Origin of the sequence: Kribbella sp. NBC_00889 (assembly GCF_045207705.1) — a bacterium.
Classification (GTDB): domain Bacteria; phylum Actinomycetota; class Actinomycetes; order Propionibacteriales; family Kribbellaceae; genus Kribbella.
The window spans coordinates 2,445,093-2,502,146 of record NZ_CP108783.1 but is presented as its reverse complement, the minus strand read 5'-3'; the positions used below and the strand labels follow the sequence as shown (position 1 = coordinate 2,502,146).

The window sequence follows — 57,054 nt, the reverse complement described above, 5'->3', positions numbered from 1 at the left end:
CCGGACGTGATCGCCGCCGCCGACTGGCGCATCGACCTGGGCCCGGGTGGTGGTCCCGATGGTGGACGCCTGCAGCACTGCGGGCCGCCCGTTGCCGAGAAGCAGCCGCGGGTGCGGCCTCGTGCCAAGCCGCGCACCGACCGCCGGTCCAGCGATGCCGTCCGTGTACGCGGCGCCCGCGCCCACAACCTGCAGGGAGTCGACGTCGATTTCACCAAGGGCCGGTTCACTGTCGTGACGGGCGTATCCGGTTCGGGCAAGTCGTCGTTGATCCACGACGTCGTCGAGTCGGAGGCGACCAGGCGCCTGCTCGAGTGCCTGTCTGTCTACGAGCGCCAGTCGGTCCGCGAGGGACCGGAGGCTCCGGTCGAGTCACTGACCGGCCTGGGCCCGACGATGGGCATCGACGCGTCCGGCCTGATGTTCGACGCGCACGGGCCGGGCTTCTCCGTCTGGGATGCTGACCGGGTGACGGTTGGCCGGTCCACCGACCTCGACCGTCTGCTGGCCGTGATCATCGCCCGGGCAGGTGTCCGCACGTGCCTTGCCTGCGGCCGCGACACAGTACGCCGTACGTCGCAGAAGCCGGAAGCAGCGTGGATCTGCGACGACTGCGGGACCACCGCGGTGCCGATCGAGCCCCGTCATCTGGTGGGGTCACCGGTTTCGAGCTGTCCGCAGTGCCTGGGACTCGGGGTCGAGCGGGAGTTCGACTTCACCAAGTTGATCGAGCACCCGGACGTGCCCGTCTACGGCGGCGTCTTCGGCGGCAGTCTGGCCTGGTTCGGCACAACCCGCGGCGAGGAGCCGCCGATGCGGTCGCTGGCCGAGCGCTACCGGTTCGACTTTGACCGCACCCCCTGGAAGGCGTTGAGCGAAGAGGCCCAACACGCCGTGCTGTACGGCGACGCGTTCTGGCGCGGGTTGAACGCGTGGGCCGCGAACGACGTCGGGGGCAAGGAGTCGACCGTGTTTCCGTGCCGGGAGTGCGGTGGCCGGCAGCTGCGTACGCCGTACCTGGCGATCCGCCTCCAAGGCCGCGGGCGGGATGAGCTCTTCTCGACCTCGCTCGCCGATCTGGAGGCCGTCCTGACATCGATCGACGTACCCGAGGATCCGCAGGCGGCAGAGGCACGGACCATCGCGTTGCGTCGGCTCGCCTTCCTGCGTGCCGTCGGGCTGGGCTACCTCCAGCCGAACCGGACGACCTGGACCCTGTCGGCCGGCGAAGCGCAACGCATCAAGCTGGCGTCGGTGCTCGGCGACGGACTGGTCGGGATGACGGTCCTGCTGGACGAACCCTCAAGGGGTCTGCACCCGTCGGAGGTGACCGCCCTGGCCCGGACCCTGACCGAATTGCGGGCCGCCGGCAACACTGTCATCGCCGTCGAGCACGACCCGATCATCATCCGCGCGGCGGACGACGTGATCGAGATCGGACCCGGTCCCGGCCGATCTGGTGGTCGCCTGGTCGAGCTGGACAGCCCGCAGTCGGTGACGCGGGGGGTTCTGGAAGGACAGGTAGCGGCGATACACCGCGACTGCCGTCGGGAGCCTACGGGCTGGATGCAGGTCACCGGAGCGCGGGAGAACAACCTCGACGGACTCGCCGTCCGCGTCCCACTCGGCGTACTCGTCGGCGTCTGCGGGGTGTCCGGGTCGGGTAAGTCGTCGCTCGTCGTCGACACCATCGCGCTGGGCCTGACCCGACCGAAGACCAATATTCCTGGCCGCGGCGTGATCCGCGTCCGGCCCGGCGATCACGACTCCATGTCCGGGGCGCCCCAGCGAACGGTCGTGGCCGACCAGTCCCGGGCCGAGATCACCTCACCGGGGATGTTCCTCGGGCTGATCGGTGCCGTCCGCAAGGAGTTCGCCGCGAGCGAGGCGGCCGTAGAGCAGGGCATCACGATCAAGGATCTGACCTATCAGTGCGACGCCTGCAAGGGCAAAGGGGCGTGGCAGCAGGACATGTCGTTCCTGCCGTCGTTGCCGCAGACCTGCGATGCCTGCGGCGGATCTGGGTATCGCCACGAGGCCGCCACCCTGCTCCAGCGGGGCCGGAGCCTCACCGACATCGAAGCCCTCACGATCGCCGAACTGGTCGACGAGTGGGGCGACCTTGACGCGGTACGCCGGGTGGGCGGGGCTGCCGTCGCACTCGGGCTGGGCTACCTCGTCGTACGTCAGCCGGGCTGGAGCCTGTCGGGCGGCGAAGCGCAGCGGCTCAAGCTTGCCAAGGAGTTCGCCCGTACGACGAAGTCGACCGCCCTGTACGTGCTCGACGAACCCACCGTCGGCCTCCAGGCCACCGACGTCGCAGTGCTGGTCCACACGCTCGACACGCTCATTGCCGCCGGCAACAGCGTGCTCGTCGTCGAGCACGATCCGGCCTTCCTCGCCGCCTGCGACTGGCTCATCGAGCTCGGCCCGGGCGCGGGACCGGACGGTGGCCGGATCGTGTTCGAGGGCCTGCCCGACGCTTTCATCGAAGCCGGCACCGCCACCGCGCCCCATCTTGCCGGGGTGCTGCCATGAACATCGGCACCCTGCTGCTCGGCGACCCGTCCCCGTCGCTGCGTTGGCGGGCGGCCCGCGAACTGGAGGGCGCCACCGACGACGACGCCGAGGTCATCGCGTGGCGTAGCGAGATCGATCGGAGCGCGGAGGTCGACGCACTCGTCGAGCGGTTGGCTGCGGCCGGGCCCTATGTCGCGGGCTATCTGCTCTGTCAGCTGGCCTACCTCGGCTACCGCGGGCCTGCCATGGCGACCTCGGTCGAGAAGATCTTCGGCGAGCAGCAGCCGGATGGCTCGTGGTCGATTCCGCCTGCCGACTCGGGCCCGATCGAAGGCCCTCGCTTCATCACCATGCAGACTGTCGTACCGCTGCGCGGGATCGCCGCCGCCGGCTTCGCTGCTGATCCCCGTGCCGAGCATGCCTACCAGTGGCTCCTCGACGTATGCCTCGAGGACGGATCCTGGCCGTCCGGCCCGAAAGCCGACCTCGGACAGGCCGGCCGCCCGACGTCGCCGGAGAAGGAGTACCGCCGCCTGCCCCGTGGGCTCGGTTGCCGATCGGCGACGACCGGCGCCGTCGCCTGCCTGGCGATGCACCCCGAGCAACGGCGATCCGACGTCGCCCGGATCGGCGTCGACCACCTCCTCGCCCGCGAGACCCGAGACACCTCGACCCTCGGTTGGGAGGTGTCCCGATTGGTAGGGCTTGAACGAGCGATGGGACAAGTGACGTTCTACGCCACGCACGACCTCGCCTTCCTGCTCGACCTCGCCTCCCGTTGCGGCGTCTCTCCACAGGACCGACGGGTCCATGACCTCGTCGACTACCTGGAGACGCTGCGCGGCCCGTACGGCATGTGGCAACACCCCACCCATCCGCAGCTCGCCGGCTGGTTGTCTCTCGACCTCGAAAACAGCCTTCGCCGCCTCAACGACGGCGACTGGACCGGCAACGAGGAGCCCGCCACCCCCACCTCGTCCCCTCGCAGCCCGCGCCGCTACTGATGCGCTGGGGATCAGAGTTCGAGCCAGCCGAAGCCGATCTTCCAGTGCCGGCCGGCGCGCAGGTGATCGATCACGGCTCGCTGGAGAGTCGTCCGGCGGGGAAGGGTCGCAAGGTCGGTATCGGGTGAGGCTTGGAAGATCCTGAACAGGATGTCGGCGTCGCCGTCCCGCGTCTCGGGTGTCAGGTGGAAGCGGCGTTGGAAGCGGATGATGTTGGAGTCGGCCGGCAGGTATTCGGCGAGCTGCTCGTCGAGGATCCACGATCCACACCGCGCGAGCCGGTACGTCTCCTCAGGGAAATGCCGGGCAAAGAACTCGCCGGCGAGGGCGAAGGAAGCGTCGCAGGCAGCTGGGTCCAGGGCTCCGGTCGGGCCGGCGTGCACACCCAGCGCCGGATCCGACTCGTCGGACGGAAGTCCGGCGGCCCGCACCGCCGGGGCAAGGAATCCCAGGTCACCGCGGTTGAACCCCAACCGGCCGAGCAAATAGATGCCCCCGCGGAAGTGCAGGTCGATCCAGAACGGCGCGTCCATCCCGCCGGTGCCGAGCCGTTGCCGATGGGACTCAACGGCGCTGCCAAGTGCCGCGAGCGTCGCCCAGGAGATGTCGTCAGGGATGCCACGTTGTTCGTGGTACGCGCGGACAGACGGAAGAACAGCGAGAAAGACGTACACATAGAAGTAGCGACCCCAGCCGTCCGGCAAAGTCGGCCACGATCCACCCGGTCGAAACCCGCCGATATCTGCAACGGTCCGCTGAGCACAACGTCGTACCAACCAGGACAGTGCCGGATTGCGCTGCAGATCGGACAACTCACCGACGATCTCGGCCGCGTCCTGCGCCGGTACGCCGAGTCGAAGCAGAAGTGTCAGTGCAGTCTCGGCCGTAGGTACGTCGAGCTCGTCGCGAGGCTCACCGGCTCGATCCAACTCCCCGAGCCACTTCACCAAGGCTGGATCATCCCCGAGGAATCCGGCCACCTCCTCGACACCGATAGTCATCGCACCCTCCGCCCTGCGCCGCCAACGCCCAGCAATCGGACCCTAATCGATCAGAGGTCCGCGGTCTGGACCGGAGCCGCGGGGAACGCCTGGTCCGGCGAGGCTTCGACGACTTGCAGGGTCTCCACAGATCACGCGCTTTATTGGCGTGCGATCAGTCAGATGCATCGATAGGGTGTCGCTTCGCAGACGGCGACGACCTGGTGGTGACCAATGGGCGTGAGAAACTACCTGATTGACGGCGGTTCCGGCACCGGCAAAACGACGGTCTGCGACGAATTGCAGCGACGCGGCTATCAGGCTATTCATGGCGACAGAGAACTCCGCAGCGCCCCGGAGCCAGGTGCAGACACCAGTGGCCGTGCATCCGACAGCCACCTACCGCCCCTCTGGGATGTAGCGAAGGTCAAGGGCCTGCTCGCCAACCAGGATGAGGCGGTGACGTTTCTCTGCGGTGGCTCCAGGAATTCTTCGGAGTTCATCGACCTTCTTGACGGTGTCTTTGTCCTTGAAGTCGACGACCTTGACACTGTGATGCGCCGGATTGATGAGCGCGTACTCGTTGACCCCAGCGACTGGGGCGGAAGGCAAGAGGAGCGAGAAATCATCACGCGCTTGCACCACACGAAGGAAGGCATTGCTCACGGACGTGCAATCGACGCCTCCGCACCGCTCCAACTTGTCGTTGACGAAATCCTTCGTCACATTCACTGACACACGGGCCAGGCGATCCACGGAACCGGGCCGGCCCGACCACGCTCCGCTGCAGCTGCTTCTCGATCAGTGACGGGCTATTACCGGTCAGGGACGCTTCGTTCGAAGTGCTGACCCTGGGAGCCAGGTTGCTTAGCATGTGAAGCGGGGAGGCGTCGGATGGAGCGACGGGTGATGGTAGGCCGGGCCCGGCCACTGGCTGAGCTCGACGCCCTGCTGGCTGCGGCCGTCGACGGTCGCGGCCGGTCCGCGATCGTTCTCGGTGAGCCGGGGATGGGTAAGACGACGCTTGCGGAGGCGCTTGCGGATCGTGCTCTCGCATCAGGTGTCACCGTTGCCTGGGGCTGGTGTTCGGCCGCCGGCATGCCGCCGTTCTGGCCGTGGCGAAGCATTCTCCGTGAGCTGGCGCCTGAGCATCGGCTCGCCGGCGAGGGGCCTGCCGGTCACGGCGCGGACGGACTGGGAGTGCTGCGCGGCGACGCCGGTGTCCGGGCCAGACTGTTCGTTTCGGTGATCGACACGTTGCAGAAGGTCTCTGGCGACGGTCCGCTCGTTCTCATCCTCGAAGATCTGCAGTGGGCCGACAGCGCCTCGTTGCTGCTCCTCCGTCAAGTCGTCGACGCGCTCCCGGGTCTTCGTGTGCTGCTCGTGGCCACCTGGCGTGACGAGCCGCCGAAGACCGGTGAGGATGTGCGGGCCGTTGTCCGCGATCTACCGACCGCAGTACAGCGAATCCGGCTCGACGGCCTCGGGATCGACGAGGTGGCGGAGTTGGTGACGCGGGTTCTCGGTGAGACCCCCGCCGACGAGTTGGCGACCATGGTGCACCGTCGCACCGGCGGGAACCCGTTCTTCGTGCGGGAGGTCTCCCGGCTGCTCGCGGCTCGGTCGGCGACGACCGGCGTACCCGATGGTGTCCGCGAGGTGCTCGCCCGCCGGATCGCCCGCGTCAGCCAAGGCTGCCAGCAGATCCTGGAGGTTGCCGCGGTGGCCGGGAACGGTGCCGACGTCTCACTCGTGATGGCCGTCGCCGGCGACTCGGCCGATGCGGTTCTCCTTCAGCTCGAGGAGGCTGCAGCCGCCCGGTTACTGGCCGGGCCGCCCGTCGACAACCGGATCTGGTTCGCCCACGCGCTGGTCCAGGAGGTGCTGGAGACCTCCCTCGGTACTGCGCGGCGGGCCAAATTACACCGAGCGCTGGCCGAGCAGCTCGAAGAGACAGCCGGAGACGACGAGGCCGCGGGTGAGCTGGCCCGGCACTGGTCCGCCGCGTTCGGTCCGGACGCCGCCGAACGTGCCGCGGCATGGGCGCTGCGAGCGGCACGCTCGGCGGGAGACCGGATGGGCTACGAGCAGGCGGTCGATGCGTACCGGATCGCCCTGCGGGCAAAGGACATCGAGCGAACGAAGGTGATGCTCGAGCTGGGCGAGGCACAGATGTACGCCGGTGATCTCGAAGGCGCCCGACAGACGTTCGCACAGACGGCGGAACTGGCGCGGCGTAACGGACGTGCCAGTCACCTGGCGATGGCCGCGCTCGGCCTGGGCGCCGGCCTGAGCGGGTTCGAGGTGCCGCAGTACGACGAGCTGCAGACAGAACTACTCGAGGAAGCGCTGGCGTCGCTACCGCAGCGAGACGGCGGTATGCGGGCTGCGGTGATGGCCCGGCTCTCGCTCGCCTATGCGGGGACCGACCGGGAGAGCGAGCGGCTCGAGCTGGCTCGCTCCGCCGTGGCGATGGCCGAACGAGTCGGCCATCCCTGTGTCGAGTCGGGTGCGCTGGCGGCGTACTGCGACGCCATCGCCGGTCCGGCCCAGCTCGACGAGAGGTTCGCCGCAGCCAGCCGGATGCTCGCGGTCGCCGAACGCGGGCACGATTCACCGTGTCAGTTGCTGGCCCGTCGCCTCCGCCTGGTCGCGCTGATGGAGCGAGGCGACTGGCCCGAGGTCGATGCGGAGATCGACGCCTTCGCACGGACGGCGAACCGCCTCATGCTGCCGCTCTACTCCTGGTACGTCCCGCTGTGGCATGGAGCGCGGGCACTGATGTCCGGCGACTTCGAAACGGCGACCCGGTACGCCGACGAGACCGAAGCGATCGGGCGTCGGGCCGGCAGTGCCAACGCCGCACTCATGGTTTTCACCCTGCGCATGTGGACCCACCGGACAGCCGGCGTACTCCCCGCGGACTTCGTCGACGATATCGATGCGGCCGTCAAGACCGTGTCCGAGTCGTCCGTTGCCCTGGGCATGTTGGCCAGCTACCTCGCCGCGGCCGGAGAAGTCGACACAGCCGGGCGATACTTCGACCGGCTGATGAGCCGCGGCCTGGATGCGATCCCCGACGACTGCGAGTGGCTCGAAGGAATGTGGCACACCGGCGATGCGGCCATCGCCCTGGATCGTGGCGATGTCGCCGACGAGGTGGCTCGGCGGCTCGCGCCGTACGAGGGCCTGTGGGTGATCGACGGGATCGGCGGAGGCGTGATGGGCGTGACCGCACACCTCCTCGGCCGACTGGCGGCGTTCCGCGGCAGGATCGGCGACGCGCGACGCCTGCTGTCCAAGGCGGTCTCGGCGTACCAAGGCGCCAACGCTGTCCCGTGGCTGACCCGAGCGGAGCAGGATCTGGCCGCGATCAGCGGAGTCGTACGACGGACCACGAGCGTCGAGGGAGTGTTCCGACAGGAGGGGCGAACCTGGCACCTGAGCTGGCGGGATGGCGAGGCAACTGTCCCGGATTCGAAGGGAATGCACGACCTGTCCGTGCTGCTGGGCCGGCCCGGTACGTCGGTGCATGTCCTCGACCTCGTTGCCGCTGCGGGCGGCCCGCCGAGGACGGCGGCCGGCGGGGACACCGGTCCGGTGCTCGACGGTACGGCCAGGGACGCGTACAAGCGGCGAGTGGCCGAACTCGATACCGACATCGCCGAGGCAGAAGTGGACGGCACACCTGAGCGGGTCGGCACACTCGTCGAGGAACGGGACTTCCTGGTCCGCGAGCTGGCCGCGGCCTACGGCCTCGGTGGCCGGGCGCGGACGACCGGGGACCCGGCCGAACGGGCTCGCAAGGCCGTCGCGATGCGCGTCGCGACCGCGATCAAGGCCATCCGCGAGGTCCACCCCGGGCTGGCGCGACACCTCGAGTTGGCCGTCTCCACCGGACGGTTCTGCGTCTATCGCCCGGAGGAAACCGTGACCTGGCACAGCTAGCCATGAGTCGTGTGGCATCGCCACATCAGACCTGGCGCCTCCCTGGTAGAGGCGGCGCACCGGGCGCCGCGCAGCACCAGGGAGAACATCATGAGCACGATGCTGGATCAGGTCGAGGAGACCCCCACTCCGTCCGCCGCCGAGGAGGTGTCCGGCCGCCTCTTCCTGCAGACGCTGGCCACTGCCGAGCTCCTCAACATCTACCTCGGCGTCGAGCTGGGCTTCTATCGCTCGCTGTCGGAGGACGGGCCCGCGACGGCCGCCGTACTGGCTGAGCGAAGCGGTGCCGAGGTCCGCTACACCCAGGAATGGCTGACTCAACAGGCCGTTGCGGGACTGCTGACCATCAGCGAAGAGGCGGTGTTCAGCTTGCGCGACGGCGTTCACGAGGCGCTGGTTGACGAGACAAGTCCGTTCTATGCCGGCGGCATGGCCTACATCGCGCCGGCGATGGGCCGAGCGCTTCCGGCACTGGTCGCCGCGTTCCGCACCGGGGACGGTGTGCCGCTCACGGCGTACGGCGCCGACGCGGTGACCGCACAGGAGGCGCTCAACCGGCCCGCCTACGAGAACTCGCTGATCGACGAGTGGCTTCCGCAGGTGCCGGACATCCAGTCCCGCCTCGCGGACAGCACCCGCCCGGCGCGCGTCGCGGACCTGGGCGCAGGCGTGGGCTGGGCGTCGATCCGGCTCGCGGAGGCGTTCTCGCACATCTCCGTCGACGGGTACGACCTGGACGAGGAGTCCATCGCCCGCGGCCGCCGGTACGTCGCCGAACGCGGGGTGGGCGGCCGGGTCGACCTCGAGGTCGCCGACATCACCCAGCCGCTCCCCCATGACGGGTACGACGTCGCGTTCTTCTTCGAATGCCTGCACGACTTGCCACATCCGGTGGCGGCACTCGAGGCCGCCCGACGTGCGCTGGCACCCGGCGGATCGGTGATCGTGATGGAGGAGAACGTCGCCGAGACCTTCACCGCTCCGGGTGACGAGGTCGAACGGTTCATGGCCGCGGCCGGGACCCTCTGGTGTGTTCCGCAGGGCCGCACCGACGCCGGCTCCGAGGTCGTCGGGCCACTCGAGATCCGGCCGGCCACCATGCGACGGCTGTCCGAAACCGCCGGCTTCGCCGGAATCGAGATCCTGCCGATCGAGCACCCGTTCTGGCGCTTCTACCGGCTCCAGGGCTGAGTCGCCAACGCGATGCCCGACACCACGTCAGCCCAGGGACTTGCGGGCGAATTCGACGGCCTCGGCCAGGAGGCTGCGCCATAGCTCGGGGTCGGGTGCCGGGATCGACACCCATTCGCGGAAGACCTTGCCGGCAGGGGCGAACGGATCGCCGGTGCCGGTCTCGACAAGGTCGATCACCCGCTCGCGCGGCAGCTTCACGACGAGGGAACCGGCGCTGTCGTTGTAGGACGCCACGAAACGCCCGGCCAGCCGCACGCAGGGGTAGCCCATCATGGTGGCGCGGCCGATGGCAGGGTCGTACAGCAGGTCGTCAGTGAGCTCGTCGTACAGGTCACGAGCCGCGGGGTCCCCGCCGGACTGCTCCGACGGGGACGCGCCCTGGGTGCGCTTGGCCATCAGGCCGCAGGTGGGGTGAAGACCCCGAACTGGTTCCCGGCCGGGTCGCGCAGGTAGGCGAACTTCGGGGCGCCGGGGCCGGGGTCGAGGTGCTTGCTGACGACCGATCCGCCGAGCTGCTCAGCGTCGGCACACGTGCCCTCGACATCGGCGACGAGGATATAGAACACGGCGTGGTCGGGCACCTGGCCGCCAGTGCCGAAGATGCCGCCCATCGGACCGTCAGCGCCGGAGGCCTTGATGTTGCGGTAGTCCGATTCACCGGATGCAGCGGGGCCGTTGACCTCGAAGGTCCAGTCGAACAGGCTGCCGTAGAACTTCTGGGCGGCGTCGGCGTCGCTGGTGGCGACCTCGAACCAGGCCAAGGTGCCGGGAGCGGGGGTGGTCATGTGCGTCTCCTTCTGATCGGATCACCCGCCGGAACGACGGGCTGCACCCACCGTGGCAGTCGTTCGCGACAGCCCTATGTCGGAGTTCGGCAGAGAATCTTCGGGACGAAGCACGGACGCCGGCAGCTTGATCTCGTGACCGTCGACGATCGGCTCGGGGACGACAGGCCGCAGCCTCGGGAGGCGCGGCGTCCGCTCGGCCGCGATGATGCGGTCCATGCGGAACACCCGGTCGTCGCCTCGCAGGTGGCACCACGCGGTGAGATAGGAGCCGTTGGTGCCGACCACCACGTACTGCGGCTCGACCTCACGCTCCGTGCGAACGCCGCCGACGTCGATGTAGTGGATGCGCAGCACCTGGTTGTCGCGCACGGCTCGCCAGATGGTCTCGGCGACCTCCGCGTCCGGGTCCGGCACCTTCCGCACGATCAGCCGCACCTTGTCCGCGGTATCGCGTGCCTCCACCAGCGCCGACTCCGGCATCGCGGCGACGATCTTCTGCAGCGCGCTGCGGGCATCGTTTGTGAACAAGACATGCTCGGTCCGGCTCAGCGCCACGGCCACGGCCGCCGCTTCGCGCGGAGTGAAGTTGAGCGGCGGCAGGCTCATCGATCGGTCGAGTGTGTACCCGCCGCCTCTGCCCTGCTTGGTCGCCAGCGGGACACCAGCCTGCCCGAGCGCGCTCAGGTCACGCTCGACAGTGCGAACGCTCACCTCGAAACGTGCCGCCAGTTGCCGCGCCGTACGTCCGCGTCGTCCGGCCGCACGCAACTCCTCCACCAACGCGTACAGGCGGTCGATGCGGTTCATGTTCGGAGCGTAGACGCGGGCGGGGACACTCCTGAGATCCTGTCCCCAGGGTGTCCTGATCCGGGCGCTGCCGTTCGTCAGTAGGTCAGAGCGGGACGACCCCGCGGAGACGAGGAGTAGGGAATGAGTCACTACCTGCTGTCGGTCTATGAGGCGGAGAACCAGGTCGAGGGCGCGCCGTCGACACCCGAAGACATGCAAGCCTTCATGCGCCGGGTGATCGCGCTCGAGGAGGAGATGGACGCAGCAGGCGCGTTCGTGTTCGGCGGCGCCCTGCACGGCCCCGACGCGGCCACCGTGGTGCGCGGAGGCACCGGCCTCGACAAGGTCACCACCGACGGACCCTTCGCCGAGGGCAAGGAGCACATCGGCGGCTTCTACATCATCGACGCCGAGAACCTCGACGAGGCACTGGAGTGGGCGGACAAAGTCGTCGAGGCCATCAATCACGCGATCGAGGTCCGGCCGTTCCGCGCAACAGGGCGGCTCCAGGACGGTGAAGGACATTGACGGAACGGTAGATGGACGACGTCGAGCGAGCCTTCCGCGAGGCACACGGCCAAGCCGTGGCCACCCTGACCCGTATCTTCGGTGACATCGCGCTGGCCGAGGACGCCGTACAGGACGCCTTCGTGACGGCTGTCCAGCGGTGGCCGCGCGACGGTGTGCCCGACAACCCGGCCGGCTGGATCGTCACCACCGCGCGCAACCGAGCCGTGGACGCCGTCCGACGCGGGCGACGCGGACGCGAACTCGCCGAGCAGGTCGCGTCAGACCATCGGCGGCGGCAGGAGTCCACCGTCCGATCCGAGGATGCGGAGCTCATGCGTGACGATCAGTTGCGGCTCGTCTTCACCTGCTGCCACCCGGCCATCCGCATCGAGCACCAGGTGGCGCTGACCTTGCGCCTGATCGCCGGACTCACCCCCGCGGAGGTGGCCTCGGCGTTCCTGGTGAGCGAGGAGACCATGGCGAAGCGACTGGTGCGGGCGAAGTACAAGATCAAGTCAGCGCACATCCCCTACCGGGTTCCCGACGAGGCCGAACTTCCGGACCGCCTTCGCGCAGTGCTGTCGGTGCTGTACCTGATCTACAACGCCGGCGCCGACGACATCCGCAACCGCCGGAACTTGTGCACCGAGGCGATCCGGCTGGCGCGTGTGCTGGTGGAGCTGATGCCCGACGAGCCGGAAGCGGTTGGCCTGCTGGCCCTCATGCTGCTCAACGAGGCGAGAATGCCGGCACGCGGTCGCGGTGACGACGTAGTACTGCTGCAGTTCCAAGACAGGTCGCTCTGGAACCGATCGCTGATCGCCAAAGGCCACGAACTCGTCCTTGTCTGCCTTCGGAGTCGCCGCCCGGGGCCATTTCAGCTCCAGGCGGCGATCCAGGGCATCCACTGTGCGGCCCCGCACTACCGAGACACCGACTGGCCAACGATCGTACGGTTCTACGACCGCCTGCTGACCGTCATGCCGACACCGGTGATCGCGCTCAACCGCGCAGTCGCGCTGGCCGAGATCCAAGGGCCGGTCACCGGCCTGGCCATGCTGGACGAGATCGCCGACCAGCTCGCCGAGTACCACCTGCTGCACGCCTCGCGCGGCTCCATGCTGGAACGCCTCGGCCGACGGAACGAGGCAGCCGACGCCTACGCCCTCGCGGCAGAGCTGGCCAGAACCCAGCCCGAGATCCAGTTCCTCCGCCGGCGAAGCGAAGCCCTCGAGCGTGAGGTGTGAAACCTCGTAGGTACACCTCGAGCACTCGGTAGCGTCCGATGAATCGGGCGGCTACTCACCGTGACCGTCGTGGACGCTGAGACCGGCCCTCCGTACCGGAACCGTGGTGACGGCGGACCTCTTGAATGGTGGCCACCTGTTCTCGGTCCGCTTCCGGCGAGCCGGCCGCTCCCCAGCGACTCCAGACTCACGCTTCCGCCTTCCGCCAGGCAGAGCCCAAGGTCCCGAGCTCCTCGATATCAGACCCTCAATCGGCCCGGGCCCGGGAGCAGCCGTCCTGACCTGTAGGTGTCGAGGCGGGACCTTCGGCCCTACTGCCGGGCTCCGCATCCGCCGATGGTTGATGGGTGAACGAGAACTGCATCTCGTCTGCTGTCTGGAGACCGTGATGACCACCACCCAGTTCGACCAGTCCCGCCTCGAGATTCTGAGTCCGCCGGAGTGTTTGCGACTGCTCGGCTCAGTTCCGCTCGGCAGGCTGGTCTACACGCTCGGTGGTCTCCCGGCGATCAGGCTGGTCAACTTCGTGCTGGACGACGACACCGTCGTTGTGAACACCGGACCGGGGCAGAAGCTCCGCGCGGCCGAGCGCGGTGACGTGGTGGCCTTCGAGGCCGACGATGTCGATCTCGATCGACAGCTCGGCTGGACCGTCACAGCCATCGGCCACCTGTCCGTGGTCTCGGCGGATGAGGCCGACTCGCTGCGCCGTTCGCTCCCGCTGCACTCCTGGCTCCCGATGGACGATCCGCAACTGATCCGTCTGGGGATCGAATCGGTGCACGGACGACGGCTGCTCCCGTGGGCCCGGCGTCCACACGCCGGCGCTTCGTAGACCCCGACTCTGGTTCACATCATCAACGACTTTCCGTAGTCTGAGGCCGTGCCTGAGGGTTCGCGTGCGGAGCGGGGACGCTGGGACGAGGGGGCGCTGGAGTTCGCCGGACTCTCCCGGGTGCGTCTCGACGCGCTTCTGCAGGAACTGCTCGGCCGGGTGGACGAGATCATGGACTCCCAGGAGCGACTTCGTGCGCTCCTCGACGCAGTCGTCGGGATCGGCGCCGACCTCGACCTGAACAGCACCCTCGACCGAATCGTCACCGCCGCCTGCGAGCTGGCCGATTCCCGGTACGGCGCACTCGGTGTGGTCGGCCCGGACGGCAAACGGCTCGTCCGGTTCATTACCCACGGTGTCACCGACGAGGAGATCGCGGCCATCGGCCCGTACCCCGAGGGGCACGGGATCCTCGGCCTGCTGATCGACGACCCCGAGCCCATTCGGCTGACCGATCTTGCCGAGCATCCGCGGTCGTACGGATTCCCGGCGAACCACCCTCCGATGAAGTCCTTCCTCGGCGTACCGATCCGGACCAGGGAGCACGCGTACGGCAACCTGTACCTGACCGAGAAGACTGGTGGCGCCGACTTCACCGAGGACGACGAGCGCGCCGTCACCGCACTCGCGGCCGCGGCCGGCGTCGTCATCGACAACGCCAGGCTGTACGCCGACACCGAGCAGCGTCGGCGGTGGCATGAGGTCACCGCCGAGATCACCCAGCTGATGCTCGGTGACTTCGATCCCGACCAGGCACTCCTCCTGATCGCGCAGCGGTCACGCGAGGTATCCGGCGCACAGGTCGCGGCAATCCTGCTGGCCGAGGACTCGGAGCTGGTCGTCAGTGCCGTCGACGGTCCGCCTGAGTTCGGTCACTTCCTCGGACGTCGCATCCCGGCCGACCTGCCTCTGCTCGGTCGCGCGATAGCCGGTGGCGAACAGGTCGTGATCGAGGACCTGGCCCGGCTCCTCAAGGATGCGGGAGTGCTGACCGAGTTCCCGGAGGGCACCAACCTCGGCCGTACGACGATGGTGCCACTGCCGGCCGGCAGTACCGGCACCGGCGGACTCCTCGTGGTCGCCGCGGAGCAGGGCGCGAACAGCCGGGTCTCTGAGGGCGCCGACCTGATCCGGATATTCGCCGGCCAGGCCACCCTGGCCCTGGAACGGGCCCAGGCACAGCGCGACCGGGACATGATTCTCGTGCTGGAAGACCGCGATCGGATCGCGAGGGACCTGCACGACCTGGTGATCCAGCGACTCTTCGCGACTGGACTGCAGCTCCAGGGCATGCACCGGCTGGCTCGTCCCGAGCATCAGCAGCGGCTCAGCCGAGCGGTCGACGACATCGACACGACCATCCACGACCTCCGGGCCGCGATCTTCGAGCTCCAGCAGACGCCCGACAGCAGCTCGCTCCGCGGAGATGTCCAGGCGCTGGTCACGGAGTACGCCGAGCCGCTCGGGTTCCGGCCCCGACTGATCTGCACCGGCCCGATCGACACCGTCGTACCGACCACCGTCCGGCCACAGATCCTCGCAACCGTGCGGGAGTCCCTGTCCAACGTCGTCCGTCACGCGGAGGCCTCCCAGGTCACCGTGGAGTTGTCGGTCGACTCCGAGCAGGTCGTCGCCAGGATCTCCGACGATGGCGTCGGCATCGGGCCGCGCCGCCGCTCCAGCGGGCTGCGCAACCTCACCGAACGCGCCCAGGCGCTCGGCGGAGGCGTTCAGATCACCGAGAACCAGCCCCACGGGACCATCGTGGAATTCACGGCACCGATCACCGGCAACTGACGGCCGAACGGCCTCCCCGAGTCAGGACTCTTGCCCGCAGCGGGACCGTACTCCCACCGGCCACGCTGAAAGAGAACCAGTGGGAGGAGAATCCGGTGTCTGACCAGCAGCTGTCGGCGGAACACATCGACGTCCTGCTCGCGGCGGCCGTCGCCGCACCGAGCATGCACAACACCCAGCCGTGGCGGTTCGAGGTGGGAGGGCACGTCATCGACCTGTTCCTCGACGGCTCGCGCACCCTGCCGGCAGAGGACCCGACGGGCCGGGCCATGCGTATCGCGGCCGGCGCGGCAACGTTCAACCTGCGCTGCGCCGCCGAGTCGCTCGGCTACGGCACCTGGCTCGGCCTGGCGCCGTACCCGGAAGAGCCCGACCTGCTGGCGCGGATCGTCGTCGAACCCACCAGCAGGCCGGACGACGAGCGGCGTGACCTGGCGCAGCAGATCCCCAGGCGCCACACCGATCGCAACCCGTCCGGCGCGCAGCCGCTGCCGGAGAGCATCAAGGTCGCTCTGTTGCAGGCCGCGTACGCCGAAGGGGCCGAACTGACCTGGCTCGGCGAACCCGAAGTCCGCGCCGTACTCGACATGGTCATCGACACCGATCTCCGCGAAGTCCACGACTGGCATCGCCGCGCCGAACGCGCGCACTGGGTCGGCGGTGACCGCACCACCGAAGGCATCCCGAGCACTGCGCTCGGGCCACGGTCCGCCAGCTACCCGGCCTCCGTTCGGGACATGGCTACGCGGCCGGTCGACCGGATGCGCACGGAGACGACTTTCGAGGAACACCCGGACCTGGCCATCCTGTCCACGGAGGGCGACGAGCCTACGGACCAGGTCGCGGCAGGGCTGGCCCTCGAACGAGTGCTGCTGACCGCGACCCGTGAAGGCGTCAGCGCGTCGTTCCTGAACCAGCCACTGGAGTTCGACGACCTGCGCCGTGCGGTGCAGCGACTGACTCAGCGGCCGGGACATGCGCACATGATCATCCGCTTCGCCCACAGCCGGCCCGGCAACGGAACCGGCCGGCGGCCGGTCTCGGAGTTCCTTCGCACCAAGGAGGAGTCATGACCAGCTCGTTGCAGCAGGAGCCGCGCGTCCGCTGACCACTCTGACGAGTCGTCGGCGCGCATCCGAGAACGCTGACAGGGCCGTCGGCACCGCACGCGCGGGACCTTCGCCCCTTCGCTCGTAGTACCTCGTCCCGGCATCGTGGTCGCATGGTTGAGAAGAGAGTTGTCGTCGGCATCGACGGTGCGGGCGTCAGCGAGAGCGCGATCCGCTGGGGCGCGGTCGAAGCGGCGGCCCGGGGTGTCGGTCTGCGTCTTGTCCATGCGTTTGTGTGGGCGGAGTTCCGGGTGCCGCTGGGACCAAGCGATGTCGCCCCGGGGCTGCGCGCCGCTGCCGACAAGATCGTTGCCGAGGCGCTGGACCTGGCCCGCACGTTCGAGCCTCGCGTAGCAGTCACGGCCGACAGGGTCGACGGCTTCCCCTCGCCCGTGCTGCTGGCGGAATCCCGGAACGCCGAGCTGATCGTGATCGGCAGCCGTTCCGCCGGCCGGACGCTCGGCCTGCTGGTCGGCTCCACCGGACTGGAGCTCGCTGCCCACGCCCACTGCCCGGTCATCGTCGTACGGCCCGCAGAAGACGCAGTGGTCGGCAACCGCGTGGTGATCGGGTACGACGGCTCTCCCGCCGCAGACGCCGCCGTGGACTTCGGCCTGCAGTACGCCGATCGCCACGGACTCGTCGCCCGGATCGTCACGGTTCTCCCGGAGGGCGAGGATGACGTCGCGTCGCCCCTGCGGACTCTGCAGGGCCTGCGGACGGCTGAGGTCGTCCAGGTGACCGGCCACCCGGCCGAGCTGCTGCTCGAATGGTCCGCCGACGCCCAGCTCTTGGTCGTCGGGTCCCGCGGTCGCGGCGGTTTCGCGAGTCTTCTGCTCGGCTCGGTGAGCCAGACCGTGCTGCACCAGGCCCCATGCCCGGTTGCCGTGATACCCACCCCGGCACTCGACAGTCATCGGACCCGCTGACCCAGGTCGTTCGGCACTGACCCGGTCGTTCGGTTGCTGATGTCCTGGAAATGACCCGAAGGAGGTCTCGATGTCCAAGAAGGTATTGGTTGCCTACGCCACCAAGATGGGTGCGACCGCGGGCATCGCCGAGGCGATCGGCACCGAACTGCGGGCGCACGGCCACCCGGTCGACGTCCTCGACGTCACGTCCGTCCCTACCGTCGAGCCGTACGACGTCGTGGTCCTCGGCAGCGCCATCTACATCCGGCGCTGGCGGCGCGAGGCGGTGCGGTTCTTGCGAAGGAACCGCGATGAGCTCCGCGAGCGGCAGGTCTGGCTCTTCCACAGCGGCCCGGTTGGTCCCGACAAGGACCAGGCTCAGGAGATGCCTCCGGCCGTCCGACGACTCGCTCGTGAGATCGGAGCCACTCCCGCGATGACCTTCGCCGGCCGACTCGAACCCGCCACCGCCAAGGGCTTCCTCGCCCGCCGCCTGGCCGCCGGCAACATGGCCGCCGACTCCCGCGACTGGGACAAGATCCGCACCTGGTCCGCCGGCATCGGCGCCGCCATCTCCACCACCCACGCAGGACCAGGCACCGCCCCACGTTCCCAGCCTGATCCTGGCAGGTGATTGTCGCTACGACTTGCGCTGGTTCTTCGCGTGTTCGATGGCGAAGACGGCGGCTTCGGTGCGGCGTTCTACGTTGAGTTTGCGGAGGAGGGAGGAGACGTAGTTCTTGACTGTCTTTTCGGCCAGGTAGAGCGATTGCGCGATCTGGCGGTTGGTCTTGCCGACGGCGATCTCGGCAAGGATCTTGCGCTCCTGCTCGGTGAGCGCGGCGTACCGGGGATCCTCCTCCACCACCGGGTGCCGCAGACGCTCCAGGACCTTCTGGGTCATGGCGGGGTCGAGCAAGGACTCTCCCGCGGCCAAGCGGCGGATCGCCCCAACGAGGTCGCTGGCATGTACCTGCTTCAGCAGGTATCCGGCGGCCCCGGCCATGATCGCCGTGAAGAGTGCCTCGTCGTCGGAGTACGACGTGAGCATCAGGCAAGCCGGCGGGTTCTCCATCGTGGAGCGGATCTCCCGGCAGACGGAGACGCCGTCGCCGTCGGGCAGCCGGACGTCCAGGAGGGCGACATCCGGCCGAACGGCGGGGATGCGCGCGAGCGCCTCCGCGGCGGTCGAAGCGTCACCCACCACCTCGATGTCCGGCTCGTCCTCGAGCAGCTGGTGCAGCCCCAGCCGGACCACCTCGTGGTCGTCCAGCAGAAAGACCCTGATCGTCATCTCAGCTCCTTCGGATTCACCCGCCGTCCGCTCCGGTCGGCGAGCTCGCCTCCAGCATCCACCCCCGCCACGCCACGTAGCAGGGGCAACTGTCCCGCTCCGCGCAGGACTTTTGACCTGCGCAGTCAAGGCGAGAAGACGACCGCCGGCCTGCGGCCTCAGGTCCTCGTCCCCTGCAGCTCTCGCCACCCGCCTGGTTGCCTGGAAGGGCAGAACGAAAGGGAGGCGGAGTCCGATGGACATCGGGTCGCAGAACGTGCAGGTGCCAGGTGACCTCGGCACTCGAGTCAAGCATCGTCGGCTCGAGTTGGGGCTGAGTACGGCGGAGGTCGCCGAGCGCACCGGTATGGGCACGCGCCGTATCGAGCGCATCGAAACACGGCCGGTAGCGCTGACCGGTGGTGAGCTCCTCAGGTTGTCGCGCGCACTCGACACCACCATCAGCGGATTGTTCGCACCGCACCGGAGCCGGTCGGCCCGACGAGCGGTCCTGACGCCGGAGCCCGAGCTGGAACCGATGCGCCGGGACGAGTGCATCAAGCTGATCGAGGCCGGCGTCGTCGGACGGATCGCGTTCAACCGGGCCGACGACCTCCTCGTGATCCCCGTCAACTACTGCTACGTGAACGAGCTGATCGTCTTCCGCACAGCCGCCGACAGCACGGTCGCTCAGTACGACCTCGCGCCCATCGCGTTCGAGATCGACGCCGTCGACGAGAGTCTTCGGGACGGCTGGAGCGTGCTGGTGAATGGCACGGTCCGGCCGGCCACCGGCCAGGAGATCGAGGCCGCCCTCGGCCGTGTCGAGCCCTGGGCCGGCGGCACCCGCGAGACCTACATCGCCATCGAGCCCCGCCGCATCTCCGGCCGGCGCATCCGCTCTTGGTGATCACACAGCCGAAGGGCTCACCGGCTCATGCCGCGGTCGCCGAGCCGGCGTGCAGACGGCCGAGCTCCTCGCCCCAGCGGCGCGCGCGTTCGATCTCGACCTCGCGGATCGGTCCGGTCGACTCGTCCACGAAGAAGCTCGCAGACCCGAGGAGTACTCGGAAGCCCAACCGGCGCAGCACCTTGGCAGCCGATCTCGCGGCCGAGCCGGGGAGCCGGCGGACCTTGGCGATGCGTGTGTCGAAGGTTGCGACGTCGACCTGGGCGCGCCGGCGTCCTGGGGTGGACGGCGTGTCCGCGGTCAGCATGTCCAGCCACTCGCGGATCCCGGTCTCTGTCGGCATCACTACGGTGTGCTGGTTCCTGGCCTCCTGACGTGTGGACGCGCGGCTCATCGAGAACGCATGTGTCGGTCCGCCGACGACGAGCAGCCGCACGTCACCGGGGATCACCGTCGGCGCCCGGTAAGCCGGCACCATCTCGGTGGGAATGCTCTGCCGCAGACCCGCGCAGATCGCAGACGCGATCCGCGCGGTGTTGCCGTACATGGACTCGTAAACGACGAGTGCACGTGTGATGTCGGACATGATCGACCTCCTACGGTGTCAGTACGTCGGAACGACCAGCTCGCCGCGCCTCACGTCGCGGCGCTGCGCTGATCCTTCGTGCTCGGTGGCAGTCACGTGGTGCGGCACGATCGCGACCGGGCAGGTCATCGCGGCCACCGAGCGGCGTGCCACCGGGTCGACCGGCAACGCGCCGGTGTGTGAGCCGACCACGACCAGGCCGACCTCGCTGCTCTCGTGCACCAGCGCTGCGGCCGGCTGGCGGCTGCTCAGGAACCGGGTCACTCTCACGTTCGGGAACTTGCCCGTCCACGGAGCGAGGGTTTCGGACAACAGGTGGTCAGCACGGCTGATCCACGAGTGGTCCGGATCCTCGTCGTTCCACGCGTGCTCGGCGGGCAGACCGGCGTGGACGACGACCAGGTCGCCCTCCCGCCCGGCCGCCGTGCCGAACGCGAACTCCAGTGCCTCGGCGGACAGCGCCGTACCGTCGATGCCGACGGCAACCTTGCGATCCATCAGGCACGGCTTCCACGACGCCGGTACGACGACCACCGGGCAGCCGGCGCGGCTCGCCAGCGTGAGGTTGGTGTGGGCATTCATGAGCCGCTGCGGACCACGACTGCGTGATCGGCCGACCACCAGCATCCTCGCCTTCCGTGCGGCATGGGCGAGGACCCGGACCCGCGAACCCTCACCGGCAACGGCGGCCAGCTCAGTTGCATAGCCGTCCCGATGCCGCACGTGTGCGACAGCCGCTCGCAATGCGTCGTCTGCGCGCTCGGCCGGCGCCTTCGGCGAATACCCCGGCATCATCGGCGAGACCGTGGCGTGCGCCGAGTACGGCGCGACCAGCACGAGCTCAGCACCACACCGCAGTGCCTCCGTGGACGCGTAGTCCACGATCCGCAGATTCTCCGCGCTGCCGTCGACTTCGACCACAACCGGGCCGGTCCTGTTCCAGGTACTCATTTCGCCTACCTCTCTGTCACTACAGGAACTACGACCAACGAGCAGGGGGTGTAGGGCAGGACGACTAAAGCGTCGCGGGCATTGTGGCTACCGCAGCCACGGGTAGCGGCCGACGATGTCGAGCTTGCCCCACCAACCGCCCAAGCCCCACACATTGCCAGCAGCAACGAGCGCGAGAACGACGAGCGTGATGGCACCCAGGATGTGCTCATCCAGCACCGGGTTGTTCTCCGGCGGAAGATTCGCCGACCACATCATCAGATACAACAGCGAACCGCTGACAGCCGCGATCCGCATCCCGATACCCAACGTCAGCGCCAGACCGATACCGGCCAGCGCGACCATGAACAACGGAGTCACCCACCAATCACCCACCAGAGACTGATAGAAGTCCGCCAACGGGCCACTGGTGCCCTTACCCAAGAAACCCGCAGTCGGGTCGCCACCGTCAACCCAGCCCTTACCGGCCGGAGTGGCGTAGCCGAACCCGAACAGCTTGTCGAAGAACGGCCACAAGAAGGTCAGGCCGAAGGCAATCCGCAGTACGGCGAGCGCACGGCCCGCAGCTGTGGTGACGATCAGGTGGCGATCGCCGTCGGGCTCCATTGCGGGAGCCGGTAGGTCGTGTCGGTGCGGCGTGGTGGTCATCGTCGTTCCTTTCGTTCGATTCGACACCTTGATCGTCTGCCCGCTCCCCCACGCCGGTCAGGGCCGTCGCACCTCACCGTCGCGAGCCGAAAGTCCCTCCAGGCCGGGACCCTTGCCGCTGGCAACCGCTCCGCACCGTCCACACCCTGAGAGAACACGAGACTTGGGCCGGAACGGACACGAGATGAACGCGACAACCACCCTGACCAAGGACGAGGTGGCCATCCTGCTCACTGCAGCGATGCACGCCCCGTCCATCCACAACACGCAGCCGTGGCGGTTCGAGATCCACGGTCCGGTGGTTGACGTGCTGCTCGATCGGAACCGCACGCTGCCCGTCGCGGATCCGGCAGGTCGTGCGGCGCGGATCGGGATCGGCGCCGCCGTCCTCAACCTCCGGATCGCAGCGGCGATGCTCGGCCACGAATCGCAGCTCGCACCTGACCCCGACCCCCACCACCCGGACGTGGTGGCGCGGATCTTCCTGGCCGACCGCAAGTCCCCAGTGCCAGAACTGGGCCGTCTGTACGGCGAACTGCGTCGCAGGCACACCTATCGCGGGCCGATGCTCGATCAGGGCATCGCACCGCGCGTGCTGGCACGACTCGACGACGCCGCTCAGGCCGAGCGCGCGACTCTACGCTGGCTCGACCCAGACGAGACATCCCGGCTCGGCGAGTTGCTCCGGCGCGTCGATGACACAGAGCTGCACGACGAGGACCGCCTGCACGAGCGGCTCCGGTGGATCGGTGGAGACAGACCATCCGACGGCGTCCAGGAGAGCGCGCTCGGCCCCTTGCCGACTCGGCCGGCGTTCGTCCGCGACCTCTCCGCGGGATTCGACAGTACGCACCGCAGTCAGGCCGTCTTCGAGCAACGGCCCAGCCTCGCCGTCCTGTGCACGCCGCAAGAAGACGCGGCCGCCTGGCTGCGAGCCGGCATGGCCCTCGAGCGCGTGCTGCTCGTCGCGACCTCCTACGACCTCGCCGCGTCATTTCTCCATCAACTGCTCGAGCACAACACGGCGCGGGCCGCGGTACGCGAGCTCGTCGGCGGTGGCTCGTGGCCGCAGATGGTGATGCGCATCGGCTACCCGGCTCACTCCGGGCACAGCACCTCGCGCCGAGACTGGCGCGAGTCCTTCGACCAATGGTTCTGACAAACCGGACCAGGAGACTCGAACATCACACACCGCTTCGTCCGAGCGGCCGGTTCAGTGCTGAAGGACTCCGGCTCTAGGTGGTGTGCTGATGACGATGGGCGGGAAGGTCAGCGGCCGGGCCTCGACCACGTAGAGCTGACTCGATACCCCGTCCTTGGCCCAATCGAGCTCCATCCGCCGCTTGCAGCGCGCGTCGGCAAGGACCGACCACTGCGCGAGGACCTGCAACTCGCCGTCGGACAGAACCAGCCCGCTCCGCTCCTTCGGTGTGGTCGGAACCAGCCGCGTCGCCCGGCGTCCGGCGTACACGGTCTTCGTTCGCTTGGCGCCGCGGTGCCTGATGATCATCGGATGGCTGCCCGGATAGATCGAGAACTGGTCGGGATCGTCGGCGGCCGGCTCCCCCAGGCCCCAGGCCGCGCTGACCCGGACCAACGAGCTCTCGCCGTGGACCGTGCCCGAGCCGCCGCGGTCCGAGCGCACCATCAGCTGGACCGTGACCGGCATGGCCGCAGTCAGGTGGTCAGGTCCGCAGAGCTCGCGGTCGCCGACGGCCGCGGCACTGAACAGATCCGCGAAGCATCGCCGGCACGCGGCGAGCGCATCGGCCCCGGTGTTCAGATGAAGGAAGAGCTCGTCTCGTGCCCCGTCCTGCGGGGTGATCGGGCTGCACCGGACGGCGACCTCGGTGCCGTCGCCACCCAGCTCCTCGTAGGCGGCGAGAATCTCGTCGGCCAAGGCCGGCGGCAACGACGTGGCACCGAAGGCGGTGCGGATCGCGGCCGCAACCACCCTCAGGTCCCGGCCGACCCGGTACCTGCGGATCTCACGCGCGATCACCGGCCCGAGCCGCCCCTCGCGCACGAACTCCTCGTACGCCGCCGCGGTCACCACGAAGCCGACCGGAACCCGAATGCCATCCCGTGACAGCTCCGCCAGCCGAGAGTTCTTCACACCGACCACAGCAGCGTCGGTCGCGGCGTCGTCCTGAAGACGAACGATCCTCTCGGTGCTCATCAGCTACCGCCTCCCCCTCGACTTTCTCGAACCGGCCACTTACCTGTACTTCCACACTGGTTGAGGCGCCGCATTGTGTTCAGAGCCGAAAGTCCCGTCGTTCGTGACAACTCAGCCCGGACGTACCAGCCCGTGGTTCGTGGGGTCGATGTTTGGACCTTGTGAGTGGATGAGGAAGGCTGGGGCCCGGAGCGCCGGGAAGTCTGGTCGGCAGTGCCCGTCCCTGTTCGGGGTGCGGGTTGGACGTCGACCCTGGAGGCTGTGTGACGCTCGCCGATCGCTGTCAGAAGCCCGTGAGAGCCGGTCGAGACGCGTGTGGCTGCGGCGTAGGCTGCGAGTGTGCACGGAGAGCAGATGGCCGAGGAGTTCCCGGTGGTCAGCCTGGACTCGGAGGCGCGCGCAGCGGTGCAGTTACTTGCGGCGCGACGCTTGCCCGGTCTGATCGTGGTCCGCGAGGATGGCACGCCGTACTCCGTGCTGCCTGCGTCGCAGGTCGTTCGGTTCCTGGTGCCGAGCTACGTCCAGGACGATCCGTCGCTGGCTCGGGTGATCGACGAACCGTTGGCCGACAGGGTCGCGGACAAGTTGTCCGGCGTGCCTGTGCGCAAGCTGCTGCCGTCGGAGCCGGCCGAGCTGCCGGTGGTCAACCACGACGACACGGTGCTGGAGATCGCGGCCACCATGGCCCGCCTGCGCTGTCCGCTGGTCGCCGTGGTGAAGGACCGGGAGATCATCGGCGCGATCACCGCGTCCCGGTTGCTCGAACTGGTCGTGCCCAAGGACTGATCTCGTCCGCTGCCGCCACGCTGTTGCGTTGCGTCGCCGGAGTTGTGGCATGACGGCGATCGCCGTCGTCGTCTTCGCTCTGGCCTATGTCCTGATCGCCACCGAGTGGACGCACAAGCTGCTGGCGGCGCTCGGTGGCGCGGCAGTCCTGCTCGCGCTCGGGGTGACCGACTCCGAGCACGCCTTCTACTCCCCTGACACGGGCGTCGACTGGGACGTCATCTTCTTGCTGTTCGGGATGATGGTGATCGTCGGCGTGCTGCGCCGGACCGGCGTGTTCGAGTACGTCGCAATCTGGGCGGCCAAGCGGGCCAACGGCTCTCCTCTCCGGGTGATGATCCTGCTGACGCTGATCACCGCCGGCGCGTCGGCATTCCTGGACAATGTGACGACCGTGTTGCTGATCGCACCGGTCACCCTGCTGGTCTGCGAGCGGCTGGGGATCAACCCGGTGCCGTTCCTGATCGCTGAGGTGACGGCGTCGAACATCGGGGGCGCGGCCACCCTGATCGGTGATCCGCCGAACATCATCATCGCCAGCCGGTCCGGACTGACCTTCAACGACTTCGTGATGCACCTGACGCCGCTGGTGGTGATCGAGCTCGTGGTGTTCACGCTCGTCCTGCCCAGGATCTTCCGCGGGTCGTTCGCAGTCGACCCGGCCCGTGTCGAGGACGTGATGCGGCTGAACGAGCGGGAGGCGATCGCGGACAAGGTGCTGCTGATCAAATGCGGCGCGGTTCTGGTGCTCGTCTTCGCCGGCTTCATCGGCCGGTCACTGTTCGGCATCGCACCGTCAGTGGTCGCCCTGCTCGGCGCGGGCCTGCTGGTGCTGATCTCAGGCGTGAAGACCAAGGACTACATGGGCAGCGTGGAGTGGCAGACGTTGCTGTTCTTCGCCGGGCTGTTCGTGATGGTCGGTGCGCTGGTCAAGACCGGTGTGATCAGCAGGTTGGCGGACGCGGTCGGGGCGGCGACCGAGGGCCGGGCGTTGCTGGCGACGATGCTGATCCTGCTCGTCTCAGCCGTCTTGTCCGGGATCGTGGACAACATCCCCTATGTCGCCACGATGAGTCCCGTGGTGCTCGAACTCACCAAGACCGTCGCTGACCCGTCCCAGGCCCACGCGTTGTGGTGGGCGCTGGCCATCGGCGCGGACTTCGGCGGCAACGCCACGGCGATCGGCGCCAGTGCCAACGTGGTCGTCATCGGGCTGGCGCTGCGAGCGGGGTACCCGATCAGCTTCTGGGAATTCACCCGCAAGGGCGTAGTGATCACCGCGATCACCATCGCAGTCGCCGCGCCGTACCTCTGGCTGCGGTACTTCGCGTTCACCTGAGAAGGCAGCACAACCCCGCGGTTCGGGATGAAAGCGAACTGAAAGCGAGGTCGGGAAGACTCATCGCTTCGATCGGTTCGACCTTGGAGTTGTCGATGAAGCGAGCCAGGCGGATCAGTGCCCGTGTGTGGACAGTCCGGTTCCGGAAGAGTATCGCCGTACTGGCAGCCGGGGCGGCGCTGAGCATTGCCTCTGTCGGAGTAGCTCCGGCCACGGTGGCCACTGCGGCGGAGCCGGCGGGGCACCGGCCTGTTCCGGTCGTCTACGACAGTGACTTGGACTTCGATGATGCGTCGACACTGGCGTTCCTCTGTCAGGCGCACAAGCAAGGCCGGATCGAACTGCGCGCCGTCACCGTGGTGAACAACGGCATCGGTACGGCGGGTCGCTCGTTGACGCATGCGCGCACGATTCTCCAGAAGTGCGGTCTTCCCCGCGTTCCGGTGGCCGATGGTTCACCGACTGGTGTGCACCTGGCACCGCCAGAGGCGAGGGAGACGTTCGAGCGCGTCCTGACCGGAGCGCTCGACGACGCCGACCAACCCGACCAACCGTCCTCGGTGACAGCGGCACAGCTGATCGCGACGTCGGTCCTGAGCTCGCGTGAGCCCGTGACGATGCTGGCTACCGGCCCGCTCAGCAACGTAGCCGCGGCGTTGCGCGAACACGGAGGTGTCGCGCAGAAGATCGCCTCGCTCTACGTGATGGGTGGAGCGTTCGACGTACCGGGCAATCTCTTCGGTTCGACAACTGGCGGGTTCGACAACACCCAGGAGGTCAACCTCTGGATCGACCCGAACGCAGCCGACTTCGTGTTCCGGACGATGCCCACCGAGCGGATCCGGATCGTTCCGCTGGACGCCACGAACCACGTGATGATCACTCAGGCGTACGTCGACCGTCTCGGCGCCACGGCCGACACGGTGGAGGCGCGGCTTGTGCACGCGATCCTCACTCAACCGGACCTGCCTCCGCTCATCGAGCTCGACATCATGTTCTGGTGGGACGCGCTCGCCGCCACATCACTCGTCCTAGGGCCGCGCGACGACCTCGTCCAGTACCGGCCGGGACGTGTCTCCGTGGTCCTCGACGGCGCTTCGTCGGGCCGTACGATCGTCGCTCCCGACGGCACACCACAACTGATCGGATACACCGCCGACGGCGCACGGTTCGAAGACACGTTCACGTCGACCCTCAACGGCGGCCGGCACTAGGCACGCGAGGTCAGCGATGCTGCTACCGCTGCGGATCCCAGCGTTCCCGGCAGAGGAAGATGCCTGAAGGACTGTCAATCGACTTACATACTTGGGTTTACAGCGTTGTAAACCTGCGTATACCGTTGGGCTCTCATTCGCGGCTAGACCATCCGGCCGGGCGGGGTGACGGCAGGTCGCGGCGAGTCTGAGGAGGCATGGCGTGAGCGGTCGAACGGGTAAACGGTTGGTCGTTGTGTTGGCTGCCTGCGCGGTTGCCTTGCTGTGGACCGTCGGGTCCGGTGCGGCAGCAGTTCAGCGGCCGGCACCAGCGCCGGTCTACGGTCCGAGTGCGGCCGACCCAGGTCTGTTGCGGGTAGGTAGCCAGTACTACGCCTTCATGACCGGCGGTCCTCTGGGCGAGGTCGCACGATCCAGCACACCCGGCGGGCCGTGGACAGCCCAGCCGAACGCGCTGAGCCGTTGGGGAGCCTGGGCGGCCGGCACAGGCGCGGTCTGGGCTCCGGATGCTTGGCAGACCTCGGCCGGCTGGGTCTTGTACTACGCCGCGCAGGCGAAGGGCTTCGCCGGACAACGGTGCATCGGGACGGCAGTGGCCGGCGATCCCGGCGGCCCCTACACACCGACCGACACTCCACTGATCTGCCCGATCCTCGGCGGCGACGACCCGGCCGCGGATCGCCCCGATCCGACCGCCGGGGTGATCGACCCGAGTCCTTTCCAGGATTCCGATGGTCGGCGCTATCTGCTGTACAAGACGCAGAAGACGCCCGGCACCATCCGCATGTTCCCGCTGTCGGCAGACGGCCTGCACGGCCGGGGCGAGCTCAGCCACGAACTGGTGCGGCACGCGGACAGCATCGAGAACCCGGTGATGGTCAAGCGCGGCGACCAATACGTCCTCCTGGCATCGGCGAACTGGTTCGACCAGTGCCGCTACTCGACCGTGTGGCGGCGGTCGACCGACCCATGGTCGTTCGCGGACAAGCAAGAGCATGTGTTGTTGGATCAAGCCAACACCGGCCTGTGCGGCCCCGGCGGAGCCGACGTCGTGACCGGTGGCAGCGGCCCGGACCTGATCTACCTGCACGGTTGGGTGTGCACACCAGATGACCAGCCATGCCAGTACGACGGCGTGGTCACCGACCCGAACAAGAGGCGCGTCATGTACGCCGCGAAACTCGCATGGGGTCAGGACGACGCCACGCCGAACGTCCCCGCATTCCTCCCGCCCGTCCCACCGAGATAGCGATCGGGCTCCGGCGGTTGGTGGAGCAGTGATTTCATGGTGGTGTGGAGCACGATCAGGACGAGGTCCTCGAAGTCGGGAAGACTTCGGGACGTGGGCGCCGAAGGGCCGGATGGATTCTGGTCCTGGTGGTGCTGACCCTGATCGTCCTCCACGCCTCGACGGATCGTTCGGACCGTCAGGCCGTGCCGAGTCCCACGCCGTCCGATCTGATCAGCACGATTCCGGACGGGCGGACGGCGCAGGCATGGCCGACAGCGCCCGGCGCCTGCGGAGCGGACACGCTGCTGCCGATCGTGTCGAGCGCGCCACCGGCGCAGCAAACCGGGATCCAGGTACTGCTCGGCGGAGACCGGCTCCGACTCGTCGACTTCGACAGCGGCCGAGCGACGACCTTGCCGGACGCGGTCGTCCGTCCGGGCGAGTACGCCGCTGTCCTGGCCGGTGATCCGGTCACGGCGTACGCGACGACCGAGTCGTGCGACGAGACAGCTCCGTATGCCATGGTGCGCATCAGCGTCGATCACCGGGTCAGCGTCGTCCGCCCACTCGGTCCCACCGAGTCACCGCTGACCGATGGCAACCGGGTATGGATCGCTTCCTTCGCCAGTGACATCGACAACCCCTACGCGACGATCGCTCCGGTCACCGGCGGGCAGCGGGTGCGGCTGCCGCACGGCTTCTACGCATCCGCAATCGTGGGCGAGACGATCGTCGGGCAAATGCAGCCCGATCCGGGGATCTCACCGACGTGGCTCGCGCTCGTCGACGCACGCACCGGTCGGTTGCAGGCCAAGCTCGAACAACACGTGGCGCCGCTCGCGGTCGGCGCAGGCCAAGTCCTCTGGACCAGTGGCTGCGACGACGACGCGTCACCGTGCACGCTGCGCCGCCGATCGACCGCCGGCGGGCAGACCCTCGGATCCCCTCTTCCGGGCCCCGCCTGCTGCGGCGTCGTCAGCCCTGACGGCACGAGGATTGCCTTCCTGATCGAACGAGCAGCGACAGACTCACGGTACGACGACCACCCGCTCCCGCCCATGGACATCGCGATCATGCGGCTCGACACCGGCCGGCTGGACATCGTGCCGGGAATCGAACTGCCCGCCAAGTCTCAACCCGGTCTGGCATTCGCCGGGCCTGGAGACTGGTTGGTGATCGCCCTCAACGCCGGATCCCGCACCCGGCTACTCGCCTGGCAGCCCGGACGGCGGCAGCCCTACGAGACCAACGCACTTCCCGGCCCCGTCCACGACCCACCGACACTCGTCATCACCAGCCACTGACCACCTCAACCTCGTGCTGGGCGACGACTACCTTTGTCGTCTGAGCGTGAGCGCCCTGAGGCAGGAACTGGTCGGAGTGCGTTGGCGACCCACCTGGAGCTTTGGCCGGCCGGCTGAGGCTCTGCACAAAGCAGACTCTTCTTCCGCGATCCTGTCGCGTTGCTGGGTCAGCGGTAGGGGATGTTTTCCTGTTCGAGGATTGCGACGAAGGCGTTCGTGGCCTGCTGGAACAGCTCGATGCCGCTGAAGCCTCCGGCTGGGCCGGCTTTGCTGAGGTGGGGTTCCATCGAGAAGAAGCCGTCGAAGCCGTCCGCCTTGAGGGCGCGCATCGTCTCGGCGACGCCGCCGTCGCCGGCACCCGCCACTACTACGCGCTGGTCGGCCAGCAGGGCGTCCTTGATTTGCACGTACTCCAGATGTGGGCGCAACAGCTCGAAGGCTTCCGGGAAGGGAGAGATCCCGCACTGGACGAAGTTCGCCGCATCCCAGGCGATCTTCAGATTCGGCGAGCCGACGGACTCGATGATGTCGAGGCAGCGTTCCGGCAGATCGCCGTAGATCTTCTTCTCGTTCTCGTGCAACAGGATCACGTCCCGCCCCGCGGCCCGCTCGGCGAGCGTCGACAGCCGCCGCAGTACCTCGTCACGGTGCTGCTTGGGTTCGTCGCCCTCTGGATAGTAGAAGGAGAAGATCCGGATGTACGGCGCCTCGAGCACCTCCGCCACCTGCAGGGCCCGGTCGAACCGGCGCAGGTGCTCGTCGAAATCGTCGGCGACCGAGATCTTGCCGATCGGCGAGCCGATCGAGGAGGTCTGGATGGCGCTGTCGCGCAGCTGTGCGGCCACGGCTGCCAGCTGTTCGTCGTCCAGGTCGAGCACATTCGTGTTCCAGGCGCTGCGGACCTCTATGTGAGCGATGCCCAAGCCGTTGAGCACCTCACACTGCACGGAGAGCTCAGGTGAGATCTCGTCGGCGAAACCGGAGAGTGTCCACATGTCAGTGTCCGCTCAGCGCGACCGGCGCTTCGGCTTTGGAGGATTCGTAGACGGACAGGATGAACTCCAGCGCCCGGCGACCGTCCTGCCCTGAGCTCAACAGCGGCGTACCCGACTTGATGGCACTGATCAGGTCCACCATCTGGCGGCGATGTCCCTCGTGCTTGATGGCGGTGGGATCGGAGGCGGCCGATGTCGCCGCGAGGCCCTCGGACGAGGTCGACTTACGGTTGCCATAGGCCCCGGTCTCCCCCTTCTCGTCCTTGAGTTCCTTCATCACGATGGTCCCGTCGTCGATCGCTACAGAGCCCTCCGTACCGCAGATCTCCAGTCGCTCCGGAAGCCCCGGGTACATCGTGGTGCTCGCATGCACCGTGCCGACGGCACCGCTGGCGAAGCGCACGAGCGCCGCCGCATCGTCCTCGACCTCGATGTCGTGCGCGAGGGTGTTGGCCTGGGCGACCAGGCTCTTCGCCGGGCCCATCAGCCACAGCAGCAGGTCGACGTAGTGCACGCCCTGATTCATCAGGCTGCCGCCACCGTCGAGCTTCCAGGTGCCTCGCCAGTCGGCGCCGTCGTAGTAGCCCTGCGTGCGGTACCACTTGGTCGACGCCGTCCCGACCACGAGTCGGCCGAGCCGTCCCGAATCGATCAGGCCACGCACTTCCTGCAGCCCGTCGTCGAAGCGGTGCTGGGAGATCACACTGAGCTGGACGCCGGCGTCGGCACAGGCGGTGATCAGCCTGTCCGCCATCTCCAGCGTGACGTCGATGGGCTTCTCCACGAGCACGTGCTTGCCCGCCTGCGCCGCCGCGATACCGATCTCGGCATGCAGGCCGCTCGGTGTGGTGACGCAGATGACGTGGATGTCGTCGCGGGCGAGCATCTCGTCGAGGCTCGCGAAGCTCTCCACGCCGAACTCCGCCGCGAGAGCGTCGGCGCGCTCGCCGATCACGTCGTTCACGCCGATCAGCTTCGCCTCGGGAATCTCGCTCAGCGCGTTGGCGTGCCAGCGGCTGATTACGCCGCATCCGACGATGCCGAAGCCGAGAATGTCGTTACTCATACCTGAGGGCCTTTCGCTGGTTCGGTTTTCAGGATCTCGATGTTGCGGAAGCTCTCCGCGAAAGCAACGCCGATCTTCGCACCCGCGGCGCGCAGCGCCGGCCCGGGCCGGTCGTCGAAGCTCCAGGCGGGCTTGCCGGTCTTGCCACCGAGCTGACTGGTGTGGCACTTGATCGCGCGGGCCTTGAGTTCCACCACGTCGGTCACATCGATGATCCGGTCGGCGTCGCCGTTGGCCGGGATCCAGACATCGTTGACCCGGTGCGGCTCGAACCCCTCGTCGAGCAGGTCCGTATAGGCGCGCGGGCTGCTGGCTTCCGGGTACGTCGCGATGAGCGTCGCCTCGGCCGCCGCCATGTGATCCGCGTGGGAGAGCGAGATCGGCATGTCCAGGACGCGGAACGGCGCCATCGTGAGGATGAGCTGGGGCTTGTAGCGCCGGATCTCGCGGACGATGTCATGGCGGAGATCCTCGGTCACTTCCAGCGTGCCGTTCTTCCGCCCCAGGTATCTGACCTCCTTGACGCCGAGCACGTCCGCGGCGGCCCGCTGCTCCGCCGCACGGGTGGTGAGCGGAGGATTGAGCAGTGTTGCGAACATCTGGTCGTCGATCCCGACCACGGCCAGATCACGGGGAACCGACAGCCCCCGGCGCTGGGACGTACGGATCACGACAGCCGCCACCGAGTCGTCGGAGGCGATGATGGCCGACGGCGCGGGGTCGAGATCGAGAAGCTCGCTGGTGGCCCGCTCCCAGGTCAGCGGGTCGGCGGTGTAGTCCGCGAGGCGGACATAGTCCTCCTGGTACGGCAGGCCGACCTTCTTGAGCCCCCGGCGGTAACCCGCGGCACGCTCGCGAGTGCTGTCACGGGACCTGGGACCACGCAGGAACGCGATCCGCCTGTGCCCCAGGTCGTGGAGATGCTCGACGGCGCCGGCGACACCGGCCCGATCGTTCCAGGTGACCCGGCCGAACTCCGGGCCGGGACGCCGTCGGTTGACGACGACGGCGAGGATCCCGGCGGCGGGCAGATCAGTCAGATGCGTGTTGTCCACGGCCTCGGAGTTGGCGATGAAGATGATTCCGTCCACGCCCTTCGTACGCAGCACCGTGACCACCTCGGCCTCGTCCCGGGAACCGCGGGCGTGGCAGACGATCAGGTTGTAACCCGCGGCGCGGGCAGCCGTTTCGAGCGCACCGACAGCGCTGAAGAACAGCGCCGTCTCGATCTCGGCGACGACTAGCCCGATGGTCGCGGTGCGTCCGGTGACCAGCCCGCGGGCGATGCTGCTGGGGCGGTAGCGCAGCGTCGAGATGACGCCGCGGACCCGTTCGAGAGTTTCCGCCGAGATCCGCAGAGTGCGACCGTTCAGGACGTTCGACACCGTACTCACGGAGACCTCGCTCATCTCGGCGATCTGCCGGATCGTCACTCGATCAGAGCTCATCGCCGACCTCCTGGTAGAACGTTTTAGTAAAACGCTCCATCAAGCCAACCGAACAAAGAATGGACAACACGAGGGAATGGCCGCGGAGATTTCGGCGGATCCTTTGTCGCCGATTCTCTGCACGCGCACGACTGACACTCTCCCGCAGAGTCGTGAAGGATTTCCTCGCGCCGGCCCGGGAGACGTCCGCCCTGAATAGATCGTTCGGTCATTAGAGCATGCAACCGCTTGCAGGTCAACGACTTCCCGACCGCTCAGGCGGCCGTACCGCCTGGCCGTTGGACACCGGCGCAGCTGCGGACGGGCTCGGAGCCGCGCCTACGCGGCTTGACCTGCAAGCGGTTGCAGCCCAAGCTATGCAGCATGACAACGCCAACGATCGAGCCTTGGGTGCGCATCTTCTCCGATCCCGTCGCGACGGGGCGAGCGGCGGCAGCCGATATCGCGGCCGAGCTGCGCCGGGTCATCTCCCGCAAGGGTGAAGCACGAGTGATCTTCGCCTCCGCACCGAGTCAGGCAGAGACCATCAATGCATTACTGGCCGAACCGGATATCAATTGGTCCGCCGTGACGGCATTCCATATGGACGAATACATAGGGCTCGACGCCGACGATCCGGCCGGATTCGGCAATTGGCTCAAGAAGGCGCTGTGGAATCGGGTGCCACTGGGCACCGCACATGTGCTCGACCCGACCGGCGGGGCGGCCGCCGAAGCCCGTCGCTACGCGGAGCTGCTCGCGGCGGCACCCATCGACATCGTCTGCCTGGGCATCGGCGTCAACGGCCATATCGCCTTCAACGATCCGCCTGTCGCGGACTTCGACGACCCGCAGCCTGTGAAGGTTGTCGAGCTCGACGAGATCTGCCGGCAACAGCAGGTCGACGACGAATGCTTCGACTCCTTCGACGACGTACCCACACGTGCATTGACGCTCAGCGTTCCCCGGCTGCTCGACGCGGCCCGACTGTTCTGTGTCGTGTCGAAGGAAAGCAAAGCCGAGGCCGTTCGGGCCACTCTGCTCGACCCACTGGGCGAGCACTGCCCGAGCACCATCCTCCGCACCCACCCGGGCTGCACCCTCTATCTCGATGCGGACGCCGCAAGCCGGCTGCGCGCGACTCTGGGCGCGACTGTGCGCCCGACTCTGGGCGCCTGACTCTGGGCGCCTGACCGCACCTTCCCGAGCTGCGTGAGAGGTGCCGTGATGTCGATAGAGTGCACGCGGGGGCGAGGGCCGATCGCGCCGGTGCCCGAGAGCAGAAGGAAGTCGACCCATGACGAAGGTCACCATCTACTCGATCGCCGACGCCCTCGGGGTGTCGGGGTCCACGGTGTCCCGGGCCTTCACCCGTCCGGATCAGGTGCGAGACGACGTCCGGGCGCGCATCCTCGCGAAGGCCGATGAGCTGGGTTATCAGCCGAACAAGTCGGCACGCCGCCTGGCCACCGGCCGTACGGGCGCCATCGGGCTGTTCATCCCCGACATCACCAATCCTTTCTTCCCGCCGCTGGTCCGCGCGATCCAGCAGGCGGCGGCGGACAACGACGCCTCGGTGATCATGGTGGACGCGGGAGAGAGCACCTCCGCCGAGGCCGCGCTCATCCGGCGACTGGCAGGGCAGGTGGACGGCGTGATCGTGGCGTCGCCACGCGGCACCCCGGCCCGGCTGCGCGACGCGCTCGGCTCCACCCCGGCGATCGTGGTGAACCGGGAGATGATGCATTCGACCACGGTGATCTGTGACAACTCGGCGGCGCTCGCGCAGGCCGGCGACCACCTTCGCGACCTGAACCACGAGACGGTCGCCCTCCTGCACGGTCCATCGGCGTCCTGGGCGGCCCGGCAGCGTGCCTCCGCGATCAGGAAGTGGGCTGCCTCAGCCGATGTCGAGCTCATCGAGCTCGGGCCTTTCGAGGCCTCGTACGAAGGGGGCAGGGAGGGCGCGGCGGCCTTCGCCGACTCCCCCGCGACGGCGGCCTTCGCCTTCGACGACCTGACCGCCTGCGGCGTCGTCGCGGGCCTTGCGGAACGGGGACTCTCTGTGCCGGGCGATCGGTCCATCGTCGGCTGCGACGACGTACTGCTGGCCAGGGTTCTCACGCCGAAGCTCAGCACCGTGAGCGCGCCGATCGGGAGGCTCGGCGCGGCCGCGGTGGATCTGCTGGGCGAGGTGATGGCGGGGAAGCAGCCGGACTCGCTCCGGATCCAAGGGGACTTCACCCCGCGCCAGTCGTCGGGACCGGCCCCGACGACCTGAGTCAGGCGACGTCCGCGGCGAGTTCGGCGAGCTCGTGGTCGAAGCGGGGTTGGGCCTCGGTGAAGGGCATGTGGCCTATGCCTTCGTACCGAGACGGTCTGGCGGGTTTGCAGACGTTGAGGACGTGTTCGCCCATTGAGGGGAGCACGATGGTGTCGGACATTCCGTGGGTGACCAGCACGGGCACGGAGAGCGCGGACAGTACGTCGTCGCTGTCGATCTCGCGCGAGATCAACGCCCCCCTCACCTCGGGAGGAACGACCATGTTCCAGGCCAGGGCCGCGCTCCAGTCGTCCGGCTCGAGCGGCTCGGCGGTGCAGACGCCGAGAAAGCGTCGTACGGCGGCGATGTTCGTGGCCAGGTCGGGCATGCTCGCGTCGGGAGCGTTCTCGAGGAAACCGGGACCGATGTGGTCGAAGGTGGGCGGCTTCAGCATGACGGCGGCCCCGACCAGGTTGATGGCACCGATCCGGTCCTCGCCGTACGCCCGGATGTAGTCGGAGACGATGAACCCGCCGTACGACCAGGCGACCAGCACCGGCCGGTCGAGGCCCAACTGATCGATGACCGCGGCGAGGTCGTCCGCCCACAACTGCGGGTCGCGATAGCTGTCCGCGCCCAACGGCTTCTCGGACATGCCGTGCCCCCGGTTGTCGAACGCCACCAGACGAAAGTCGTCGGCGAGCCGGCCCTGCATCTGGTGCGCCCAGCACATATGACTGGCCGACCAGCCGTGAATGAAGACAACTGCACGCCCTTGGCGGTTTCCCCACTCCCGGGCGTGCAGCCTGACGCCTCCCCCGCCGCGGACGTCGTACGTCGCTGTCGGCTCGGCGAGAACCGCCGACGCCCGGTCAGAACTGACCATGTGCTCCATCGAATGCCTCCTTCGAAGTGCCCGGGACCCGGGCGCTTGCCCTGATACCTGTGAAGGTAGGCAGCCGTACGAGTCGCTCGCATCGGAGCCAGCACGCAATGCCGCGGCGGCGGGCTGGCGGCCAACACGCAGCAGCAGCCTCGATCAGCGACGCTGCGTCTCGGAGAACCTGGCCGCCGCGGCCGCGCGTCCCGCCTTGCCCGAGACATGCAGCTTGACGTACGTGTTGGTCAGATGACGCTCGACAGTCCGGACGCTGAGGCTCAGCCTGTCGGCAATCACGTCGTTCGTCAGTCCGGCCGCGACGAGCGCGAGCACGTCCAGCTCCCGTGGACTGAGCTCATCGATTCCGCCTCCGGGCCGCGCGGTGGCCGGTTCCGTCCCGAGGAACGCACGCAACTCCGCGACGAAGTTCGCCCATGCGGGCTCATCCGACAGCAGGATGTGGTTCGCCGACTCCAGGAGGACAAGCTGCGCTCCGGGGAGCAAGGTGGCGAGCAGCCGGCCCTCGTCCACCGGCACGACTCGGTCGCCCGCTGCGTGTACGACCAGCGTCCTCGTCCGCACCCGCGCCGCGAGCCCCACCACGTTGAGGCGGCCACGCGCGTCGTAGAGACGTACTGCGGTCGCGGCCGAGGTGGAGTGTCGCTGCAAGTCGTCGTACCACCCCATCTGCTCGGCCGTGCCGGCTGGCAGGAACAGCATGCTGAAGAGGTGCCGGAACGTCGGATCGGGATCGGTCCAGCCGGCGGAGATCGCGGCGACCAGCGCCTCCTGCAGCCGGCGCTCGCCCACACCCCGAAGTGTCCGGCCGCGCGCGTATCCCCCGTAGAGGACCAGATGCGTGAGCCGCTCGGGATGACGAGCCGCGTACGCGATCGCGACCGCCGCACCGGCCGAGACGCCGAGCAGCGCGAACCGGTCGAGGCCGGCCGCATCGACCACGGCTTCGAGGTCGGCCACCCAGGCATCGAACGAGATGTCGTCGACGTCGCGATCCGAGAGCCCGCAGCCGCGCTCGTCGTACCGGACCAGGGTGTGACCGTCCCCGAGAGCGTCGAGCCAATGGCGACACACCGGGCTCTCCCATTCGAAGTCCAGATGGCTCATCCACGTCGCCACCCTGACGATCGGCGGGCCGTCACCATGGACGGCGTACGCCAGCTTCACCGCATCCGGCGCCACACAGTAGCCGACCTTGTGTCGCATCTCCCGATCGTAGCGAGAGCAGCCCCGCATCATCAGCTGCAGACGAGGCGGGAGGTGGCGTGGCTGCCGAACAATGGGCGCAGGCTGGAGCACCATCGCTGGGAGGGCCACGTGACGACAGAGCCTCACGCGTCCGGAGTCGAGCGCGAGCGGATGGCAGATGACCGGAGTGACTGGTATCTGTGGGGTCCATACCTCAGCGAGCGTCAGTGGGGAACGGTGCGGGAGGACTACAGCGCCGACGGCGAGGCGTGGGGCTACCTCTCGCACGACCGCGCCCGCTCCACGGCGTACCGGTGGGGCGAGGACGGACTGGCCGGGTTCAGCGACATCGAGCAACGGCTGTGCATGGGGCTGGCGTTGTGGAACGGGCGCGACCCGATCCTCAAGGAGCGGCCGTTCGGCTTGACCGGCGCGGAGGCGAACCACGGCGAGGACGTCAAGGACTACTGGTGGTACCTCGACGCCGTACCGAGCCATGCCTGGAACCGCTGGCGTTACCACTACCCGCAGCGCGCGTTCCCGTACGAGGACCTGCGCGCCGAGAACGGCAGGCGCGGCAAGCACGATCCGGAATACGAGCTCCTCGACACCGGCGCGTTCGACGAGGATCGGTACTGGATCGTCGAGGTGCGGTACGCCAAGGCGAGCCCGACCGACCTGTTGATGTCGATCCAGGTCACGAACGCCGGACCGGACCCGGAGACACTCCACGTCCTGCCGACGGCCTGGTTCCGCAACACCTGGTCGTGGAGCCCGGGTGCGCAACACCCCGAGCTCGCCGCGACCGGTGAATCGAGCGTTCGCGTCTCGCATGCATCCCTGGGCGAGCTGGAACTACTGGCCGCACCGGGGCCGGACGGGACCACGCCGACTCTGCTGTTCTGTGAGAACGAGACCAACGCCCAGCGCCTGTACGGCGTTGCCGGGTCGACGCCGTACCCGAAGGACGGCATCAACGACCACGTCGTCGCCGGTGCGCCCACAGTCGATCCCGCTCTGCGCGGTACCAAGTGCGCGGCCTGGTATCGCGTCGACCTCGCTCCGGGTTCGACCGCGGAGCTGCGGCTACGACTGCGTCCGGCAGGATCAGGGGCCGACTCCGCGACCGCGCTCGGATCGGAGTACGAGCAGGTCGTCAGGTCCCGCCGGGCGGAGGCTGACGAGTTCTACGCCGATCTCACCCCGGCGGCCGCCTCACCCGACGAGGCGATGGTGATGCGGCAAGCCTTCGCCGGGCTGCTGTGGAGCAAGCAGCTCTACTACTACGACGTTGCCCGCTGGCTGGACGGCGACCCGGGACAGCCGGTGCCGCCGGCTTCGCGGCACACCGCGCGCAACCACCGATGGCGCACCTTCAGCGCCTTCGACGTGATGTCGATGCCGGACAAGTGGGAGTACCCCTGGTTCGCCTCCTGGGACCTCGCGTTCCACTGCATCGCGCTGGCCCACGTCGATCCCGACTTCGCCAAGAATCAGCTGCTGCTGGTCTGCCGCGAATGGTTCCAGCATCCGAACGGCGCCCTTCCGGCGTACGAGTGGGACTTCAGCGACGTGAACCCGCCGGTCCAGGCGTTCGCGGCGCTCGAGGTGTTCGCCATCGACGGTGGGCGCGATCTGGACTTCCTCAGCCGCATCTTCGACAAGCTGCTGGTCAACTTCACCTGGTGGGTCAACCGGGAGGACGCCGACGGGTCGAACCTGTTCGAGGGCGGGTTCCTCGGGCTGGACAACATCGGCCCGCTCGACCGATCACATCTGCCGGTCGGCGGGGTGCTCGAACAGGCCGATGCCACCGGGTGGATGGCGGCCTATGCGCTGGCGATGACGACGATCGCGGCGATCCTGAACCGGACCGGGCACCGGCCCGCGCGCGACCTGGTCCACAAGTTCCTCGAGCACTTCGCCGCGATTCGCACCGCGATGGCGCAGCAGGGAATGTGGGACGAGACCGACGGCCTGTTCTACGACCGGATCGCCACCCCGGGCGGCGTCGTACCGGTGAAGGTGCACTCGATGGTCGGCATCATCCCGATGCTGGCGGTGGCCGTGATCGACGACCAGCTGATCGAGCGAGCTGTTGCCCCGGGCAAGCAGTTCGCCGAGTTCCTCGATCGCCAGGGCCTGCGCGACCGCGAGAGTCTGGCGGACGCCGGCGTACTGCGGGGCGACGCCGGGCAGCAGCGGCTGCTGATGGGAGCCGTCGGCGTCGAGCAGGTACTGCGCCTGTTCGGCAAGCTGTTCGACCCCGACGAGTTCTTGTCGCCCCACGGACTGCGCTCGATCTCCGCCTACCACCGCGACCATCCGTACACCCTCGAGGTGGAGGGGATGCGCGCCACGGTGGACTACGAACCGGCCGAGTCGACCACGGACATGTTCGGCGGCAACTCGAACTGGCGCGGGCCCGTGTGGTTCCCGCTGAACTTCCTCGCGACCACCGCCGTGCAGCGCTACCACCGCTTCTTCGGCGATGACCTGAAGGTCGAGTACCCCACCGGATCGGGCGAACTGCTCGCTCTCGACGCCATCGCCGACGACCTGTTCGCCCGGTTGGTGTCGATCTTCCTCGTCGGCCCGGACGGCCGGCGGCCATGCTTCGGCGGGGTCGACCGGCTGCAGAGCGACCCGAACTGGAAGGACAACCTGATGTTCCACGAGTACTTCCACGGCGACAACGCCGCCGGTCTGGGCGCCGCGCATCAGACCGGCTGGACCGGGATCGTGGCCGACCTGATCCGGCGCAGGCACGGGTCGGTGCAGTCCATCGGCGATGTCCTCCGCACGATGGGCAGCGACCGCTGAAGGGCTGAGTTTCGTCGGTCAGTTGTGGTGGTGGTCCAGTTGGCTCCTGATCTCACCGCCCGTGAACAGGCTGCTGTGCACGTTGACGTACGTCGTGCCGTTCCGGATCGCCTTGACCAGGTCGTCGAACTGGCCGGCGGTCAGGCTCTGGGCCGCCGGACCGATGACGTCGGCCGGCCTGATCGTGCCCGTGATGGTCGCCGGTGCCGCGGGGCACGCTTGGGTCCCGGCGGGGCCGTTGCCCAGGTTGGTGCACAGGAACACGCTGATCCCGCCGCTCTGCGCCTTACCGCCGAAGTGGATGTGCGCCTGCTGGACCGCGCCCTCCAACGTGGTGTAGCTGAGGCGATAGGTGATCGTTTTGGCCCGGTCGTTGATCTGGGCCTGGAACCGTCCGCTGCCGTTCGTCGAGATCGGCGCCGGGTCCTCCTCGTAGCCGGTCAGTTGCTCGCGGATCGTGTTCGGAGTGCTGCCCGCGTCTTCCCGTCCCGCCGTCGCCACACTGCCTGTCGCCGTGGCCGCCAGCCCGATCGCGAAGGCCGCAGCCACCCAACGTGCTCGTCTTGCCACCATGTGCTCCCTCCCTCACCGAGGTGTGATCGTGGTCACACCCCAATGAACGATGTCGGGACCTGGAGGGTTCAGTCACCTGGGGCACCAGAGCCTCTCCGCGAGCGGTGTCAGCATGGAGGGATGGAGAGGGTTCGCGAGCTGCTGGAGGCGGAACAGCGACAAGCGCTCCGGCGCCTCGCAGGCCTGACCGGCGACTTCGACGACGTGGTGGCGGCCTCCCGCGACACCAACGCCGACGACGAGCACGATCCTGAAGGTGCGACGATCGCGTTCGAGAGGTCGCAGGTCTCAGCGCTCGTACTGCAGGTCCAGGGTCACTTGGCGGAGGTCGAGGCGGCAAGCGATCGGCTGGCGGCCGGCACCTACGGGATCTGTGAACGGTGCGGACAGCCGATCGCGAAAGCCAGACTCGAGGCGAGACCGACGGCTCGCACCTGCATCGGATGCGCCTCTTCAAGCTGATCCGGCTGAGACGCAGGGCTCTAGGAGTCGAGCCGCTTCCACTGTCCCTCGGAGATGACCTCGACGGTGCCGTCGGTCACCTTGATGGCTGTCTGGTCGTCGATCGCGTACGCCGGACCCGCGATGTCGGCGGCCCACCTCTCCGCCTCGGCCATGGTGTTGTCCGGCATGGACTCGTGACCCAGGTGCGGGAAGATCGAGAAGTCGACGATCCCCAGCGTGCGGTCGTCCGGCGCGGACTGCCACTCGACGAAGTCCGCACCGATCCGCGGTGTCATCACCATGCTGCCGGCACTCACCCCCACCCAGACCATCTCGGGCAGCGACGGCAGCAGGTCCACCAGCCCGGACTGCCGCATCCAGTGGCACAGGTACGTCGCGTCGCCTCCGTCGACCAGTAGTACGTCGGCCTCCCGCACCCAAGGGACCCAGCGCTGCTCACCGATACTGGGCAGCGCGGTGAGCTCCAGCACGCCCACTGACTTCCATCCCAGGCTGCCCATGTCCCATGGAGGTACGCCGGCAACGAAGCCACGCACCGACGCCGGCCCGCAAACCGGGTGGCCCCACTGCGCGGTAGGGACGCAGAGGGCGTTGCACTCGGCGATCGGTTTGCCCGGCAGGTCGACGAGCGCGTCCTGAATGCTCGGGTTCGTGACACCGCCGGAAGTGAGAAGAAGCCTCACGCTTGCCTCCTGGACGTAGCGGTCATGACACTTTCCTCGAGAGACGGGAGATCGGTGATGACAAGACAGACTGGACCATAGCGCAGCCGGTGCGTCGAACCCGTCGTTGGAGAGCGTCGACATGAGCGAGGCAAGGGAACACGAGGCAGGGCGGCGTACAGGTCGGGCGTGGTCCTCGGCCGGCGCGATCTATGGCACCATCGCGTCGATGGCCGTGGTTGCCGGCGGGGCGAAGCAGACCGCCATCAGCCGGCTGCTGGTGGTGACCGTCATGACCTTGGTCATCTTCTGGCTGGCACATGTCTACGCCAACGCGCTCGCTCACCATCTCAATGCAGCGGACGGCCTCGATTGGCGTGCGGTGCGCAGTGCGATGGCCGAAGAGTGGCCCCTGGTGACCGGACCGCTGCCGGCTCTGGCAATCCTGGCGCTCGGGGCCCTCGACGTACTGCCGGACCGTTCGGCGGTCCTGCTGATGCTGTGGTGCGGTGTCGCGCAGCTCCTCGGCTGGGGAATCATGTTCGCCCGCCGCCAGCGCTGGGGCTGGCCGATGGCGCTGACCACCGGCGCCGTGAACGCGACGTTCGGCATCCTCATCGTCATTCTCGAGGTGCTCATCCACTGACTTGACCTATCCCGGTCAGAGATCGTGCGAGATGGTTCAGGGATGAGTGGCGCGAAGAAGCGGTTGCCGAAGAAGGTGTACCAGCGGGAGTTGCTGCGACTGCAGGCCGAGTTGGTGAAGCTGCAGGAATGGGTCCGGGTCGAGAAGACCCGCGTGGTGGTGGTCTTCGAGGGCAGGGACGCGGCCGGGAAGGGCAGCACGATCAAGCGGGTGACGCAGTTCCTCAACCCACGGGTAGCCCGGATCGTGGCGCTGCCGGCTCCGACCGAGCGCGAGAGGTCCGAGTGGTACTTCCAGCGGTACATCGAGCACCTCCCGGCCGGCGGCGAGATCGCGCTGTTCGACCGCTCCTGGTACAACCGGGCCGGCGTCGAGCGCGTGATGGACTTCTGTACCAACCAGGAGTACGCGCGGTTCCTGCACCAGTCCCCCATCTTCGAGCGGCTCCTGGTCGAGGACGGCGTACTGCTGCGCAAGTACTGGTTCTCGGTCAGCGACAGCGAGCAGGAGAACCGGTTCCGCCGCAGGCTCGAGGATCCGATGCGGCAGTGGAAGCTGTCACCGATGGACCTGGAGTCGATCAGCCGCTGGGAGGATTACTCCCGCGCCAAGGACGAGATGTTCGTGCACACCGACATCCCGGAGGCGCCGTGGTACGTCGTCGAGAGCGAGGACAAGCGCTCAGCCCGGATCAACATGATCGCGCACCTGCTGTCGACCATCCCGTACTACGAAGTCCAGCGGCCACCGCTGGGCCTGCCGCCACGCCCACCGTCGAAGGGCTACGAGCGAACGCCGCGAGAAATGCAGACCCAGGTCCCCGACCACGCGGCGGGGCTCTAGGTCATCGGGCGGCGCCGCGGATCGTTGCTTGTTGCTGGGCCTTCAGGGCCAGGCGCATGGTTTCGAAGGTGTGGGCCTGTGGGGCGGCTGTGGTGGTTCGTTCGCGGACGTCGCGGACCAGGTCGGGATAGTACGTCGTCTCGACGTCCGAGCAGTCGATGTACTGCGTGCCTTCCTGGTTGACCAGGAAGAGGTGGTCGCCGCCGTCGCGGCCCGCGATGTCGACGTACTTGCGCAGCTCGATGTAGCCGTCGGTGCCGAGGATCATCAGGCGGCCGTCGCCCCAGGTCGGCAAGCCGGCCGGCGTGTACCAGTCGACCCGGATGTACCCCTGGGCGTTGTCGCTGCGCAGCAGGATCTCACCGAAGTCCTGCAGGCCCGGCTCGTCCGGGTTGGCGAAGTTCCCGACCGTACTCGCCACGATCTCGGCGGTCCGTGCACCGGTGAACCAGAGGAACTGGTCGATCTGGTGGGAGGCGATGTCGGTGAGGATGCCGCCGTACCGGCTGTTGTCGTAGAACCAGTCCGGACGGCCGGCTCCACCACCGAGGTGACCGCGGTCCCCGACGCGGTGCGGCCCGAGCCCGATGGTCTGCACCACGGTCCCGATCCGGCCCTCGCGGACCAGCTCACCGGCCTTGACCACACTGGCAACCTCGAACCGCTCGGAGAACGTCACCGACCAGAACCGCCCGCTCTGACCGACCGCCTTCTCGATCTCCTCCAGCTGCTCGAGACTGACGCAGCCGGGCTTGTCGGTCACGACGTCCTTGCCGGCCAGCAACGCCGCGACGGCGATCGGTCCCCGTCGATCCGGTACGGCGGCGGTCACGATCAGGTCGATCCCGTCCTGGCCGATCAGGTCGTCCGGACTCTCGACCACCGCAACGTCGGGATACCGCTCGCGGACCCGGGTCGCGATCGCGGCCGCGGGATCGTCGGTCGCCATCGCGACGAACTCCGCACCGGCCCCGACCAGACCCGCGATCTGCCCGAAGATGTGCGCGTGATCCAGCCCGACCGCGGCGAACCTGACTGCGTGCGTGGAAGTCACCCGGATTCCTCCCGATTCGGCAACGTTTCAACGCTCACCCTATGCCAGATCGGCAAACGCTTGCCAGCCTCGGCGAGTCGGGCCGGCCCGGGCTCTTGCACAGGCGGGGACCGGGACGGAAAATCGCCGGTACGGTCGCCCTCCGGGACCGCGTGACACCGCCCTGCACCGGTAAGGAGTGACGTGAGATTCTCGTTCTTTGCGCCGAAACCCGAGGGGAGACCCGATGCAGGCCATCGGTCTCGGCCTCGCGCTGTCCCCGCTCTGACCATCGGTGCGCTGGTGGCCGCAACCCTGGTCCCACTCACCGTGGGACAGGCTTCCGCCGGCACACCCACGACGTACGCCGAGACACCCGACAGCGTCAACCTCGCCCTGCTGCCGGGCGCGGTCGCCTCTGCCAAGTCCCAACGCATGACCGCACCGGCGGCGACGTACGCACCCGCCAACGCGATCGACGTGTTCGTGCACAACGGATGGACCTCGAACTACGCATCGGTCGGCAGCGGCTACGACCCTACCCAGGACTGGTTCCAGGTCAAGCTGGCCTCGCCCGCCCCGGTCTACGAGGTGTTCAGCCGCTGGACTTCCCCGGCCAAGCCGACCGAGTACGACCTGCAGGTCTCCACGGACGCCGACTGCCAGACCTGGTCGACGGTCACCCATGTGGTGAATCCGAGCGACAAGGATTCCCAGGTGATCGACCGCAAGGACCCGATCTCGTGCGTCCGGATGCAAGCCACGGCCACGACTTCGACCACCGGATACACCCTCAACGAGTTCGAGATCTGGTCCGGCCCCAAGCCGCCGCCGACCGTGGGACAGATCATCCCCGTTCCGGTCAAGCAGACGGCCGGCACCGGTCAGCCGTTCGAGCTCACGGCCACCTCGCGGATCGTCGTCTCCAGCAGTGCGCTCACCGCGACGGCTGAGGTGCTCGCCGGCTACCTGCGGCCGGCCACCGGGTTCGTGCTTCCCGTGGTGACCGGTTCCGCCACGGCCTCTGACGTCGCCCTGAGCACGGGACCTGTGTCCGGTGTCCCAGCGGAGAAGGCGGACGAGGGCTACTCCCTCACTGTGTCGAGTGCGGGAGCGAAGATCGTCGCCCCGCAAGCACACGGTCTGTTCAACGGTTTCGTGAGCCTTCGGCAACTGTTGCCAGCAGCAATCAACTCCTCCACCGCCGGCGCAGGGCCCTGGACCGCACAGCCGATCACGGTCCTGGACTACCCCCGCTACGCGCATCGAGGTCTTCAACTCGATCCTGCTCGCAACTTCATGACCGTGGCCGAGATCCGGTCCATGATCGACCAACTGGCCGCGTTGAAGGGCGACCGGCTGCACCTGCACCTGAGTGACTCCCAGTCCTGGCGGCTGGAGATCAAGGGCTACCCGGCTCTCGACGGCACCGGGTGCAACGGATCGGGCTGTATCGCGGGCTTCTACACGCAAGAAGACCTCAAGGGCCTGGTCAAGTACGCCGCCGACCGGTTCATCGAGATCGTCCCAGAACTGGAAGGCCCGGCCCACGCCACGGCGGCGGTCAGGTCCCTGGGCGGCGTCGCGGTCATGGGTTGCCAAGGCCAGACCCAGACCGACCGGTTCTGCACCAACCCGAACGACCCGGCGAGCGGGCGGGCGCTCGCGTTCTGGCGAGACGCCATCGCACAGCTTGCCGCGATCTCGCCCGCACCGATCGTCCACATCGGCGGCGACGAGGCCATCGGGATGCCCCACGACGACTACAAGTGGTGGATCGGGCAGATGGAGTCGATCGTCAACGACAACGGCAAGCGGATGATGGGCTGGAACCCCGCACTGGAGGGCTACGCACCGGGCTCGACCTCGATCAACCACTACTGGTCCGACTACACCGGCGGTGGTCCCCCGCTGATCAAGCCCGAGTGGTTCAACCAGGGCCGCAGCGTCATCACGACCCCGGAGTGGAATGCCTACCTCGACTTCGGGTACGACGGGTCGCCCGGCCGGACGCCGAGGACCGAACTCGACAAGGCCTACACGTGGGACCCGGAATGGGTGTGGGAGAAGTACCGGTCCGTCTGGGCGCAACCGGCGTACGGCGGGCCGAAAGCCGAGGACATCATCGGTATCGAGGCGCCGATCTGGGGTGAGCAGATGCGTGGGCTGGCCACGAACGAGTTCATGGTCTTCCCACGGCTGGCCGGAATCCTGGAGAAGGCCTGGTCGCCCAAGGTGCTCACCCAGGACTACGACGCGTATGTGCAACGGCTCAGCGTCGCCGGACCACGGTGGGCGTTCGCGAATGTGAACTACGGCTCCATCGCCCAGGTCAACTGGACTCCGGAATCGATGGGCACGGTCAGCCGCTTCGGCACCGACAGGACAGTCAGCAACGCACCTCTGGGGCGCCTGGCTGCCGGATCGATTCCGCCTGGTGAGTTCACCGCCATGGTCGACTGGGGCGACGGATCCCCTGCCGAGGCCGGCACAATCGCGGCGCGCGACTACGTGGCGAGCCAACGTCAAGGCAGAAGCCTCATGACCGTGAGCGGTAGCCACACCTACCCGGCCGACGGTGTCTATCACGGGACAGTCACCTACAGCCGTCAGGGCCAGACCTGGCACGTGCCGTTCGTCGCGACCGGCGTGCCGTCCTGTACGACGATGGTCACCGGGTCACACGAGGGCCCGTTGACCGTGTCCTCGGGCGTCGCGTGCCTCGATGGCGCGACGGTCTCGGGATCCGTAACCGTGGCAGCGGGTGCCGGGCTCTACGCATCCGGGTCCGTGTTCGGCGGCCCGGTGACGGCGTCCGGCGCAGGCAACGTTCTGCTCTGCGGTACGACAGTGGCCGGGCCGGTCAGCGTGACCGGTCGGACCCGGGTCTGGCTCGGCAACCAGAACGGCGAGTGCGCGCCGACGACGGTCCAGGGTCCGGTGACGGTCCGCGATTCGGTGGGTCAAGTGACGGTCGACGGTGCCACCGTGGCAGGCCCACTCGTCGTACAGAACAACACCGGCTCGACGATTGTCTCCGGCAACCACATCGGCGGACCACTGTCCTGCACGGGCAACTCCCCCGCCCCGACCAACGCAGGCCGACCCAACTCCGCCTCCGGCCCGAAGACAGGCCAATGCGCCACCCTCTGACAGCCGGCAACTGAACACAACGGCCCTGCGCACCCCACAAGTGCGCAGGGCCGTTGCCTGCACAGCGCGCTCATCTCACTGGCCTGCGTGTGCCGCCGACGGACAATTACCAAACGCATGAATCAGCGGATCCGCGGATCGCAATTCTTCGTTGTCCTCTACTTTGTCGACGAGATGAGGTCCATCATCGTCTTATAGCGCCCAGTCCCGGTCACGACGCATTTCATGACTGGACGACCAGCGCTGGGGGACGAATCAGGGGATGCTATGGCCGCGCCGAAAATCAGGTCACTCGATCCACGGCTTTCGCCGAAGCTCGACGTCTTCTTGGGCGGTACCGACGAGGTCAACCAAGCGCGGGCGGAGCAATGCCCGTCCGTAGCCTTGGCAGAGCCCGCGGTCGATGGCCCGGGAACCGCGCCCGCCACCAGAGAGGCGCTCGCGCCAGGTGAGTTCCGCGAGTCGATCGAAGTCGAGGGCGATGCTCCGGTCGACGCCGCGAGTCCGCGGGCCCCGACCGTTCTGTCGCCGGCGGAGGTGATCGCCCTTGCGACGCAGACCCCGCAGAAGGCGCCGCCGGAGAACGTCGCCTTCAGCCTCTTCGTCAAGCTCGATCGGGATCTGACGCCGAGCGTCCGTCAGGCGGCCATCAAGGCGGTCAAGCGTTATGCCAAGAGGTCGCGCTGGAAGCTGGACACAGGCGTGGTCGAGGTAGCCGCGAGGGACGTGCGAGACCTGCTGGTCAATGCGGCCGTCGCCTACGTCGAACCAGGCCAGGCGTTGCGGGGTCCGGAGCCGCTGATCGGCCACAACATCACGAAAGGACCGGGCGATTCGCGGCGGGTGAAGGCGGAGAGCGCTCGCCACCACGACGGTCAGAATGTCCTGGTCGGGATCATCGACGTCGGCGGATTCGACTTCGCACACACGGACTTCCTGGACAAAGGCGAGACTCGCTGGGTTTCGATCTGGGATCAGGCGGGCTCCTCACGCCCCTCTCCGGCCGGCCGCATTCCCCCGCATTACGACGGCTTGGACTACGGATCAGAGATTTGCCGTGGCGCCATGAACGCGGCGATCAAGGCGGCGCGCAGCCGGAACATGGCCGCCAGCAGCCTCGAGCCCCAGTCGCAAATGGTCATCGGATCGCATGGCACTCATGTGGCATCGATCGCCGCCGGCAACGACGGAGTTGCTCGCAAGGCGTTCATCGCCGGCGTTCTTCTCGCGCTGCGCCCGGAGGACACTGTCGCGGCGTCGAGCTTCTACGACTCCACGCGCATCGCCGACGCTGTCGAGTACCTGATCGAACTGGCAGCGGAACTCGGCCAGGACAACACCCCTCTCCCGCTGTCGATCAATATCAGCCTGGGGACCAACGGGCATGCCCACGACACCTCGAGCGCCATGGCCCGGTGGATCGACAACGCGCTGGCGACGCGCGGCAGATGCGTGTCCGTCGCAGCCGGCAACGCGGGCCAGGTCGAGCCCGGCTCGCCCACCGACCGTGGATACGTCAAGGGACGGATCCACGCCAGCGGAAGGATTCCCGCGACCAACCTGCGGCGCGAACTCGGCTGGATCGTGGGCGGAGACGGCGTACAGGACATCTCCGAGAACGAGCTGGAAATCTGGTACGGCCCCCAGGACCGCTTCGACGTCGAGGTCAAGCCGCCCGGTCAGCCCTGGCTGGAGCCGATCAAGCTCGGCCAGATGATGCGGAACGCGCTCCTGGGCAACGGCACGGTCCTGAGTGTCTACAACGAGGCCTATCACCCCGCCAACGGGCTGAACCGGATCTCGGTGCTGCTCTCACCGTTCTTCGGGCCGCAGCAGCCGGGCGGTAGCCCGCAACTGGGTCCGATCGCCTCCGGGGAGTGGCGTGTCCGCCTCACCGGAGCGGTCGTGCGCGACGGCAGCTTCGACGCCTGGATCGAGCGGGACGACCCACGGCGTGTGCCCGGCTCCGCACAACAGTGGCGCTATCCGTCGTACTTCGCATCGGGCTCGTACACCGACGATCGCATGATCGGTTCGCTTGCCTGCGCTGAGCGCCTCCTGTCCGTCGCGAACGCCGACATCGATCGCAACGCCGCGCATGTCACGTCCAGTCGCGGTCCGACGCGGGACGGCCGGCCCAAGCCCGATATCGCGGCGAACGGCACCGGTGTGGTTGCCGCCAAGGGCTTCGACAGCGAAGTCCAGTGGATCGAGATGACCGGCACCAGCATGGCCAGCCCTCATGTCTGCGGCGTCGCCGCACTGATGCTGGGGATCAAGCCCGATCTGACCTCCGCGCAGATCCAGGGAATCCTGCGTTCGACATCGTCACCGCTTCCCGGCCAGACCTTCGGCTGGCGCAACGACACCGGCTTCGGCCTGATCGACGCCGCCGCCTGCGTGCGGGCAACCGCGAAGTTCACCGACATGGTGGTCAAGTCGACGGCCGCAACCGAGAGTGGGAGCGCGCAATGAAGCTCGATGTGTTCTTCGCCAAGGACGGGGACTGTCTGCTGCTCACGTCGGCGGACGGGCACCACATCTTGGTGGACGGCGGGCGAACGGCCAGTTTCGAGTCACAGACGCGCCCGGTACTGCAGGATCTCGCCGACAACGGCGCGCCGCTCGACCTTGTCGTCGTCAGCCACATCGACGCCGACCACATCTCGGGAATCATCTCGCTGCTGCAGGACCTCGCGGCCTGGGAGGTGCACGACTTCCAGGTGAAGGAAGGACACAACCCGGCCTTCCCGCAGCCCAAGCGGCCCCGTCCACCAGAGATCCACGGACTTTGGCACAACTCGTGGCGAGCGCAGTTCGGCGACCTGGCCGGACCGATCAGTGCGATCGCCATGCAGATCTCCGAGGCCGTCGAACTCGCCCCTCGCAGCGACGCCGCGAGTACCGGCCCGGCACGGATCGCGCTCACGTCCATCGTCGACCTCACCGAGAGCATCACCGACGGCATCGAACTCATGAGCCTCGTCGACGACCAGACGCCAGTCCCCCGCAACAAAGGCTTCAAGAACAAACTCGTGCGGCTACGCGAGCCCATCCAGCGCCGGCACTTCGGGAGCGTCACGCTCACCGTTCTGGGGCCGACCGAAGAGCACCTCGACAGACTGCGGAAGGACTGGCGCGAGTGGCTCGAGGATCTGCTCGGCTCGGGACGGCAGGCGGGGCCGCGCGGCGACGGGCAAGGATCGGCCGACGGGCCTGGGCTCGGTCTCGATGATCTCCTGCTCGCCGGCCCGCCCACCTCGAGGGGCGAGGCTGAGGCTCTGATCAGCTCCATCGGCACCGCGGCGGAGATCATCGCGGAGTCGAACTCGGCGCGAGTGACACCGCCCAACCGGGCCTCGATCACGCTGCTCGCCGAGGAAGACGGCAAGACCTGCCTGCTCACCGGGGATGCTGCCGAAGACGAACTCCTCGAGGGCCTGACGGCCGCCGGGCGCCTGGTGGCCGACGGGCCTTTCCGCTGTGACATCGTCAAGGTCCAGCATCACGGCTCGGAGAACAACCTGAGCACGAAGTTCGCTGACCGCGTGCTCGCCGACCACTACGTGTTCTGCGGCGACGGTGCCCACGGCAACCCCAATCCGCGGGTCATCGCAACCATCGTCGAATCTCGGCTCAAGGCCCCCGGCCCGTTCACGATGTGGTTCAACTGCTCCCAGGACCGCACCATCGCCAGCCGCAGGGAAGCCCTCGGAGCGGCCATCGAAGAAGCCCAGGATGCGCAGTCGCAGCACCCGGACCGAATCGACGTGAAAGTCCTCGACGACCTGCAACCCTCTTTCGCCATTGAGCTGTAGCGTCACGCGGACATCGGTGTCAGGGCGAAGGGGCAGCGTGGTCGGAGTAGTGCGCGGTCGGCCGACCGTCCCAGCGGAAGTACAGCCAGAACCCGACCGACACCAGACCGAAGAACGCGAAGAAGGCGAGCGCGCGAAGTACCGACCGTACGTCGATGCCAGGACTGTCGGGCCCGTAGGCCTGGACAACGAAGACGTACACGAAGAAGAGCACCGCTGCTGACTGCGCAAGCAGCCACGCGATCCGATGCCAGTCACGCAGTCGTTCGCCATCGAGAAAACGCAAGGGAACAAGGCCGAACGTCAGTCCCTCGACGCCGAGCACGATGATCCAGAACAGCACGGCGTCGCCCACGACCCACGCGAACTCGGCGTGATCACCGTGCGCCCGGTCGTACGTCGCGTACCGGCCGATCCAGGCCGCGACGCCCACTGCCACGAGAACCAGCACGCCGGTGAGAACGGCCGGGCCGTCGTTGTCCGGAGCCGGCGGCCGGGCGGCCTTGGCCGCGACGAACCCGGCGATCATGCCGTAGAAGTATGCCGGTTCGAGGTGCAGACCCCAGGAGAGCAGGCAGCACGCGAGTCCGACGAACAACGCGGACGGCAAGGCTCGTAGCCGGCCCGGGGTATTCGTGCGAGACCGCCGGAACAGCTCGATCGATCCTTCGTAGATCAGGATGACGAGTAGGGTCGCGACCAGGAACGCGATGAACTCGGCCGCGACGTTGCCGTCCGGCCGCTCCCGGTCCGCCAGGAGCAGCGACATCAACGCGATGGTGGCGAGGAAACCGATGAAGCTCACGGCGCGCCGTATTCGTCCGCTCTCTACGCCGCTCATCCACCCGAACGCCTTGGTGATCTCGACCTCGTTGTTCTCGTAGGTCTTGTTGAACAACTCGGCCGGAAACGCCACGAGCAGAAAGAACAGCGCGGCGAGCGCGAGCACAGCCAGCACTGCGACGAGCGACATCCGGAAGTCGACCGGAAAGGGCACCGACATGGTCGTGAGCACCGGGTTGACGTGCTTTCCCGGCGGAGGCGATGGCGGAGGACCGGTCGTCGGCGGAACGCTCGCGGTCGGCGACGGTCCCGCCGAGGTGGTCGGCGGCGCCCCACCCGAGGTTGTCGGTGGCACCTGTGCACTTGTGGTCGGGCTGCCTGAAGGCGTGGTCGTCGTCGGAGAACTCGGCACCGGCGACACCGTCGCCGTGGTCGGAGTGCCGGTCGGCGTGCTCACGGTTGGAGTCGGTGACGTTGGCGTCGGCCTGGAGGGGACGACGACTGTGAACGTGAACGAGTAGGTGCCGAACGCCGAGCAACCCACCGTCACTTCGGTGGCCCCGGCCGGTGCGTCATCCGGTACGGCGAACTGACCGCGGAACCAGCCCCTGGCCGCCTCGAGAAGCGTCGGCTTGTTCAGGTCCTTCCAGGTCACCTCGACCACATCGCAGGACGTAAAGCCCCGGCCCTGAACCCACACAGTGTCACCCGGAGCCCCGGAAGTCTTGTCGACATCCAGAGAAACAAGGTTCACGACCTCCCTGGCGACAACCGACTCCAAGCACGTGGCTTGCAAAGTCCACGACTCCGGAGGAACGTCCCCCGGGATCGTGAGCCGCAGCTCGCCGAATGACCCCTCGTCCAGCTTCTGAGGCTCAACCGTCACGTTGGGGTGCCCGGTCCACTCCAACAGCACCTCGCCCTCGCAGGCCTGGAGATTGCTGCCTTCCACGGTCACCGACTCGCCGGGCTTCACTACCTGAGGCGCGATGGTCAGCGTCGGCACGTCAGGATCGGCCGCGGCGGTGGCGAGGACGACGGTGATGGCGAGGGCCGCGAAGGCGCTGGTCAGGAGGTGGGCGCGGTGGGATCGCCTGGTGGTGCGGCGCTCAGCCGTAGCGCCAGGATTTGTTGTGCTGCCGGTCGACCGGCCGTGGTTCCGCCCCGAGTACATGATCCCCCGGGAATACCGGACCGTGGTGAGTCCCGTTCCGTCTTCCCCGGAATTCTTCCAGCGTGCGACCGGGCCACGGGTACGTCAATGACAATTCAACGGATATTTCCGTCGGCATTCACCCAGTTGCTTCAATCAATCGCCCCAGAAGAACGCGCCCACACAGACTTGACTCTTCCTTTTGCCTGTCGATCGTCGCAACCTTGGCCCAGGGACCGTTCCGCCGCCTGTCGGTTTCCAACGCGGCGGCCGGTGAACAACTTGTCTCAGGGGGTGGCAGACGATGGCGAAAGTCAAGGTTCTGTTGGAGGTGGCCGGCCAGGATGTCCCGGGAGGCTTCGAGTCCTTCCAGGAATCAGCCGATTCGGCCTTTGCGGTGCATCCGACGATGACGTCGTCGATGGATCGAGTCGCGGGAATGGGCGTGGAGCTCGACGAGCCCTTCTTGTCGATCCCCATGTTCAGCGACCCGGCACCAGGATCCGGGATCGGGCTGACTTCGCTGGACGCCTTCTCCGCGTTCGCCGCATCGTCCACGAATCCGGACCTGCCTGCTACCTCGGTCGTCATTGCCGCCGAGGTCGACCCGGCCAGGCTGGACGATTTGCGAGCTCGCGACGGCGTCACCGTCTGGGCGAACTCTGCGCTGACACTCTTCCAGAACGACGATGTCCTCGACCTCGCCCGGTCCCGTGCCGGATTGGACTGCCGCCCGTTCCGGCAGGCCGTCAGTCTCGAGGTGGTCAGGACGATGCTAGGCGTCAGGCGGGCCTGGGACGACGGGTTCCGTGGCCAGAACATCGCGGTCGCGATCGTCGACGAGGGCGTCAACGGCATCCAGTACCCGGTCGTCGACGGGTTCGCTCGTCCCGGCGCGCAACAACCTGGCGCCGCACCGATCACCAGCCACGGATCAATGTGTGCCGCCGACATCCTCGTCGCGGCACCTAGTGCCCGCCTCTACGACTACCCGTTCCTGGGCATCGCGAACTCAGGCGGCGCGCTCGCCATGTTCCAGGCGATCCTCGACCACCGCCGCATCGACGGAACACCCCACCTGACGTCCAACAGCTACGGCTTCGCCGGCGTGCCACCCATAGCGAGCTTCCCCGAACACGAGGTCCACGACATCAACCACCCGTTCACCCGAAAGGTACGCGAGGTCGTCGCCTCCGGCGCGGTCTGCTTGTTCGCCGCCGGCAACTGCGGCCAGAATTGCCCGAGCGGCAACTGCCAACCATCGGGTATCGGCCCAGGCAGGTCGATCCACGCCGCGAACAGCATCCAGGAAGTCATCACGGTCGCAGCAGTCAACACACGGCACGAACGCATCGGCTACTCCTCCCAGGGCCCAGGGATGTTCCATCCCGAGAAGCCGGATCTCGCCGCGTACTCGCATTTCTTCGGCAACTTCGGACCGGACCGCCCGGGTGGCGAGACGGACAGCCCGTTCGACAACGGCACCTCCGCGGCGACCCCGGTCGCGGCCGGGGTCGCCGCCATGCTTCTGTCGGCGAACCCTTCGATGACCCCGGACCAGCTCCGTGACGCGATGCTCGCAGGACTCCACAACGTCTCAGGGACAGACTGGGATCCGGGATACGGGCGTGGCATTGTGAATGCTGCGGCGTCGTACAGTGCGCTGAAGCGCTAGCCCTGGAGGCCATGTGCGTTGGCTCATCACTGTCCCGGCCGACTTCGACCTTGACGCCCTCGCCGCGGCGGTCACCGCCGCGGCTGGGTCGTTGGGCGACGAGGAGCCCATTCCACTGGGCGACGACGAGCTGGCCGTCTATGCAGAAGGCCCCGCTGACCTGCCGCGAACCCTGCACGAATCGATCAGCGAGGTGCTCAAGGTGAGCCCGAACTCGGAGCCGGAGCCGTACTGAACCCGGTCAGGCTCCGCAAGGAGCAGCCGGAGTTCGGGCGACTCTGGAACCTCGGTGAGGCCAAGTTCACCATCCTGGTCCCCGCCCAGGCAGCGATCAGCGCCTACTCAGCCTGCTCTGACAGCCTTCAGAGCGTGTGCAGCTTGGCGAAGGGTGATGTGACGCGCAGCAGCTTGCCGCCGCCCAGGTCGACCACCACCGCATAGGTCCCTTCGACCGAACTGATCCGGCCCAGGCCTTCCTTGTCGTGGGACACCCGATCACCAACCTCGAAGGTCTTGATCGGTTCGGGCACCTTCGGCTTGAAGGGACTCGTGGACAAGTGACGACGCGTCGTCGCGCGGGAGGGCTCCACAACCCCAGTATGCGCCCAACGCGGCCCCTTGCGCACACCCAGACCCGTTCTCGCCACGCCACCGGGGCAATCACTCGCCGTGGATGAGGTTTGCGGGCTCGGCTTGGCCAAGACTGAGCCGGCCAGTTCCCGTCAGGAGGGCGATCACCGATGACAGCCGAAGCACCGTCCCGGCCGGGCCTTCGGGTCGGGCCCACGAGTGAGTTCAGTCTGTTCTTCCACGTGAAACCCGGACACGGTGAAGCACTGCGCAAGACCTTGCAGGCATTGCAGGAATCCCCCGGCTACCGGCCCGGCGACTACGACCTGCCGATCGGGACCATCCACGAGGCGCGTTTCGTGCCGTTCGACAATGACACCCGGCTGCTGTTCGCCACCAGCTTCGACGGCTCCTGGGACGCCTACATGCTGGACTTCGCGTCCAAACCGCTGAAGCTGTTCGACGCCATCTTCCGGCATGTGGAGGGGTACGACGGTCTGCCCGACCTGGAGGCGGTCAAGGACTTCATCATGTCGGCGCAGCTCACCGCTGGCGCCTACGCACGCAACTACGGCGGAACGGTCAAGGAGATCCGCAAGGCCGAGCGCGTGAACAAGGCGTTCCAGGAGGTCCTGGACGACCCGGAGGCGGCCGAGCTGCTCCAGGCACCGGCCCTGGCCCCGTTGCTCGCCGAGGCGGCGGACTGAGCGTGGACCGCCGAGGAGACTCGCATGTCTGACCACATCTCGGGCCCGCGTGCGCTGGCCGAGCCCATCGCCGACATCACCGACGTCTTCGCGTTTCCCAGCCCGGAGACACCGGGCAACCTGGTCCTGGTTCTCAACACCCTGCCGTTCGCACCGCCCGACGGCCGTTTCTCGGACGGGCTGATCTACCGGCTCCGGCTTCGGCCGCTCACGCCGGCCGGCGGACCGCCCGGATCGGCGCCGTTCGCCGTGGGCACCGA

General features: G+C 67.7%; 52 protein-coding genes (2 of these 52 running past the window's edge). 33 read left to right on the top strand and 19 right to left on the bottom strand.

The window, feature by feature from the left end:
• Positions 1-2,538 carry the 3' portion of a hypothetical protein gene (locus OG817_RS12065; protein WP_406054107.1) on the top strand. It extends 2,142 nt beyond the left edge of the window, so 2,538 of the gene's 4,680 nt are visible here — the last part of the coding sequence; its start codon lies beyond the left edge, outside the window; its stop codon occupies positions 2,536-2,538.
• The gene (locus OG817_RS12060; RefSeq protein WP_406054105.1) at positions 2,535-3,524 is read left to right on the top strand and encodes a hypothetical protein; all 990 of its coding nucleotides are present in this window, start codon (positions 2,535-2,537) and stop codon (positions 3,522-3,524) included. Before OG817_RS12065 ends, OG817_RS12060 begins: the two co-directional genes overlap by 4 nt.
• Before the next feature lie 11 nt (positions 3,525-3,535).
• On the opposite strand, the gene OG817_RS12055 is transcribed toward OG817_RS12060, so the two are convergent.
• On the bottom strand, positions 3,536-4,525 hold the full coding sequence (locus OG817_RS12055; protein ID WP_406054103.1) for an acyltransferase domain-containing protein: 990 nt from the start codon (positions 4,523-4,525) through the stop codon (positions 3,536-3,538).
• A 219-nt stretch (positions 4,526-4,744) separates the two neighbouring features.
• Between OG817_RS12055 and OG817_RS12050 the strand changes: the two genes are divergently transcribed.
• The 3 genes from OG817_RS12050 (at position 4,745) to OG817_RS12040 (ending at position 9,643) form a co-directional block, all read left to right on the top strand.
• The gene (locus OG817_RS12050; RefSeq protein ID WP_406054101.1) at positions 4,745-5,239 is read left to right on the top strand and encodes a nucleoside kinase; all 495 of its coding nucleotides are present in this window, start codon (positions 4,745-4,747) and stop codon (positions 5,237-5,239) included.
• 159 nt (positions 5,240-5,398) lie between these two features.
• Positions 5,399-8,452, top strand: coding sequence for an ATP-binding protein (locus OG817_RS12045; RefSeq protein WP_406054099.1), 3,054 nt, complete (start codon positions 5,399-5,401; stop codon positions 8,450-8,452).
• A 90-nt stretch (positions 8,453-8,542) separates the two neighbouring features.
• Complete coding sequence (locus OG817_RS12040) at positions 8,543-9,643, top strand: class I SAM-dependent methyltransferase (RefSeq protein ID WP_406054097.1); 1,101 nt, start codon at positions 8,543-8,545, stop codon at positions 9,641-9,643.
• 27 nt (positions 9,644-9,670) lie between these two features.
• On the opposite strand, the gene OG817_RS12035 is transcribed toward OG817_RS12040, so the two are convergent.
• From OG817_RS12035 to OG817_RS12025, 3 genes are read right to left on the bottom strand one after another with little or no spacing between them, the layout of a single operon-like run.
• On the bottom strand, positions 9,671-10,042 hold the full coding sequence (locus tag OG817_RS12035; protein ID WP_406054095.1) for a hypothetical protein: 372 nt from the start codon (positions 10,040-10,042) through the stop codon (positions 9,671-9,673).
• Positions 10,042-10,431, bottom strand: coding sequence for a VOC family protein (locus OG817_RS12030; protein ID WP_406054093.1), 390 nt, complete (start codon positions 10,429-10,431; stop codon positions 10,042-10,044). The genes OG817_RS12035 and OG817_RS12030 overlap by 1 nt, the downstream gene beginning before the upstream one ends.
• A 21-nt stretch (positions 10,432-10,452) precedes the next feature.
• Positions 10,453-11,241: a helix-turn-helix transcriptional regulator gene (locus OG817_RS12025; protein ID WP_396396152.1), complete on the bottom strand. Its 789-nt coding sequence runs from the start codon at positions 11,239-11,241 to the stop codon at positions 10,453-10,455.
• 123 nt (positions 11,242-11,364) lie between these two features.
• Here OG817_RS12025 and OG817_RS12020 point away from each other — a divergent pair, with 123 nt between their 5' ends.
• The 7 genes from OG817_RS12020 (at position 11,365) to OG817_RS11990 (ending at position 18,266) form a co-directional block, all read left to right on the top strand.
• Positions 11,365-11,751: a YciI family protein gene (locus OG817_RS12020; RefSeq protein ID WP_396396153.1), complete on the top strand. Its 387-nt coding sequence runs from the start codon at positions 11,365-11,367 to the stop codon at positions 11,749-11,751.
• Between the two features lie 11 nt (positions 11,752-11,762).
• Positions 11,763-12,980: an RNA polymerase sigma factor gene (locus tag OG817_RS12015; protein WP_406054089.1), complete on the top strand. Its 1,218-nt coding sequence runs from the start codon at positions 11,763-11,765 to the stop codon at positions 12,978-12,980.
• Positions 12,981-13,368: 388 nt separating this feature from the next.
• Positions 13,369-13,815, top strand: coding sequence for a pyridoxamine 5'-phosphate oxidase family protein (locus OG817_RS12010; protein ID WP_396396156.1), 447 nt, complete (start codon positions 13,369-13,371; stop codon positions 13,813-13,815).
• A 48-nt stretch (positions 13,816-13,863) separates the two neighbouring features.
• On the top strand, positions 13,864-15,612 hold the full coding sequence (locus OG817_RS12005) for a GAF domain-containing protein (protein WP_406054087.1): 1,749 nt from the start codon (positions 13,864-13,866) through the stop codon (positions 15,610-15,612).
• Positions 15,613-15,707: 95 nt separating this feature from the next.
• On the top strand, positions 15,708-16,685 hold the full coding sequence (locus tag OG817_RS12000; RefSeq protein ID WP_406054085.1) for an Acg family FMN-binding oxidoreductase: 978 nt from the start codon (positions 15,708-15,710) through the stop codon (positions 16,683-16,685).
• Positions 16,686-16,834: 149 nt separating this feature from the next.
• On the top strand, positions 16,835-17,650 hold the full coding sequence (locus OG817_RS11995) for a universal stress protein (RefSeq protein WP_406054083.1): 816 nt from the start codon (positions 16,835-16,837) through the stop codon (positions 17,648-17,650).
• 70 nt (positions 17,651-17,720) lie between these two features.
• Entirely contained in the window at positions 17,721-18,266 is a 546-nt protein-coding gene (locus OG817_RS11990) for a flavodoxin domain-containing protein (protein ID WP_406054081.1), read from the top strand.
• A 6-nt stretch (positions 18,267-18,272) separates the two neighbouring features.
• On the opposite strand, the gene OG817_RS11985 is transcribed toward OG817_RS11990, so the two are convergent.
• Positions 18,273-18,926: a response regulator gene (locus OG817_RS11985; protein ID WP_396396165.1), complete on the bottom strand. Its 654-nt coding sequence runs from the start codon at positions 18,924-18,926 to the stop codon at positions 18,273-18,275.
• Positions 18,927-19,161: 235 nt separating this feature from the next.
• Here OG817_RS11985 and OG817_RS11980 point away from each other — a divergent pair, with 235 nt between their 5' ends.
• Positions 19,162-19,815: a helix-turn-helix domain-containing protein gene (locus tag OG817_RS11980; protein WP_406054079.1), complete on the top strand. Its 654-nt coding sequence runs from the start codon at positions 19,162-19,164 to the stop codon at positions 19,813-19,815.
• 25 nt (positions 19,816-19,840) lie between these two features.
• Here the strand turns inward: OG817_RS11980 and OG817_RS11975 are convergent, their stop codons facing one another.
• The 3 genes from OG817_RS11975 to OG817_RS11965 form a co-directional block, all read right to left on the bottom strand.
• Positions 19,841-20,401 (bottom strand): flavodoxin family protein, encoded by a 561-nt coding sequence (locus OG817_RS11975; protein ID WP_406054077.1) that lies wholly within the window; start codon positions 20,399-20,401, stop codon positions 19,841-19,843.
• 18 nt (positions 20,402-20,419) lie between these two features.
• Entirely contained in the window at positions 20,420-21,352 is a 933-nt protein-coding gene (locus OG817_RS11970; protein ID WP_406054075.1) for a universal stress protein, read from the bottom strand.
• An 87-nt stretch (positions 21,353-21,439) separates the two neighbouring features.
• Positions 21,440-22,000, bottom strand: coding sequence for a hypothetical protein (locus tag OG817_RS11965; protein ID WP_406054073.1), 561 nt, complete (start codon positions 21,998-22,000; stop codon positions 21,440-21,442).
• Between the two features lie 184 nt (positions 22,001-22,184).
• On the opposite strand from OG817_RS11965, the gene OG817_RS11960 reads away from it, so the two are divergent.
• Positions 22,185-23,159 (top strand): Acg family FMN-binding oxidoreductase, encoded by a 975-nt coding sequence (locus OG817_RS11960; protein ID WP_406054071.1) that lies wholly within the window; start codon positions 22,185-22,187, stop codon positions 23,157-23,159.
• Positions 23,160-23,213: 54 nt separating this feature from the next.
• Here the strand turns inward: OG817_RS11960 and OG817_RS11955 are convergent, their stop codons facing one another.
• On the bottom strand, positions 23,214-24,179 hold the full coding sequence (locus OG817_RS11955) for a PEP/pyruvate-binding domain-containing protein (protein WP_406054069.1): 966 nt from the start codon (positions 24,177-24,179) through the stop codon (positions 23,214-23,216).
• A 339-nt stretch (positions 24,180-24,518) separates the two neighbouring features.
• Between OG817_RS11955 and OG817_RS11950 the strand changes: the two genes are divergently transcribed.
• From OG817_RS11950 to OG817_RS11930, 5 genes are all read left to right on the top strand, one after another.
• On the top strand, positions 24,519-24,965 hold the full coding sequence (locus OG817_RS11950) for a CBS domain-containing protein (RefSeq protein WP_396396178.1): 447 nt from the start codon (positions 24,519-24,521) through the stop codon (positions 24,963-24,965).
• Positions 24,966-25,014: 49 nt separating this feature from the next.
• Positions 25,015-26,304 carry an SLC13 family permease gene (locus OG817_RS11945; protein ID WP_406054066.1) on the top strand — a complete coding sequence of 430 codons (1,290 nt, stop codon included), beginning with the start codon at positions 25,015-25,017 and terminating at the stop codon, positions 26,302-26,304.
• A 95-nt stretch (positions 26,305-26,399) separates the two neighbouring features.
• On the top strand, positions 26,400-27,518 hold the full coding sequence (locus tag OG817_RS11940; protein WP_406054064.1) for a nucleoside hydrolase: 1,119 nt from the start codon (positions 26,400-26,402) through the stop codon (positions 27,516-27,518).
• A 202-nt stretch (positions 27,519-27,720) separates the two neighbouring features.
• Positions 27,721-28,767, top strand: a complete 1,047-nt coding sequence (locus OG817_RS11935) for a glycoside hydrolase family 43 protein (protein ID WP_406054062.1) — start codon at positions 27,721-27,723, stop codon at positions 28,765-28,767.
• Positions 28,768-28,895: 128 nt separating this feature from the next.
• Positions 28,896-30,053, top strand: a complete 1,158-nt coding sequence (locus OG817_RS11930; RefSeq protein WP_406054060.1) for a hypothetical protein — start codon at positions 28,896-28,898, stop codon at positions 30,051-30,053.
• 167 nt (positions 30,054-30,220) lie between these two features.
• Here the strand turns inward: OG817_RS11930 and OG817_RS11925 are convergent, their stop codons facing one another.
• The 3 genes from OG817_RS11925 to OG817_RS11915 are packed head-to-tail and all read right to left on the bottom strand — an operon-like array spanning position 30,221 to position 33,562.
• Positions 30,221-31,048, bottom strand: a complete 828-nt coding sequence (locus OG817_RS11925; protein WP_406054057.1) for a sugar phosphate isomerase/epimerase family protein — start codon at positions 31,046-31,048, stop codon at positions 30,221-30,223.
• A 1-nt stretch (position 31,049) separates the two neighbouring features.
• Complete coding sequence (locus OG817_RS11920) at positions 31,050-32,114, bottom strand: Gfo/Idh/MocA family protein (RefSeq protein WP_406054055.1); 1,065 nt, start codon at positions 32,112-32,114, stop codon at positions 31,050-31,052.
• The gene (locus tag OG817_RS11915) at positions 32,111-33,562 is read right to left on the bottom strand and encodes a substrate-binding domain-containing protein (RefSeq protein ID WP_406054053.1); all 1,452 of its coding nucleotides are present in this window, start codon (positions 33,560-33,562) and stop codon (positions 32,111-32,113) included. Before OG817_RS11915 ends, OG817_RS11920 begins: the two co-directional genes overlap by 4 nt.
• A gap of 363 nt (positions 33,563-33,925) precedes the next feature.
• Between OG817_RS11915 and OG817_RS11910 the strand changes: the two genes are divergently transcribed.
• Together OG817_RS11910 and OG817_RS11905 are read left to right on the top strand one after the other, a co-directional pair.
• Complete coding sequence (locus tag OG817_RS11910; protein WP_406054051.1) at positions 33,926-34,720, top strand: 6-phosphogluconolactonase; 795 nt, start codon at positions 33,926-33,928, stop codon at positions 34,718-34,720.
• Positions 34,721-34,838: 118 nt separating this feature from the next.
• A complete protein-coding gene (locus OG817_RS11905) occupies positions 34,839-35,822 on the top strand; it encodes a LacI family DNA-binding transcriptional regulator (RefSeq protein WP_396393608.1) in 984 nt (327 codons plus the stop codon).
• A gap of 1 nt (position 35,823) precedes the next feature.
• Here the strand turns inward: OG817_RS11905 and OG817_RS11900 are convergent, their stop codons facing one another.
• Together OG817_RS11900 and OG817_RS11895 are read right to left on the bottom strand one after the other, a co-directional pair.
• Positions 35,824-36,699, bottom strand: a complete 876-nt coding sequence (locus OG817_RS11900; protein ID WP_406054048.1) for an alpha/beta fold hydrolase — start codon at positions 36,697-36,699, stop codon at positions 35,824-35,826.
• Positions 36,700-36,843: 144 nt separating this feature from the next.
• Entirely contained in the window at positions 36,844-37,908 is a 1,065-nt protein-coding gene (locus OG817_RS11895) for an alpha/beta fold hydrolase (RefSeq protein ID WP_406054046.1), read from the bottom strand.
• Between the two features lie 111 nt (positions 37,909-38,019).
• On the opposite strand from OG817_RS11895, the gene OG817_RS11890 reads away from it, so the two are divergent.
• Complete coding sequence (locus OG817_RS11890; RefSeq protein WP_406054044.1) at positions 38,020-40,713, top strand: MGH1-like glycoside hydrolase domain-containing protein; 2,694 nt, start codon at positions 38,020-38,022, stop codon at positions 40,711-40,713.
• 18 nt (positions 40,714-40,731) lie between these two features.
• Here the strand turns inward: OG817_RS11890 and OG817_RS11885 are convergent, their stop codons facing one another.
• On the bottom strand, positions 40,732-41,286 hold the full coding sequence (locus tag OG817_RS11885) for a CHRD domain-containing protein (protein ID WP_406054042.1): 555 nt from the start codon (positions 41,284-41,286) through the stop codon (positions 40,732-40,734).
• A gap of 120 nt (positions 41,287-41,406) precedes the next feature.
• Here OG817_RS11885 and OG817_RS11880 point away from each other — a divergent pair, with 120 nt between their 5' ends.
• Complete coding sequence (locus OG817_RS11880; protein ID WP_406054040.1) at positions 41,407-41,748, top strand: TraR/DksA family transcriptional regulator; 342 nt, start codon at positions 41,407-41,409, stop codon at positions 41,746-41,748.
• A 20-nt stretch (positions 41,749-41,768) separates the two neighbouring features.
• Here the strand turns inward: OG817_RS11880 and OG817_RS11875 are convergent, their stop codons facing one another.
• On the bottom strand, positions 41,769-42,434 hold the full coding sequence (locus OG817_RS11875) for a Type 1 glutamine amidotransferase-like domain-containing protein (RefSeq protein WP_406054038.1): 666 nt from the start codon (positions 42,432-42,434) through the stop codon (positions 41,769-41,771).
• Between the two features lie 121 nt (positions 42,435-42,555).
• Here OG817_RS11875 and OG817_RS11870 point away from each other — a divergent pair, with 121 nt between their 5' ends.
• Together OG817_RS11870 and ppk2 are read left to right on the top strand one after the other, a co-directional pair.
• Positions 42,556-43,059 carry a hypothetical protein gene (locus tag OG817_RS11870; protein WP_396393601.1) on the top strand — a complete coding sequence of 168 codons (504 nt, stop codon included), beginning with the start codon at positions 42,556-42,558 and terminating at the stop codon, positions 43,057-43,059.
• Between the two features lie 42 nt (positions 43,060-43,101).
• Positions 43,102-43,902: a polyphosphate kinase 2 gene (gene ppk2, locus OG817_RS11865; RefSeq protein WP_396393600.1), complete on the top strand. Its 801-nt coding sequence runs from the start codon at positions 43,102-43,104 to the stop codon at positions 43,900-43,902.
• A 1-nt stretch (position 43,903) separates the two neighbouring features.
• Here ppk2 and OG817_RS11860 read toward each other — a convergent pair whose 3' ends face one another.
• A complete protein-coding gene (locus tag OG817_RS11860; protein ID WP_406054035.1) occupies positions 43,904-44,956 on the bottom strand; it encodes a Gfo/Idh/MocA family protein in 1,053 nt (350 codons plus the stop codon).
• Positions 44,957-45,238: 282 nt separating this feature from the next.
• Here OG817_RS11860 and OG817_RS11855 point away from each other — a divergent pair, with 282 nt between their 5' ends.
• The 3 genes from OG817_RS11855 (at position 45,239) to OG817_RS11845 (ending at position 51,906) form a co-directional block, all read left to right on the top strand.
• Positions 45,239-48,088, top strand: coding sequence for a beta-N-acetylhexosaminidase (locus tag OG817_RS11855; protein WP_406054033.1), 2,850 nt, complete (start codon positions 45,239-45,241; stop codon positions 48,086-48,088).
• A 267-nt stretch (positions 48,089-48,355) separates the two neighbouring features.
• Positions 48,356-50,563 (top strand): S8 family serine peptidase, encoded by a 2,208-nt coding sequence (locus OG817_RS11850; protein ID WP_406054031.1) that lies wholly within the window; start codon positions 48,356-48,358, stop codon positions 50,561-50,563.
• Positions 50,560-51,906, top strand: coding sequence for an MBL fold metallo-hydrolase (locus OG817_RS11845; RefSeq protein WP_406054028.1), 1,347 nt, complete (start codon positions 50,560-50,562; stop codon positions 51,904-51,906). Before OG817_RS11850 ends, OG817_RS11845 begins: the two co-directional genes overlap by 4 nt.
• Before the next feature lie 19 nt (positions 51,907-51,925).
• On the opposite strand, the gene OG817_RS11840 is transcribed toward OG817_RS11845, so the two are convergent.
• Positions 51,926-52,909: an FGLLP motif-containing membrane protein gene (locus OG817_RS11840; RefSeq protein ID WP_406054026.1), complete on the bottom strand. Its 984-nt coding sequence runs from the start codon at positions 52,907-52,909 to the stop codon at positions 51,926-51,928.
• Here OG817_RS11840 and OG817_RS11835 point away from each other — a divergent pair.
• The 3 genes from OG817_RS11835 (at position 52,908) to OG817_RS11825 (ending at position 55,752) form a co-directional block, all read left to right on the top strand.
• On the top strand, positions 52,908-53,210 hold the full coding sequence (locus tag OG817_RS11835; RefSeq protein ID WP_406054024.1) for a hypothetical protein: 303 nt from the start codon (positions 52,908-52,910) through the stop codon (positions 53,208-53,210). The genes OG817_RS11840 and OG817_RS11835 overlap by 2 nt on opposite strands.
• 936 nt (positions 53,211-54,146) lie before the next feature.
• Entirely contained in the window at positions 54,147-55,517 is a 1,371-nt protein-coding gene (locus tag OG817_RS11830; RefSeq protein ID WP_406054022.1) for a S8 family peptidase, read from the top strand.
• A gap of 13 nt (positions 55,518-55,530) precedes the next feature.
• Entirely contained in the window at positions 55,531-55,752 is a 222-nt protein-coding gene (locus tag OG817_RS11825) for a hypothetical protein (RefSeq protein WP_360455977.1), read from the top strand.
• A gap of 127 nt (positions 55,753-55,879) precedes the next feature.
• On the opposite strand, the gene OG817_RS11820 is transcribed toward OG817_RS11825, so the two are convergent.
• Positions 55,880-56,107 carry a hypothetical protein gene (locus OG817_RS11820; RefSeq protein ID WP_360455974.1) on the bottom strand — a complete coding sequence of 76 codons (228 nt, stop codon included), beginning with the start codon at positions 56,105-56,107 and terminating at the stop codon, positions 55,880-55,882.
• 150 nt (positions 56,108-56,257) lie between these two features.
• Between OG817_RS11820 and OG817_RS11815 the strand changes: the two genes are divergently transcribed.
• Both OG817_RS11815 and OG817_RS11810 read left to right on the top strand, forming a co-directional pair.
• A complete protein-coding gene (locus tag OG817_RS11815; RefSeq protein ID WP_396393592.1) occupies positions 56,258-56,794 on the top strand; it encodes a hypothetical protein in 537 nt (178 codons plus the stop codon).
• A 24-nt stretch (positions 56,795-56,818) separates the two neighbouring features.
• On the top strand, positions 56,819-57,054 hold the 5' end (the start) of the coding sequence (locus OG817_RS11810) for a DUF4331 family protein (RefSeq protein ID WP_406054019.1). It continues 895 nt past the right edge of the window; 236 of the gene's 1,131 nt are visible here — the first part of the coding sequence; its start codon is at positions 56,819-56,821; its stop codon lies beyond the right edge, outside the window.

What these genes read in the sequence shown, in the direction of transcription:
- OG817_RS12060 (WP_406054105.1), top strand. Translation starts at nt 2,535, where the DNA reads ATGAACATCGGCACCCTGCTGCTCGGCGACCCGTCCCCGTCGCTGCGT.
- OG817_RS12055 (WP_406054103.1), bottom strand. Translation starts at nt 4,525, where the DNA reads ATGACTATCGGTGTCGAGGAGGTGGCCGGATTCCTCGGGGATGATCCA.
- OG817_RS12045 (WP_406054099.1), top strand. Translation starts at nt 5,399, where the DNA reads ATGGAGCGACGGGTGATGGTAGGCCGGGCCCGGCCACTGGCTGAGCTC.
- OG817_RS12040 (WP_406054097.1), top strand. Translation starts at nt 8,543, where the DNA reads ATGAGCACGATGCTGGATCAGGTCGAGGAGACCCCCACTCCGTCCGCC.
- OG817_RS12035 (WP_406054095.1), bottom strand. Translation starts at nt 10,042, where the DNA reads ATGGCCAAGCGCACCCAGGGCGCGTCCCCGTCGGAGCAGTCCGGCGGG.
- OG817_RS12030 (WP_406054093.1), bottom strand. Translation starts at nt 10,431, where the DNA reads ATGACCACCCCCGCTCCCGGCACCTTGGCCTGGTTCGAGGTCGCCACC.
- OG817_RS12025 (WP_396396152.1), bottom strand. Translation starts at nt 11,241, where the DNA reads ATGAACCGCATCGACCGCCTGTACGCGTTGGTGGAGGAGTTGCGTGCG.
- OG817_RS12020 (WP_396396153.1), top strand. Translation starts at nt 11,365, where the DNA reads ATGAGTCACTACCTGCTGTCGGTCTATGAGGCGGAGAACCAGGTCGAG.
- OG817_RS12015 (WP_406054089.1), top strand. Translation starts at nt 11,763, where the DNA reads ATGGACGACGTCGAGCGAGCCTTCCGCGAGGCACACGGCCAAGCCGTG.
- OG817_RS12010 (WP_396396156.1), top strand. Translation starts at nt 13,369, where the DNA reads ATGACCACCACCCAGTTCGACCAGTCCCGCCTCGAGATTCTGAGTCCG.
- OG817_RS11995 (WP_406054083.1), top strand. Translation starts at nt 16,835, where the DNA reads ATGGTTGAGAAGAGAGTTGTCGTCGGCATCGACGGTGCGGGCGTCAGC.
- OG817_RS11990 (WP_406054081.1), top strand. Translation starts at nt 17,721, where the DNA reads ATGTCCAAGAAGGTATTGGTTGCCTACGCCACCAAGATGGGTGCGACC.
- OG817_RS11985 (WP_396396165.1), bottom strand. Translation starts at nt 18,926, where the DNA reads ATGACGATCAGGGTCTTTCTGCTGGACGACCACGAGGTGGTCCGGCTG.
- OG817_RS11980 (WP_406054079.1), top strand. Translation starts at nt 19,162, where the DNA reads ATGGACATCGGGTCGCAGAACGTGCAGGTGCCAGGTGACCTCGGCACT.
- OG817_RS11975 (WP_406054077.1), bottom strand. Translation starts at nt 20,401, where the DNA reads ATGTCCGACATCACACGTGCACTCGTCGTTTACGAGTCCATGTACGGC.
- OG817_RS11970 (WP_406054075.1), bottom strand. Translation starts at nt 21,352, where the DNA reads ATGAGTACCTGGAACAGGACCGGCCCGGTTGTGGTCGAAGTCGACGGC.
- OG817_RS11965 (WP_406054073.1), bottom strand. Translation starts at nt 22,000, where the DNA reads ATGACCACCACGCCGCACCGACACGACCTACCGGCTCCCGCAATGGAG.
- OG817_RS11960 (WP_406054071.1), top strand. Translation starts at nt 22,185, where the DNA reads ATGAACGCGACAACCACCCTGACCAAGGACGAGGTGGCCATCCTGCTC.
- OG817_RS11955 (WP_406054069.1), bottom strand. Translation starts at nt 24,179, where the DNA reads ATGAGCACCGAGAGGATCGTTCGTCTTCAGGACGACGCCGCGACCGAC.
- OG817_RS11945 (WP_406054066.1), top strand. Translation starts at nt 25,015, where the DNA reads ATGACGGCGATCGCCGTCGTCGTCTTCGCTCTGGCCTATGTCCTGATC.
- OG817_RS11940 (WP_406054064.1), top strand. Translation starts at nt 26,400, where the DNA reads ATGAAGCGAGCCAGGCGGATCAGTGCCCGTGTGTGGACAGTCCGGTTC.
- OG817_RS11925 (WP_406054057.1), bottom strand. Translation starts at nt 31,048, where the DNA reads ATGTGGACACTCTCCGGTTTCGCCGACGAGATCTCACCTGAGCTCTCC.
- OG817_RS11920 (WP_406054055.1), bottom strand. Translation starts at nt 32,114, where the DNA reads ATGAGTAACGACATTCTCGGCTTCGGCATCGTCGGATGCGGCGTAATC.
- OG817_RS11915 (WP_406054053.1), bottom strand. Translation starts at nt 33,562, where the DNA reads ATGAGCTCTGATCGAGTGACGATCCGGCAGATCGCCGAGATGAGCGAG.
- OG817_RS11910 (WP_406054051.1), top strand. Translation starts at nt 33,926, where the DNA reads ATGACAACGCCAACGATCGAGCCTTGGGTGCGCATCTTCTCCGATCCC.
- OG817_RS11905 (WP_396393608.1), top strand. Translation starts at nt 34,839, where the DNA reads ATGACGAAGGTCACCATCTACTCGATCGCCGACGCCCTCGGGGTGTCG.
- OG817_RS11900 (WP_406054048.1), bottom strand. Translation starts at nt 36,699, where the DNA reads ATGGAGCACATGGTCAGTTCTGACCGGGCGTCGGCGGTTCTCGCCGAG.
- OG817_RS11895 (WP_406054046.1), bottom strand. Translation starts at nt 37,908, where the DNA reads ATGCGACACAAGGTCGGCTACTGTGTGGCGCCGGATGCGGTGAAGCTG.
- OG817_RS11885 (WP_406054042.1), bottom strand. Translation starts at nt 41,286, where the DNA reads ATGGTGGCAAGACGAGCACGTTGGGTGGCTGCGGCCTTCGCGATCGGG.
- OG817_RS11880 (WP_406054040.1), top strand. Translation starts at nt 41,407, where the DNA reads ATGGAGAGGGTTCGCGAGCTGCTGGAGGCGGAACAGCGACAAGCGCTC.
- OG817_RS11870 (WP_396393601.1), top strand. Translation starts at nt 42,556, where the DNA reads ATGAGCGAGGCAAGGGAACACGAGGCAGGGCGGCGTACAGGTCGGGCG.
- ppk2 (WP_396393600.1), top strand. Translation starts at nt 43,102, where the DNA reads ATGAGTGGCGCGAAGAAGCGGTTGCCGAAGAAGGTGTACCAGCGGGAG.
- OG817_RS11850 (WP_406054031.1), top strand. Translation starts at nt 48,356, where the DNA reads ATGGCCGCGCCGAAAATCAGGTCACTCGATCCACGGCTTTCGCCGAAG.
- OG817_RS11845 (WP_406054028.1), top strand. Translation starts at nt 50,560, where the DNA reads ATGAAGCTCGATGTGTTCTTCGCCAAGGACGGGGACTGTCTGCTGCTC.
- OG817_RS11835 (WP_406054024.1), top strand. Translation starts at nt 52,908, where the DNA reads ATGGTCGTGAGCACCGGGTTGACGTGCTTTCCCGGCGGAGGCGATGGC.
- OG817_RS11840 (WP_406054026.1), bottom strand. Translation starts at nt 52,909, where the DNA reads ATGTCGGTGCCCTTTCCGGTCGACTTCCGGATGTCGCTCGTCGCAGTG.
- OG817_RS11830 (WP_406054022.1), top strand. Translation starts at nt 54,147, where the DNA reads ATGGCGAAAGTCAAGGTTCTGTTGGAGGTGGCCGGCCAGGATGTCCCG.
- OG817_RS11815 (WP_396393592.1), top strand. Translation starts at nt 56,258, where the DNA reads ATGACAGCCGAAGCACCGTCCCGGCCGGGCCTTCGGGTCGGGCCCACG.